Genomic DNA, 57671 nt, shown 5'->3' with positions numbered 1-57671 from the left:
ATGACGCTGTCACCGACGGCGCTGCCACGGTCGGCGAGTGGCGGCCGTACAACGACGCTTTCACGCCTGCGGATGTTCCCATCCGCAGGCGTGTGGGCCCTGCTGACCGAGCGGGAGGAGAATAACGCGGTAGGCGTGGCACGACCGACACCGGACGTTGCGAGGCCATTTCGGCAACAACCCTCCGTGAAGGCTGACGGATGCTCAGGCATCTCTGACGTATCGTCAACCATTCAAGATCATCTTGCATGTGCGTTGCACAGGGTGCTGCGAAGCAACAGTGATCAGTGGAGGGTCGGGAAGGTGATTTTCCGCAGGTCAGCTGGCGTGTTGAGGTGTCGTGCCCGTGCCTCCAAGGGGCACAACACCCCGCCCCTCAGATGTCCCGGAAGATATCGATCTGCGCCCCCACCGAATTCAGCCGCTCCGCCAGATCCTCGTACCCCCGGTTGATCACGTACACGTTGCGCAGCACCGACGTGCCCTCCGCCGCCATCATCGCCAGCAGGACGACCACCGCGGGGCGCAGGGCCGGCGGGCACATCATCTCGGCGGCGCGCCAGCGGGTGGGGCCCTCGACCAGGACGCGGTGGGGGTCCAGGAGCTGGAGGCGGCCGCCGAGGCGGTTCAGGTCCGTGAGGTAGATCGCGCGGTTGTCGTAGACCCAGTCGTGGATGAGGGTCTGGCCCTGGGCGGAGGCCGCGATGGCCGCGAAGAACGGGACGTTGTCGATGTTCAGGCCCGGGAAGGGCATGGGGTGGATCTTGTCGATCGGCGCCTCCAGCTTGGAGGGCCGGACGGTGAGGTCCACCAGGCGCGTGCGGCCGTTGTCGGCGAAGTACTCCGGTGTGCGGTCGTGGTCGAGGCCCATTTCCTCCAGGACCGCCAGCTCGATCTCCAGGAACTCGATCGGGACGCGGCGGACCGTCAGCTCCGACTCCGTCACCACGGCCGCGGCCAGCAGGCTCATCGCCTCGACCGGGTCCTCGGAGGGCGAGTAGTCCACGTCGGCGTCGATCACCGGCATGCCGTGCACCGTGAGGGTGGTGGTGCCGATGCCCTCGACGCGGACACCCAGGGCCTCCAGGAAGAAGCAGAGGTCCTGGACCATGTAGTTGGACGACGCGTTGCGGATGACCGTGACGCCGTCGTGGCGGGCGGCCGCGAGCAGCGCGTTCTCCGTCACCGTGTCGCCCCGCTCGGTCAGCACGATCGGGCGGTCCGGGCGCACCTGACGGTCCACCACCGCGTGGTAGTGGCCCTCGGTCGCCGCGACCTCCAGGCCGAACCGGCGCAGCGCGATCATGTGCGGCTCGATGGTCCGGGTGCCGAGGTCGCAGCCGCCGGCGTAGGGCAGCCGGAAGCGGTCCATGCGGTGCAGCAGCGGGCCGAGGAACATGATGATCGAGCGGGTGCGCACCGCCGCCTCGGCGTCGATGGCCTCCATGTCCAGTTCGGCCGGCGGCACGATCTCCAGGTCGGTGCCGTCGTTGACCCAGCGGGTGCGCACGCCGATGGAGTTGAGCACCTCGAGGAGGCGGTAGACCTCCTCGATGCGGGCGACCCGGCGCAGCACCGTGCGGCCCTTGTTGAGCAGCGAGGCGCACAGCAGGGCCACGCACGCGTTCTTGCTGGTCTTGACGTCGATGGCGCCCGAGAGGCGACGGCCGCCGACCACGCGCAGGTGCATCGGACCCGCGTAGCCCAGGGAGACGATCTCGCTGTCCAGCGCTTCGCCGATGCGGGCGATCATCTCAAGGCTGATGTTCTGGTTGCCGCGCTCGATGCGGTTGACGGCGCTCTGACTGGTGTTGAGCGCCTCCGCAAGCTGTGACTGCGTCCAGCCGCGGTGCTGCCGGGCGTCACGGATGAGCTTGCCGATGCGTACGAGGTAGTCGTCTGCCATGAGGTTGAGGCTATCTCAGATATGAGATGGTGCCTCTCGGGGGGTCCGTTCGGGTGGCGCGACGTCAAGCGCGGCTCAGCGACGCTTGCTCGTGGTGGTGCGCCGCCATCCGAAAGGTCCGGGCAAATCCATCGATGTCGTACGACGTCCGGTGCTGCTGCGGGTATGGCGCGGGCCGTTCTTGCCACCGGTGGTGATGGACCACGAACGCTTGTTGATGTTCAGGCGCACTCCGGGAAGGATTCGGAAACTCTTGCGGAATGTGAGGGGCATCGTGCCTCCGTCCGAGTAGTGCCGGGGCTGTCCGGCAGGCATCGGATACCCCCGTTCGGCGTAGCCATGGCCGTACGGGTCACCCGGAAGGGTGGACGGTGGGGCGCACGCCACACGGCGCCCGGGCATGACCAGGCCGCCCCCATGTACTAGAGTTATCTCGACATCGAGATATCTGCTGAGGCGCACCGCAGCCGCAGCCGCCGTCGGGTCCAGCGGTAAGGCTTACCTAACTTAGCCATACCTTAGCGGAAAGGCCAGGGCGGCGTCGCGGCAGGATGCGGTGGTACGCGCACATGAATGAAGGAGACTGTCGTGTCGGCGAACAGCTTCGACGCCCGCAGCACGCTGCAGGTGGGCGACGAGTCGTACGAGATCTTCCGGCTGGACAAGGTCGAGGGCTCCGCGCGCCTTCCCTACAGCCTGAAGGTGCTGCTGGAGAACCTGCTCCGCACCGAGGACGGCGCGAACATCACCGCCGACCACATCCGTGCCCTCGGCGGCTGGGACTCGCAGGCGCAGCCGTCGCAGGAGATCCAGTTCACGCCGGCCCGCGTGATCATGCAGGACTTCACCGGCGTGCCCTGTGTCGTGGACCTCGCCACCATGCGCGAGGCCGTCAAGGAGCTGGGCGGTGACGCGGCGAAGATCAACCCGCTGGCCCCGGCCGAGCTGGTCATCGACCACTCCGTGATCGCCGACAAGTTCGGCACCAACGACGCCTTCAAGCAGAACGTCGACCTGGAGTACGGCCGCAACAAGGAGCGCTACCAGTTCCTGCGCTGGGGCCAGACCGCCTTCGACGAGTTCAAGGTCGTCCCGCCCGGCACCGGCATCGTCCACCAGGTGAACATCGAGCACCTGGCCCGCGTCGTCATGATCCGCGACGGCAAGGCCTACCCCGACACCCTGGTCGGCACCGACTCGCACACCACCATGGTCAACGGCCTCGGCGTCCTCGGCTGGGGCGTCGGCGGCATCGAGGCCGAGGCCGCGATGCTCGGCCAGCCGGTCTCCATGCTGATCCCGCGCGTCGTCGGCTTCAAGCTCACCGGTGAGCTGCAGCCGGGCACCACCGCCACGGACCTCGTGCTGACCATCACCGAGATGCTCCGCAAGCACGGCGTCGTCGGCAAGTTCGTCGAGTTCTACGGCGAGGGTGTGGCGGCCACGAGCCTCGCCAACCGCGCCACCATCGGCAACATGTCGCCGGAGTTCGGCTCCACCGCCGCGATCTTCCCGATCGACGACGAGACGCTGAACTACCTGCGCCTGACCGGCCGCTCCGACCAGCAGGTCGCCCTCGTCGAGGCGTACGCCAAGCAGCAGGGCCTCTGGCTGGACCCGAAGGCCGAGCCGGACTTCTCCGAGAAGCTGGAGCTGGACCTCGCCACGGTCGTCCCCTCCATCGCCGGCCCGAAGCGCCCGCAGGACCGCATCGTCCTCGCGAACGCCGCCGAGCAGTTCAAGCAGGACGTCCGCAACTACGTGGACAGCGTGGACGAGGCGGGCCAGGAGTCGTTCCCGGCCTCCGACGCCCCGGCCGTCGCCAACGGCGTCCCGTCCAACCCGGTCCCGGTCACCGCCCCGGACGGCACGACCTACGAGCTGGACCACGGTGCCGTGACGGTCGCCGCCATCACCTCCTGCACCAACACCTCCAACCCGTACGTCATGGTCGCCGCCGCCCTGGTGGCCAAGAAGGCGGTCGAGAAGGGCCTGACCCGCAAGCCGTGGGTCAAGACCACCCTCGCCCCGGGCTCCAAGGTCGTCACCGACTACTTCGAGAAGTCGGGCCTCACCCCGTACCTCGACAAGGTCGGCTTCAACCTCGTCGGCTACGGCTGCACCACCTGCATCGGCAACTCCGGCCCGCTGCCGGACGAGGTCTCCAAGGCCGTCAACGACCACGACCTCGCCGTCACCTCGGTGCTCTCCGGCAACCGCAACTTCGAGGGCCGGATCAACCCCGACGTCAAGATGAACTACCTGGCGTCCCCGCCGCTGGTCGTCGCCTACGCCCTCGCCGGCTCCATGAAGGTCGACATCACCAAGGACGCCCTGGGCGCCGACCAGGACGGCAACCCGGTCTTCCTCAAGGACATCTGGCCCTCCGAGGCCGAGGTCAACGACGTCGTCGCCAACGCCATCGGCGAGGACATGTTCTCCAAGTCCTACAGCGACGTCTTCGCGGGCGACGCCCAGTGGCAGGCGCTGCCGATCCCGACCGGCGACACCTTCGAGTGGGACACCGAGTCCACCTACGTCCGCAAGCCCCCGTACTTCGAGGGCATGGGCATGGAGCCGGCCCCGGTCGAGGACATCTCCGGCGCCCGCGTGCTGGCCAAGCTGGGCGACTCGGTCACCACCGACCACATCTCCCCGGCCGGTGCGATCAAGGCCGACACCCCGGCCGGCAAGTACCTGACGGAGCACGGCGTCGAGCGCCGCGACTTCAACAGCTACGGCTCCCGCCGCGGCAACCACGAGATCATGATCCGCGGCACCTTCGCCAACATCCGCCTGCGCAACCAGATCGCGCCGGGCACCGAGGGCGGCTACACCCGCGACTTCACCCAGGCCGACGGGCCGGTTTCGTTCATCTACGACGCCTCCCGCAACTACATCGAGCAGAACATCCCGCTCGTCGTCCTGGCCGGCAAGGAGTACGGCTCCGGCTCCTCCCGCGACTGGGCCGCCAAGGGCACCGCGCTCCTCGGCGTCAAGGCCGTCATCGCCGAGTCCTACGAGCGCATCCACCGCTCGAACCTCATCGGCATGGGCGTCCTGCCGCTCCAGTTCCCGGAGGGCCAGTCCGCGTCCTCCCTCGGCCTCACCGGCGAGGAGTCCTTCTCCGTCTCCGGCGTCACCGAGCTGAACGACGGCACCACCCCGCGCACGGTGAAGGTCACCACCGACACCGGCGTCGAGTTCGACGCGGTCGTCCGCATCGACACCCCGGGTGAGGCGGACTACTACCGCAACGGCGGCATCCTGCAGTACGTGCTGCGCAGCCTGATCCGCAAGTAGGCGGCGGCGCACAAAGCCCGAGGGCCGCACCCCCGTCACCGGGAGTGCGGCCCTCGGCCTTTGCCTGCCTCAGAACATCATCTTGTAGATGTTCCAGCCACCGCTGCCGATCTTCACGGGGCTCTTGAACGGCGCGGAGCCGTTGCCGGTGCCCTTGTACAGGTACAGGGCCCCGCTCTTGTTGCGGGCCACGAGGTCCGTGATGCCGTCGATGTCGATGTCACCGACGGAGACGATGTTGTTGTACGCGTTCCAGCCGCCACCGACACGGGTGCGGGAGGAGAAGGGCGCCTTGTAGTTGCCGGTGCCCTTGTACAGCCACAGGACGCCCGACTTGTCCTTGGCGACGATGTCGGCCTTGCCGTCGCCGGAGAGGTCGCCCTTGCCGGTGATGTGGGTGTACGCGTTCCACCCGCCGCCGACCTTGTAGCGCTGGGTCAGCTTGCCGTTGCCGTAGCCGAGGTACAGGTACAGGTTGCCGGAGCCGTCGCGGGCGAGCAGGTCGTCGGCGCCGGCACCGCCCAGGTTGTCGGCGGAGAAGAGCTGGTCGTAGATCTTCCAGCCGTTGCCGACGAAGATGTGCTCCGAGTCGATGCCCCAGTCTCCGTAGTAGAGCTGGCCGCCGGCCGTGACCTGCCAGAGACCGTCCGACTCGCCGTCGGAGTTGTGGTCCACCTGGGTGGCGGCGCGAGCGGTGTCCCAGCCGGAACCGGAGAAGAAGCGGGAGTCCAGTCCACCCTCCCAGTTGGGCAGGTAACCCCACAGGTCACCGTTCCCGTCCGAACCGAACAGCGGGTTGATCTGCGCGTCGCCCGGCAGGGCGGTCGAGCCGAACTTCGAGTTGTCCGACGGCTTCACGTCGGCCTGCGGCCGGGTCGCGGTGGGTACCGGCTCGTCGGCGGCGACGGCACTGCTCGCACCCGTCGCCACCAGGGCGGCGGTGAGCGCCGCAGCCGTGGCACGCGCCAGGGCGCGACGCGTGTTCAGGCCAGAGCTTTTGGCCACGTGGGTCCTCCGTTTGGTCATGCGGAAGGGACAGCGGACGGTCGGTCCGCAAGATCCCTGGATACTCCGTGATCCTTACACATGACGTTCACACGTCAATCAGATTTACCGCAGGGGACGAGAGCGGTACAGAACAGGTATGGAAGAGCAACGTGGGGCGTACAACCTTTTGCGGGGTACGCCGGTCACCCGGCGTACCCCGCGACTTCATCCCACGCTCACCGTGGGGTTCAGGACAGCAGCTCCACCTCCGCCAGCGTGTGCTCGCCGTCCAGGACCAGCCGGTACTTCGCGTACGTGCCCGGTGACTTCACCGAGAACGCCCGGGTCTGCCTGTCCCAGGCGAAGGACTCCCCGGAGCGCTGGTCCAGCGTCCGCCAGGTCGTGCCGTCGGTCGAGCCCTGGAGCTTCCAGCCGGCCGGTGCCTTGGTGTGGTCCTTCGGTGAAGTCAGCGTGTACTGGGCCGCCTTCACGCCCTTGCCGGAGACCGGCAGGTCCACCGACGTCACGCTCGCGTCGGTCGCCGAGGTGTTGTCGAACAGGGCGCCCTCGCCGGTGACGGCGTCCGCGCGCGGGGTCGGTACCTCGTCGTCCTGGGTGACCGACGGCGGGGCCGCGTTCTTGCCGGTGCCCCACGAGGAGGGCTTCGCGCCCATGTCGAACTCCAGGACGCCGCCCTTGGCGATCACCGAGTGGGGGAGCGAAGTGGAGTTCCAGCGCTTGCCGTTGACCTTCAGGCCCTGCACGTAGACGTTCTTCGTGCTGTTCTTCGGGGCCTTGACGACCAGCTTGCGGCCGTTCTCCAGGTGGACCGTCGCCTTGGTGAACTGCGGCGATCCGATGGCGTACTCACCACTGCCCATGACCAGCGGGTAGAAGCCGAGCGAGGAGAAGAGGAACCAGGCCGACTGCTCGCCGTTGTCCTCGTCACCGTGGTAGCCCTGGCCGATGTCGCTGCCGGTGTACAGACGCTGGAGCACCTCGCGGACGTTCTTCTGCGTCTTGTACGGCTGCCCGGCCGCGTCGTACATGTACAGGGCGTGGTGGGCGACCTGGTTGGAGTGCCCGTACATGCCCATCCGGACGTCCCGCGCCTCGGTCATCTCGTGGATGACACCGCCGTAGGAGCCCTTGAACTCCGGCGAGGCCGTCTCGGGGGTGGCCAGGTACTCGTCGAGCTTGTCGCCGAGGCCGCTCCGGCCGCCGTAGAGGTTGGCGAGGCCGCGGCTGTCCTGCGGGGCGGTGAAGGCGTAGCCCCAGCCGTTGGTCTCCGTGTAGTCGTAGCCCCACACGCGCGGGTCGTACTTCTCGGAGTCCACCCGCCAGTCGCCCTTGGCGTCCTTGCCCTGGAAGAAGCCGGCCTTGCTGTCGAAGAGGTTCACGTAGTCCTGCGCGCGGTTGAGGAAGTACGCCGACTCCTCCTTGTACCGCTTCTCGCCGGTCTCCTTGTAGAGCTTCTCGCCCATCTTCGCGATGCCGTAGTCGTTGAGGTAGCCCTCCAGCGCCCACGACAGGCCCTCGTGCGTCTCGGAGCTGGTGTAGCCGAGGAACGGCGAGGTCTCCATGCCCTTGCGGCCCACGCCCGAGGACGGGGGCACCACGGTGGCGTTCTTCACGGCCGCGTCGTAGGCCGCCTTGGCGTCGAAGTCGACGCCCTTGACGTAGGCGTCCGCGAACGCCACGTCGGAGGAGGTGCCGGTCATCAGGTCCGCGGCACCGGGCGAGGACCAGCGGGAGGTCCAGCCGCCGTCCTTGTAGTGCTGCACGAAGCCGTCGACCAGCTCACCGGCCTTGGACGGGGTCAGGAAGGAGTACGCGGGCCAGGTGGTCCGGTACGTGTCCCAGAAGCCGTTGTTGACGTAGACCTTGCCGTCGACGATCTTGGCGCCGGTCTCGGTCGGCGTGTCCTCCTTGACCGCCTTCGAGAAGGGGGAGGCGTACTTGTACTTCCCGCCGACCTTCTCGTGGCCGGCGTTCGGGTACAGGTACAGCCGGTAGAGGCTGGAGTACAGCGTGGTCAGCTGGTCCTGCGTGGCACCCTCGACCTCGACCTTGCCGAGGACCTCGTCCCACTGCTTCTGGGCGTCGCGCTTGACCTTGTCGAAGGAGGCGCGCGCGGGGATCTCCTGGCGCAGGTTGTCCTTCGCCTGCTCGACGCTGATCAGCGAGGTGGCGATGCGCAGCGTCACGGTGCGGTCCTTGCCCGCGTCGAAGCGCAGGTGGCCCTTGACGCCGCCGGCGTCGCCGCCGGTGACCTTGCTGTCGAACTCGCCGTGGACGAAGAGGCGGGTGGCACCGGTGGACAGCCCGGACTTGACGTCCGAGTAGCCCGAGAAGGTGCCGTTCTCCTTGTCCAGGGTGAGGCCGGCCTGGTCGGTGACGTTGTCGAAGATCACGCTCGCGTCGTCACCGGGGTAGGTGAAGCGCATCATCGCGGCGTGGTCGGTGGGGGTCACCTCGGCCTTGAGGCCGTTCTCGAACCGCACGCCGTAGTAGTACGGCCGGGCGGTCTCGTTCTCGTGCCGGAAGGCCAGCTCGCGGGCGTCGCGGCCGGTGTCCGGGGTGCCGGACGCGGCCGAGGGCATCACCTGGAAGGTCTGCCGGTCGCCCATCCACGGGCTCGGCTCGTGGCTCGCGCTGAACGCCTGGAGGGTGGGCAGGTTGTCCGCGTTGTTGCCGCGCGCGTACTCGTAGAGCCAGCTGAGCGATCCGGCGTTGGTCACCGGCGTCCAGAAGTTGAAGCCGTGCGGTACCGCGGTCGCCGGGAAGTTGTTGCCGCGCGAGAAGCTGCCGCTGGAGTTGGTGCCACGGGTGGTGAGCGCGTGGTCGGAGAGGTGGGCCTTCGGGCGCTCGTACGCGGCCCGCTCGATCTTCACGTCGTCCAGCCAGCCGCGGAACTTCGCCGGGCCCTTGGGGGAGTCGTACGCCACCAGGATCCGGTCGACGGTCTTGCCGGCCGCGACGGAGCCGATGCCCGACTGGACGCTGTTCCACTGGTTGACGTAGAGGATCTTGGCGTCGCCCTGACCGCGCGGCGTCAGCGGGAACCCGTGCTGGTCGGTGGCCTTGAGGTCGCTCAGGTGGGTGCCGTCGGTGAAGGCGAGGTCGACGGAGACGTTCGTGGCGTCGTAGTCGAGGTCGCCGTCGGCCATGGAGGGGAAGATCTTGTACGACAGCTCGCTGCGGCGGTCGACCTTCACATTGACGTCGAAGACCTTGTTGTACGAGTACGCCCGGCCGTCGGCGGTGTGCCGGCCCGCGTAGCGCAGGGCGTGCGTGCCGGTGAAGCCCGCGCCCGACTTCGCGGTCGGCGAGCCGGTCGGGCCGCGGTCGACCAGCGAGAGCATGTCCTCGGGGACCGGGGTGTCGCCGCCGCCGGTGGACAGCTGGAAGTCGGCGAGCTGGAGGGCGTCGCCCGCCCCGTTGTTCTTGGTGATCTCCAGCCGGAAGTGCTGGTACTCGGCGGCCTCGGCGAGGTCGTACGTCTTGGTCTGGAAGCGCTCGCCGAAGGATTCCCCGGAGCGGGAGTCCAGCGTCTGCCAGGTCTCGCCGTCCGCCGAGCCCTTCAGCGTCCAGTCCACCGGGTCGCGTTCGTCGTGGTCGTTGGCCGAGGTGAGGGCGTACTTGGCGATCTTCGTCGACTCGTCCAGGTCGAACTCGACCCAGCCCGTCTTCTCGAAGGTGAGCCACTTGGTGCCCGGCTCGCCGTCGACGAGGTTCTCCTTGACCTCGCCGCCGTTCGTGTTCTCGGCGCTGGCCCGCACGCCGGTCACGTGGTCGGTGACGTTGCCCGGTATGCCGGTCGTGTACCCGCCGTCCACACCCGAGGACCGCTTGCCGCCGTCCGCGCCGGTGTCCACGGTGTTGAGCCAGTCCGGAGCCGGGTCGTCCGCCTCGAACGAGGACGCGAACTCCCGGTCGGCTCCGGCCGGAGCCTGCGGCAGCGCGACCGCCGCCCCCTGTGAACCCACCGCCAAAGCGAAGGCGGTCGTCAGCACGACCGCCGGACCCCATCTGTGCCGAACTCTGTATTCCATGTCCTGGCCACCCTCCCTGCGCGTGGGACAACGTTGTCAAATCTGCTGCGCAAGGACCAGTAGGGGTCAAGTGGCATGTGATGTCAAGGGTGTTGGATGTGGCGTTCGGGGCTTATGCCAGGGATTCTTACGGCATGGCGTGCACAGGCCACTCATATTTCCGGGAGGTCTCAACTCGGAAAAGACGTACCGCCAACCTTGCTTTCGATCTTGATCCGCTGGCGGGAAGTGGACTATACCTGTCGCCCACCGGGGGATACGGGGGGAGCCGCGAAGAGGAACCGCCCAAGCGCCCGAGCAGCACTTTTCAGAAGAGCAGTACCAGCGTTTCCCGCACGAACCAGCGTGACCCGATCGCGGTGCCGGGGAGGATCCGGTTCACCGCCTGAGTCCTGTAGAAGGCGAGGACTTGAGCATGGGATCCACTTCCGCCGAGAACAACGGTACGGGCGTCGGCCGCCGCGATCTGATCAAGCGGTCCGCAGCGCTCGGCCTGATCTCCGTACCGACCATGGGCTTCCTCTCCGCCTGCGCGAGCGGCGGCGGGGACGACCAGGAGAAGGCCAAGGCGGGCGAGAAGTCCGCGAAGAACCCTCTCGCGGTCAACGACAGCGCCAAGATGGAATTCGTCCTCTTCGACGGCGGCTTCGGCAAGGAGTACGCCGAGGACGCCGTGAAGCTGTACGAGAAGGCCTTCCCGAAGGCCGAGGTGAAGTTCTCCGCCACCCAGAAGATCCAGTCGACCCTCCAGCCGCGCTTCAACGGCGGCAACCCGCCCGACCTCGTCGACAACTCCGGCGCCGAGCAGATGGACATGGGCGTCCTGGTCGGCAAGAAGCAGCTCGCCGACCTCACCCCGCTCCTCGACGCCCCGTCCTACGACGACCCGAACAAGAAGGTCCGCGACACGCTGCGCCCCGGCATCGTGGAAATGGGCCAGTTCGACGGCGAGCCGGTCTGGATCCTGTACTACGCGTACACGGTCTACGGGAACTGGTACTCGCAGAAGGCGCTCGACTCGCTGGACGCGGAGTACCCGAAGACCTGGGACGAGATGCTCGCGGTCTGCGAGAAGGCCAAGAAGAAGGGCATGGCGGGCTGGACGTACGCGGGCAAGTACCCGTACTACATCCCCTTCTCGATGTCCCCGATGATCGCCAAGGTCGGCGGTGTCGAGGTGCTGGACGCCATCGACAACCTGGAGCCGAACGCCTGGAAGCACCCGGCGGTCAAGACGGTCTTCGAGGCCTGGTACGAGCTGTACAAGAAGGGCTACATCCTCAAGGGCACCCCCGGCCTGGACCACATCCAGTCGCAGACCGCCTGGGCCAAGGGCAAGGCCCTGTTCATCCCCAACGGCTCCTGGGTGGAGAACGAGTCGGCCAAGGTCATCCCCGCCGACTTCGACCTCGCCGTGTCCGCCCCGCCCGGCATCGACGACAGCGACAAGATGCCCTTCGGCACGATGTGGGCCTCCGGCGGCGAGCCCTTCATCGTCCCGGCCAAGGCGGCCAACGGCGCCGGCGGCATGGAGCAGCTGCGCGTCATGCTCAGCGAGGCCTCCTCGAAGAACTTCACCAGCAAGGTGAAGTCGCTCAGCGCCTACAACGGCGGCACCGACGGCATCGAGCTGACCCCGGGCCTCAAGTCCGGCGTGGCGGCGCTGGAGCTGGCCGGCAGCAACGTGGTGAACCCGCGGATGCAGGACTGGTACGTGCAGCTCCAGAAGGAGAAGATCGGCGTCGGCTGCCTGGGCGAGATGATGGCGGGCCGGATGACTCCGGCCGAGACCATCAAGAAGATCCAGGGCTTCGCCGACGACGCCGCCAAGGACTCGTCGATCAAGCACTACAAGCACCAGTGAGGAAGCGTCACCAGGGCCTGTCCGGCGCCGGCGCGCCGGACAGGCCCTGGCGGCGCCACCCGCGCTCAGATCGGGGTCGGTAGCAATGCAGCACGGCAAGTACCGGTTCATCGTGGGGTTCCTCGCGGTACCCCTGGGGCTGTACACGCTCTTCGTGGTCTGGCCGTTCATCCAGTCCATCTACTACTCGTTCACGGACTGGACCGGGCTGAGTCCCGAGTTCAAGATGGTCGGCTTCGACAACTACTCGCGGATGCTCGACGACGACATCTTCTGGAAGTCGTTGTGGCACAGCGTGTTGTTCGCCCTGCTGGTGCCGCTGGTGACGCTCGGCCTGGCGCTCTTCTTCTCCTTCATGATCAACGTGGGCGGGCGGAAGCGGAAGGGCGGCCCAGTGATCACCGGGGTCCGCGGTTCCGGCTTCTACAAGATCGTCTACTTCTTCCCGCAGGTGCTGTCCATCGCGATCGTCGCCCTGCTGTTCCAGTTCGCCTACAACCCGGACAGCGGCGCGGTCAACTCCCTGCTGCGCGGGATCGGCCTGGACTCCGTCCAGCCGCTGTGGCTCGGCGATCCGAACCTCGCGCTGTGGTGCGTGATGGCGGTGCTCGTCTGGTCCACCGTCGGCTTCTTCGTGGTCCTCTTCTCGGCGGGCATGGCCTCCATCCCGGCGGAGCTGTACGAGGCCGCGCTGCTGGACGGGGCGAACCGCTTCACGACCTTCTTCAAGGTCACCCTGCCGCTGCTGTGGGACACCGTGCAGTCCGGCTGGGTCTACATGGGCATCCTCGCCCTCGGCGCCGAGTCCTTCGCGGTCGTGCAGATCATGACGACCGGGCCCGGCGGACCCGACTACTCGACCACCGTGACGGTCCTGTACGTGTACCAGAAGGCGTTCCGGGACGGTCAGGCCGCCTACGCCACCACCATCGGCGTCGCCCTGCTCCTCGTCACGCTGGCCTTCGCGGCGCTCGTGATGAAGCTGGGCCGGCGCGAGCGGCTGGAGTACTGAGCAATGAAGACGACCGAGACCCCCGCCCCCGTGCCGGCCGAGTCCGGCGCGCCCGTCCTGAAGACCGAGGCCGCGCCCGGCGGACTCCGCAAGGGGAAGAAGGAGGGCACCGCCCTCAACGTCTTCTCCCACGGCGTCCTCGTCATCTGGGCGATCATGGTCGGCATGCCGCTGGTGTGGGCGGTGATGACGTCCTTCAAGGACGACGCCTCCATCTTCGGCTCGCCCTGGTCGCTGCCAACCAAGCTGAACTTCGACAACTGGTCGCGGGCCTGGTCCCAGGCGCACATGAGCGACTACTTCCTCAACACCGTCATGGTGGTGGGCGGTTCGCTCGTCGGCACCCTCGTGCTGGGCTCCATGGCGGCCTATGTGCTGGCCCGCTTCGACTTTCCGGGCAACCGGTTCATCTATTACTTGTTCATCGGCGGCATGAGTTTCCCGATCATGCTGGCGCTGGTCCCGTTGTTCTACGTCGTGGACAACATGGGGCTGCTGAACACCATCCACGGGCTGATCCTGGTCTACATCGCCTACTCACTGCCCTTCACGGTGTTCTTCCTGACCGCGTTCTTCCGGACCCTGCCCAGCTCGGTGGCGGAGGCCGCGTTCGTGGACGGGGCCTCGCACACCCGGACGTTCTTCCAGGTCATGCTGCCGATGGCCAAGCCCGGCCTGATCAGCGTGGGGATCTTCAACTTCCTGGGGCAGTGGAACCAGTACATGCTGCCGACCGTGCTGAACACGGACCCGGACAAGCACGTCCTCACCCAGGGCCTGGTGCAGCTGGCGGTCAGCCAGGGGTACAAGGGCGACTGGTCGGGCCTGTTCGCGGGCCTGGTGATGGCCATGCTGCCGGTGCTGGCGGCCTACATCATCTTCCAGCGCCAGGTGGTCCAGGGACTCACCGCGGGCGCCCTGAAGTAGCGCCTCCGCGCTCCCCGACGTGTTCGCGCGTGCCGCTCCCGGAGGCCGGGGGCGGCACGCGCGTGTGTGCGGCCGCGCACCCGTGGGGGCCCTGATGCGGTTCAACCTCTTGACGGGAGGCGACCCGAACGGCTCAGCTTAGAGTTCACTAGTTGGACATGGACGGGGCCTCATCGAAGCGGCCCCGCGCGCAGGAGGTCGTCGTGGAGACTCCGGGGTCGCAGTCGTCGCTGCACCGAGCCAACCTGGAACGGGTCGTACGAGCGGTACGGCTCGCCGGTTCGCTCACGCAGGCGGAGATCGCGAGGACGACGGGCCTGTCCGCGGCGACTGTCTCGAACATCGTCCGGGAGCTGAAGGAGGGCGGGACCGTCGAGGTCACGCCCACGTCGGCGGGCGGCAGGCGGGCCCGCAGCGTCTCGCTGAGCGGGGACGCCGGCATCGTCATCGGCGTGGACTTCGGCCACACCCACCTGCGCGTCGCGATCGGGAACCTGGCCCATCAGGTGCTCGCCGAGGAGTCCGAGCCGCTGGACGTGGACGCCTCCTCGGACCAGGGCTTCGACCGGGCGGAACAGCTGGTCAGCCGGTTGGTCGCGGCCACCGGCGTCGACCGCTCCAAGATCGCCGGAGTGGGTCTCGGCGTGCCCGGCCCGATCGACGTGGAGTCCGGGACACTGGGCTCGACCGCCATCCTGCCCGGCTGGGGCGGCACCCGGCCCGCCGAGGAGCTGCGGGGGCGGCTCGGCGTGCCGGTGCACGTGGACAACGACGCGAACCTCGGCGCCCTGGGGGAGCTGGTCTGGGGGAGCGGCCGGGGGGTGCGGGACCTGGCGTACATCAAGGTCGCCAGCGGTGTCGGCGCGGGCCTGGTGATCGACGGGAAGATCTATCGGGGGCCGGGCGGCACAGCGGGAGAAATCGGGCATATCACCCTCGATGAGGCCGGCCCCGTCTGCCGTTGCGGAAACCGGGGTTGCCTGGAGACCTTCGCGGCAGCACGCTATGTGCTTCCGCTCCTCCAGCCCAGCCACGGCACCGATCTGACGATGGAGGGCGTCGTACGGCGGGCGCGGGACGGTGACCCGGGCTGCCGTCGGGTGATCGCCGACGTCGGCCGCCACATCGGCAGTGGAGTCGCCAACCTCTGCAACCTGCTCAATCCGAGCCGGGTCGTCCTCGGCGGCGATCTCGCCGAGGCCGGTGAGCTGGTGCTCGGCCCGATAAGAGAGTCTGTCGGGCGGTACGCCATCCCCAGTGCGGCGCGTCAACTCTCGGTGCTTCCCGGGGCACTTGGGGGCCGTGCGGAGGTGCTGGGGGCGCTCGCCCTCGCCCTCAGTGAAATGGGCGATTCGACCCTTTTGGACGGAAGTGCGACCGGCGCTCTGCCGGCGGCCACGCCTGCCTTCACTTAGAGCACGGATGGCACCGTTGTCATCTCGTTAAGGATTTACTTCTTGACGTCGTACGCGCGGCCGAGTTGACTTCCAGCCACCTCGGCCGCAACGACGCGGCCTCGTCAGGGAGGTTTGTGAAGTGAACACGCGTATGCGTCGTGCCGCCTTTGCCGTCGCCGCCGGCGCCATGGTCGTCTCGCTTGCTGCCTGTGGCAGCGCCGCGGAGTCCGGCGACAACGACTCGTCCGACTCGGCCGCGAAGAAGGGCGACGACATCAAGGTCGGTCTCCTGCTTCCGGAGAACCAGACCGCTCGCTACGAGAAGTTCGACAAGCCCATGATCGAGAAGAAGGTCAAGGAGCTCACGAACAACAAGGGCGAGGTCGTCTACGCCAACGCCAAGCAGGACGCCAGCCTGCAGAACCAGCAGGTCGACACGATGGTGACCAACAAGGTCGACGTGCTGATCCTGGACGCGGTGGACTACAAGGCCATCGCCGGCTCGGTGAAGAAGGCCAAGGACGCCGGCATCAAGGTCGTCGCCTTCGACCGCCTCGCCGAGGGCCCGATCGACGCCTACACCTCGTTCGACAACGTCACCGTCGGCAAGACGCAGGGCGAGGCCCTGCTGAAGGCGCTGGGCGACAAGGCCAAGGACAGCCAGGTCGTCATGATGAACGGCTCGTCCACCGACCCGAACGCCGCCCAGTTCAAGGAGGGCGCCCACTCCGCCCTCGACGGCAAGGTGAAGGTCGGCCGCGAGTACGACACCAAGGAGTGGAAGCCGGAGAACGCCAACGCCAACATGGAGGGCGCCATCTCCGCCCTCGGCAAGGACAAGATCGCCGGCGTCTACTCCGCCAACGACGGCATGGCGGGCGGCATCATCACCGCCCTGAAGGCCGCCGGCATCGCCGACATCCCGGTCACCGGCCAGGACGCCGAACTCGCGGGTGTGCAGCGCATCGTCACCGGTGAGCAGTACATGAGCGTCTTCAAGTCGTACCCGAAGGAGGCCGAGGTCGCGGCCGAGATGGCCGTGAAGCTGGCCAAGGGCGAGTCGCTCGACTCCATCGCCAACGACAAGGTCGACAGCGAGTCCGCCAAGGGCGTCCCCGCCGTCATCGTCCCGGTCGTCTCGCTGACCAAGGACAACATTAAGGAGACCGTCATCAAGGACGGCTTCTACACGATCGACGAGATCTGCGCCGGCAAGTACAAGGCCGCCTGCGACAAGATCGGTCTGAAGTAAGCGGATCCCGCGTCCCGAGCTGACTGAGCCGCCCGGGACCGTCCGCCCCAGCTCCTCCGGCGCCCCGCACTCATCAGCCCCGCAAGCTACGCGGGGCGCCGGACGGACCCTCCCCCAACCTTTCTGCACAACCTCCCGCCGGGTCAGGCGGCGAAGGAGATGGTTCACGTGTCCGCTACGCCCGTGCTGGCGTTGCGCGGGGTCTCCAAGCGATTCGGTGCCGTCCAGGCGCTCACCGACGTAGAGCTTGAGGTCCACGCCGGTGAGGTGGTCGCCCTGGTGGGCGACAACGGCGCCGGAAAGTCCACGCTGGTCAAGACGATCGCCGGCGTGCACCCCATCGATGAGGGCGCCATCGAGTGGGACGGCAGGTCCGTCTCGATCAACAGGCCGCACGACGCCCAGAACCTCGGCATCGCGACCGTCTACCAGGACCTCGCGCTGTGCGACAACATCGACGTCGTCGGCAACCTCTACCTGGGCCGGGAGCTGCGCAAGCGCGGCGTCCTGGACGAGGTGGAGATGGAGCGCCGCTCCCGCGAGCTGCTGGACACGCTGTCCATCCGCATCCCCAGCGTGCGCATCCCGATCGCCTCGCTCTCCGGCGGTCAGCGTCAGGTCGTGGCGATCGCCCGCTCCATGCTCGGCGAGCCGAAGCTGGTCATCCTGGACGAGCCCACCGCCGCCCTCGGCGTCGAGCAGACCGCCCAGGTCCTCGACCTCGTCGAGCGGCTGCGCGAGCGCGGCCACGCGGTCATCCTCATCAGCCACAACATGGCCGACGTCAAGGCGGTCGCCGACAAGGTCGCCGTCCTGCGCCTCGGGCGCAACAACGGCATCTTCGAGGTCAAGTCGACCTCCCAGGAAGAGATCATCTCCGCCATCACGGGCGCCACGGAGAACGCCGTGACCCGTCGTGCGGCGCGCACCAATGGGGAGATCAAGAAGTGAGCATCGACAAGACCTCCACGGCCGCCGAGGAGAGCTCGGTGGAGAACACGGACGCGGCCCCCGCCGCGGTCGCCGCGGTCGACCCCCGGCTGCTGGTACGCGAGCAGGGCTTTGCCGGCTACCTCGGCGAGTTCAAGCGGAAGATGAAGGCCGGCGACCTCGGCTCCATCCCGGTCGTCGTGGGCCTGCTGGTCATCTGGGCCATCTTCACCAGCCTGAACTCCAACTTCCTCACGGCCGGCAACTTCTCCGACATGTCGGTCGCCATGGTCGGCACCGGCATGATCGCCGTCGGTATCGTCTTCGTCCTGCTGCTCGGCGAGATCGACCTGTCGGTCGGCTCGGTCAGCGGTGTCGCGGGCGCCACCTTCGCGGTGCTCAGCGTCACGCACGGGATGAACGAGATACTCGCCCTGGTGCTGGCGATCCTCACCGGGACCGCGGCCGGCGCCATCCACGGCTTCGTCTTCGCCCGCATCGGTGTGCCCGCCTTCGCCGTGACACTGGCCGGCCTGCTGTTCTGGCAGGGCTTCATGCTGCAGATCCTCGGCAGCAACGGCACGATCAACCTCGACTCCGACGGCGTGGTCGTCAAGCTGACCAGCTACTACTTCAGCGACGTGGCCGCCGCCTACGGTCTGGCGATCGTCGTCACCGCCGGGTACTTCCTCAGCGCGTTCTTCGACAACCGCCGCCGCGAGGCCGTCGGAGTGCCGTCCCGGCCGCTGAACGAGATCATCGTGCGCACGGTGCTGCTCGCCGTGCTGGCCTTCGCCGTGGCGATCGTCTTCAACCAGTACAAGGGCCTGCCGCTGGCCGTCGTGATCTTCCTGGCCTTCCTGCTGCTCACGGACTTCGTCCTGCGCCGCACCGCCTACGGCCGGAAGATCTTCGCGCTCGGCGGCAGCGTCGAGGCGTCCCGCCGGGCCGGCATCAACGTCGAGCTGGTGCGGATCTCGGTCTTCGCGATCGCGGGCACCTTCGCCGCGATCGGCGGCCTCTTCGTCGCCTCGAAGATCGCCTCCGCCAACCAGGGCGCGGGCACCGGTGAGTTCCTGATGAACGTCATCGCCGCGGCCGTCATCGGCGGCACGTCCCTCTTCGGCGGCCGCGGCCGCACCTGGGACGCGCTGCTCGGTGTGATGGTCATCATCTCGATCCAGTACGGCCTCGCCCTGGAGGGCATCGCCTCGCCGGTCCAGTACATGATCACCGGTGGCGTGCTGCTGGCGACCGTCGTCATCGACGCGGTCACCCGCAAGACCCAGAAGACGGCCGGCCGCGCCTAGCCGTCACAGGCCCCCTGCGCGGCCCCACGGCCGACGACCGCCCGCCCGCCCGGCTGAGCCCCGGGAGGGCGGGCGGACGCGTCGTGCCGTGGCGTTCGGGGGACGGTGTGCGTCGGGCGCCGTCGGCGGGGCAGTCGTAGAACGGTCCGCCGCTGGGTAAGGCCGAACGCGTGACGTACGACGCACCGCCCGGACACGTTCCGCCACGGCGGAACATTAGACTCGGGCAGGCCCGGCAACAGCTCTACTGCAAGGAGGCACGGGTGCCGCTGCTGACCCGCATCACGGGACCGCGCGATCTGGACCGGCTCAGCCTGGAAGAGCTGGGCGGCCTGGCAGAGGAGATCCGCACCTTCCTGGTCGACGCCGTGTCCAAGACCGGCGGCCACCTCGGCCCCAACCTCGGCGTGGTGGAACTCACCCTCGCCCTGCACCGCGTCTTCGACTCCCCGAAGGACAAGGTGCTCTGGGACACGGGCCACCAGTCCTACGTGCACAAGCTGCTCACCGGCCGCCAGGACTTCTCCAGGCTGAAGATGAAGGGCGGCCTGTCCGGCTACCCCGCGCAGGCCGAGTCCGAGCACGACGTCATCGAGAACAGCCACGCCTCCACGGTGCTCGGCTGGGCCGACGGCATCGCCAAGGCCAACCAGGTCCTCGACCGCGACGACCACGTGGTCGCGGTCATCGGCGACGGCGCCCTCACCGGCGGCATGGCCTGGGAGGCGCTGAACAACATCGCCGCCGCCAAGGACCGCCCCCTCGTCATCGTCGTCAACGACAACGAGCGCTCCTACGCGCCCACCATCGGCGGCCTCGCCGACCACCTGGCGACCCTGCGCACCACCGACGGCTACGAGCGCTTCCTGGCCCGCACCAAGGAGGTCCTGGAGCGCACCCCGGTCGTCGGCCGCCCGCTCTACGACACCCTGCACGGCGCCAAGAAGGGCCTGAAGGACTTCATCGCCCCGCAGGGCATGTTCGAGGACCTCGGCCTGAAGTACGTCGGCCCGATCGACGGCCACGACCTGGAGGCCCTGGAGTCCGCGCTCACCCGCGCCAAGCGCTTCGGCGGTCCGGTCATCGTGCACTGCCTCACCGAGAAGGGCCGCGGCTACCAGCCCGCCCTCCAGGACGAGGCCGACCGCTTCCACGCCGTCGGCAAGATCCACCCCGACACCGGCCTGCCCATCTCCACCTCCGGCGCCGACTGGACCAGCGTCTTCGGTGAGGAGATGGTGAAGATCGGCGAGGAGCGGGAGGACGTGGTCGCCATCACGGCCGCCATGCTCCAGCCGGTCGGCCTCGACAAGTTCGCCAAGGCCTTCCCCGACCGCGTCTACGACGTCGGCATCGCCGAGCAGCACGGCGCGGTCTCCGCGGCCGGGCTCGCCCACGGCGGGGTGCACCCGGTCTTCGCCGTGTACGCCACCTTCCTCAACCGCGCCTTCGACCAGGTGCTGATGGACGTGGCCCTGCACAAGTGCGGCGTCACCTTCGTGCTGGACCGCGCCGGTGTCACCGGCACCGACGGCGCCTCCCACAACGGCATGTGGGACATGTCGATCCTCCAGGTCGTCCCCGGCCTGCGGCTGGCCGCCCCGCGCGACGCCGACCAGGTCCGCGCCCAGCTGCGCGAGGCCGTCGAGGTCGACGACGCGCCGACCGTGGTCCGCTTCTCCAAGGGCGCCGTCGGCCCCGCCGTACCCGCCGTCGGCCGCGTCGGCGGCATGGACGTGCTGCGCGCCCCCGGCACCGACACCCCGGACGTCCTGCTGGTCTCCGTCGGCGCGCTCGCGCCGATGTGCCTGGAGGTGGCGGACCTGCTGGACAAGCAGGGCATCTCCACCACCGTGGTCGACCCGCGCTGGGTGAAGCCGGTCGACGAGGCCATGGCGCCCCTCGCCGAGCGCCACCGCGTGGTCGTCACCGTCGAGGACAACTCGCGCGTCGGCGGTGTCGGCTCCGCCGTCGCCCAGGCGCTGCGCGACGCGGGCGTGGACGTGCCGCTGCGCGACTTCGGCATCCCGCCGCGCTTCCTCGACCACGCCTCCCGTGCCGAGGTCCTGGCCGAGATCGGGCTCACCGCGCCCGACATCGCCCGCCAGGTCACCGGTCTGGTCGCCAAGCTCGACGGCCGCTACGACCGCACGGGCGCCGACGCGGACGCCGTGCAGGCGGCCCGCGACTGACGGAGCGCCAGCGCTGTTGCGCCGATGGGCCGGTCTCTCCACCCGTTGCGGTGGTGAAACCGGCCCATCCGCGTGAATCGGCTCACGCCGGGGCATACGCAGTACGCCCCCCTCTCGATCATGTCGGGGACGACAAGCGTCGGAGGTACGCGTGAGCAACAGCAGTCTTTTCAGGACCAAGAAGATCGAGCAGTCGATCCGGGACACGGAGGAACCGGAGCACGCGCTCAAGAAATCCCTGTCCGCGCTGGATCTGACCGTCTTCGGCGTCGGTGTCATCATCGGCACCGGCATCTTCGTACTCACCGGCACGGTCGCCAAGAACAACGCCGGGCCCTCCGTGGCCCTGGCCTTCGTGGTCGCCGGTGTGGTGTGCGGGCTCGCCGCGCTCTGCTATGCCGAGTTCGCCTCCACCGTCCCGGTGGCGGGTTCCGCCTACACCTTCTCCTACGCCTCGCTCGGCGAACTGCCGGCCTGGATCATCGGCTGGGACCTGGTCCTGGAGTTCGCGCTGGGCACGGCGGTGGTGGCCGTCGGCTGGTCGGGGTACATCCGCTCGTTCTTCGACAACGCCGGCGTGACGTTCCCCGAGACCCTGGGCGGCCGGGACGGGGCCGACGGCTTCGGCTTCGACATCCTCGCCGCCGCCCTGGTGCTGGTGCTCACCGGGATCCTCGTGCTCGGCATGAAGCTCTCGGCGCGGATCACCTCGCTCGTGGTCGCCATCAAGGTGACCGTCGTCCTCATCGTGATCATCGCGGGTGCCTTCTTCATCAAGGGTTCCAACTACGACCCCTTCGTCCCGAAGTCGCAGCCGGTGGATGCCGGGGCGGGGCTCGACTCGCCACTGATCCAGCTGATGTTCGGCTGGGCACCGGCGAACTTCGGAGTCATGGGCATCTTCACCGCGGCCTCGGTCGTCTTCTTCGCCTTCATCGGCTTCGACATCGTCGCCACGGCCGCCGAGGAGACCCGCAACCCGCAGCGCGACATGCCCCGCGGCATCCTCGGTTCGCTGTTCATCTGCACCGCCCTGTACGTCGCCGTCTCGATCGTCGTCACCGGCATGCAGCACTACAGCGAGCTGTCCGTCGACGCCCCGCTCGCCGACGCCTTCAAGTCCACCGGGCACCCCTTCTTCGCCGGCGTGATCAGCTTCGGCGCCGCCGTCGGCCTGACCACGGTGTGCATGATCCTGCTGCTCGGCCAGACCCGGGTCTTCTTCGCGATGAGCCGCGACGGACTGCTGCCGCGCTTCTTCTCCCGCGTCCACCCGAAGTTCCGGACGCCGTACCGGCCGACCATCCTGCTCGGCGTGATCATCGCGATCGTGGCCGGCTTCACCAGCCTGAGCGAGCTGGCCGAGCTGGTGAACATCGGCACGCTGTTCGCGTTCGTCATCGTGGCGATCAGCGTGATCATCCTGCGCCGGACCCGCCCGGACCTGCCGCGCGCCTTCCGCACCCCGCTGGTCCCGGTGCTGCCGATCGTGTCGGTGGCCGCGTCGCTCTGGCTGATGCTGAACCTGCCCGCCGAGACCTGGGTCCGGTTCGGCGTCTGGATGGCCATCGGCGTCGTCGTGTACTTCCTCTACAGCCGCACCCACAGCCGTCTGGGCCGCGGCGAGGACACCACCCCTCCGCCCCCGGCCGGCCAGTAGCCGGACGAAGCCGGCGCCCGGTCCCGGAGCAGCACCTCCGCGACCGGGCGCTCGCCGTCACCGGGGCCGTACGCCCCGAGGCCCCGTCACCTCCGCGCCCAGTTCCGTCACCCGGCGGTGCGGCTCGCGGTCGGCCGTCGTCACGGGGCGGTGAGGGGTGGTCTGTGTGACGGGGCCGGTCAGGTGGTCGTGGCGGCTGGGGGGGCGTCAGTGCGCGGTCGACGGGTTTCGCGGTTCGTGTCGTCGCTATCGGGGCCGTACGGTCCGTGGGCCGGTGACCTCCGCGCCCAGTTCCGTCACCCGGCGGCGCAGCTCGCGGTCGGCCGTCACCACGAGGACGGGGCGGTGGCCGGCGGCCCGTTCGACCAGCTCGACCATGTGGTCGTCCCCGCTGCCGGGCGCCGACTCCACCCGCACGCCCGCCACGGACTCCACGCCCCGCGCCGCGCCCTCCACCACCAGCACGACCTCCACCGGCCCGGTGCGCCCCGGCACCCCGTCCGCCGCCAGCCGGTCCCGCAGGCGCTCCGCGGCCCCGCGCCGGTCGCGCCACCAGCCGTCGGGCACCGAGCCGACCACGTTCGCGGCGTCGACGATCACGAGCAGGGGTGCGTTGTCGTCCATGCGGTCAGGGTCGCACGCGGCCGCCGTCCCTCGACGGCACCCGATCGACACGGAGCCGGTGCCCCCGCTTAGAGTGGTGCGGTGAATGGCGACTGGCTTCTCCTCGGCCGCGACGGCCGCCTCAGCGTGTACCTCCCGACCGACGACGCCGCCCTCTGGCGTGCCGAACGCGTGCCCGCGGGCGCCTGGGAGGCCCCGCGCCGCCTCGGTGGCGACCAGGCACTGCGCCCCGGCCTCGCGGTCGGCAGGGGCCCCGACGGCTACGCCCATCTGGTCGCCTGGCGGCCGACCGGCGCCGACCGGTCCGGACTCGTGCACACCACGCACTTCCGGCCGCTGCTCGCCCCCCTGGACTGGGAGCCGGCCGGCCACCCCAACAAGCAGGGCGACCGCACCGGGACGCCGGCCGTCGCGGTCGACGCCCAGGGGCGCGCCCACGTCTTCGTCCGCAACGGGGGCGGCGGCCTGAGCATGGTGGCCCAGAAGGAGAAGGGCGGCTGGGACCCCTGGCGCGACCTGAAGGGCCGCGGTGTCCAGGAGGCACCCACGGCGGCGACGGCCGAGACCGGTCTGGTCGAGGTGTACGCACCCGCCCCGGACGGCATCCTGCACTGGCGTCAGGACAAGGCGGGTGCGCGGCCGGTGCTGCGGGAGCGCCTCGACGCGGCGGTCCGCCCGGGCACCCTGCGCGCGCTCGCGACCTCCAGCGGGCACACCACCGTCCTCTACACCGACGACGGCACCGGTGAGCTGTGCGCCTGGCGCCCCGGCGGCAAGCCCACGCCCCTGCTGGCCGCCGCGGGACCCGGCCCCGTGTCCGCCGTCCGCTGTGTCATAGACGGTCACGACTGCACGGTGGTCGCCCAGCGCTCGGCGGGCAGCGGCCGGATCGCCTTCGCCGCGTACCCCTCGGAACTGGAGGAGATGGGCGCGGCCTGGACGGAATCGGGCCCCACTCTGCCGGCCGACGCGACGGTCTCCCTGGCGCTGGACGCCGACGGACGCCTGGTGGCCGCGACGCTCTCCCCGTCCACCGGGCAGCTCCACCTCACCCGGCGGAAGGACGAGGCGGGGCTGGCGCTGGGGGCGTGGCAGGCCGTCTGAGGCCGCCCGGCGGCCCGGTGACGGACGCATGGGGAACTGGTGAACGAACGGCATATGATGTTCCGCGTTCGACGGTCCCTGTCCGTGACACGGCGGGCTTCAGGAAGGTGCAGCAGGCCATGCGGAGAAAGTCGGCGGCCCCGGTCGGCACGGCCGGCCGGGTCGGGCCCGGCACCGCGGAGCGCGGGCACGACCGCGCGGTCGGCGAGGCGCACGGCGACTGGCTCACCCTCGGCAGGGACGGCCGCCTCAGCCTCTACCTGCCCGTCGAGGGCGGCCTGGTGCGCTGGACGGAGACGGCCGTGGGCGGCCCCGACTGGAGCGGGCCGCACTTCGTGCCCGTCGCGGGGCTGACCGACCTGACGGTGGTGCAGGGGGCCGACACCTACGTCCACTTCCTGGGCCGCCGGGAGCGCGAGCGTTCCGACGGCGCGCCGGGCGTGGACGTGGTGCACGCCATCCAGTACCAGACCGGACTGGCCTTCACCGAATGGCGCTCGCTGGGCAACCCGCACCGCGACCGCGCCGAGGGCCGGGGACTCGGCGTGCCCGCGGGCGCGGTCGCGTCCGACGGCACGGTGCACGTCTTCGTACGCAACGCGAACGGCGGCCTGTCGCTGCGCCGGGAGGCGCCGAACGGCAAGTGGCGCGCCTGGGAGGACCTGCACGGCAAGGGAATCGACGGACCGCCCGCGCCGGTCGCGCTGTCCGGCGGCCGGCTGGAGGTCTGCGCCGCCTCCGCGTCGGGCGTCCTGCTGTGGCGCCAGACCGGACCGGGCGGCGACTTCGCAGGCCCTCAGGGCCTCGCCCTGCGTCCGGTGCCGGGCACGGTCACCGCGGTGGAGACCGGGCCGGACCGGTCCACGTACTTCTGGACCGACGCCGAGAGCGGCGGAGCGGCCGCGTGGCGGGAGGGCGACTGGCCCGCCGCGCTGGGCGGATCGCCGGCCGAGCGGCCCTACGCCTCCCTGCGCACGGCCGTGGACGGCTACGACTGCGTCGTCCTCGCCCACCGGACCCGGGACGGTTCCGCGCTGTTCGGCATGGGCGCCACGGAGAACGAGACCGGCGGATTCTGGTGGTACGCCCTGGCCGAGTCGTGCCAGGGCGTACCGGCCCTGGCACGCGACGGACACGGGCGCGTGGTGATGGCGCTGATCGGGGCCGACGGCAGCCCGAAAGTGGCCCGCCAGGACGACGGCACCGGCCTCGCCCTCACCCGCTGGCGAACCCTCGGGAGCTGAGCGGCCGGCGCCGCGCGGCGCCCCGCGGGCGTCCTGGGCGGGCGTCCTGGTGGGGGATCAGCCGCCCGTCGCGGGCGACTTCTTGGCGGACTCGGGGATCTCGGAGTCCGACCGGACGGCCTTCCACAAGTCGGTGGCCTGGGGTTCGGCGGCCACGACGCGGTTCGGGTCGGCCTTGTCGTACGCCACCGGCAGCATGATCGTCTCCATGGTGGCGGGGTCGACCCCGTTCATGCTGCGCGCGAAGTCCGCCAGGCTGGTCAGCGAGGCCAGTTCGGAGTCCGTGGTGAGCGCGGCGGTGAGGCTGTCGGCGATCTTGTACGTCTTGGTGGGGCTGCCCAGCAGGTCCTGCTTCTTGACCTCGCTCAGCAGCGCGATCAGGAACTCCTGCTGGAGGCCGATGCGGCCGAGGTCGCTGCCGTCGCCCACCCCGTGCCGGGTGCGCACGAAGGCCAGGGACTCGGTGCCGTCCAGGGTGTGGGTGCCGGCGCTCAGGTCCAGGCCGCTGGCGGGGTCCTTGATGGGCTCCTCGACGGTGACGGGCACCCCGCCGATGGCGTCGACCAGGCCCTTGAACCCGGCGAAGTCGATCTCCATGTAGTGGTCCATGCGGACGCCGGACATCTTCTCCACGGTCTTGACCACGCAGGCCGGTCCGGCCTGCGAGTACACGGAGTTGAACATCACGCGCTCCGCCTCCGGCAGTGCGGAGCCGTCGGACTTCTCGCACTCGGGGCGGGTGACCAGGGTGTCGCGCGGGATGCTCACGGCGACGGCCTGCTTGCGGCCCTCGGGTATGTGCACCACCAGGGCCGTGTCCGAACGGGCCCCGGCGACCTTGCCGGTGCCGAGCGAGGCGTTGTCGCCGGCGCGCGAGTCCGAGCCGAGGACCAGCAGGTTCTGTCCCGACGTCGGCAGCTTCTCCGGGCGGTCGCTGCCGAGGGCCTTGTCCAGGTCGACCCCGTCGATGTTCCCGTTCAGGCCGCTGTAGAGCCAGTAGCCGGTGCCGCCGAGGGCGAGCAGGAGCACGACGAGCGACAGCAGGACGATCCGTCCCCAGCGTCTGCGGCGGCGTGGCGCGCGGCGACCGCCGTCCGGCGCGGCCCGGCGGGCACGCCGAGGCTCCGTGGTGGCGCTGTGCGTCATGGTGGTGGGTTCCTCTCCTCACGGGCTCCGCGATGGCGGAGTCGCAGGGCCCGGGTGGGGGGAGGCCGGCCCGCTGGGCGGTCGTGTCAGTGCGAGCACTATATGTGCTCACGCCCAGTCATTTTGCGAGTGGGGAACCATAGCGGGTAACAGCGATGTACGCCACATTAACTCCCCTTGACCAGCCTTAAGGGTGACATAAGATGTGGCGAACCTGTGACGGCTGTGAAGGGGGGCTTTCCGGCGGTCAGGGGTTTCCGGTGTGGCGTTCGCGGTGGGGGCCGCGGCCGCGCCGGACAGGGGAGGGGCGTCCAGTGCGGACTGTTCGGCAGCCCGCTGGGCGAAATGTCTTGGTAGGAGTACGAGTTGGTGGATCACCCGCGTCTGAGCATCGTCGTGCCCTTTCAGGACGTCGAGACCTATCTCGCCGAATGCCTGGAGTCGATCGCGCGTCAGTCGTTCCGTGACTTCGAGGTGATCCTCGTCGACGACGGCTCCACCGACGGCTCCTCGCGGATCGCCGCCGACTTCTGCGCCGCCGACCCGCGCTTCCGGATGATCCGCCAGGAGCCGCAGGGTCCCGGGCACGCCCGCAACACCGGCCTGCGCGCCATGCACCCCCAGGGTGAGTTCCTCGCCTTCGTCGACGGGGACGACGTCATCCCCGAGTACGCCTACGGCCTGCTGGTCCGCACGCTGGAGGGGTCCGAGTCGGACTTCGTCTCGGGCAACGTGCAGATGATGAACTCCACCAAGAAGTGGCAGTCGCCGCTGCACAAGGGCCCGATGCAGAAGAACCGGCGGGGCACGCACATCACCCGGTTCGAGGCACTGATCTACGACCGCACCGTCTGGAACAAGATGTTCCGGCGGTCCTTCTGGGACTACCACTACATCGCGTTCCCCGAGGGCGTCATGTACGAGGACTCCTGGGTCAACATGTACGCCCACTTCCGCGCCGCCAAGGTCGACGTCGTCACCGACATCGTGTACTTCTGGCGCCGCCGCGAGGGCGGGGCCGCGCCCTCGATCACCCAGCGCCACACCGAGCTGTCCAACCTGCGGGACCGGGTCGCCGCGGTCCGGTCGGTCAGCCGCTTCCTGGCCGACCGGCGCTCGCGCCAGTACGAGGAGAGCAAGCGCAAGTACGACCTCGCCTGCCTGAAGTCCGACCTGATGCTGCACCTCAAGGTGCTGCCGGACGCGGACGAGGAGTACCGGCAGTCGTTCATGCGGTGGGCCAACGAGTTCCTCGACGAGACCGACCTCACCATCATCGACGAACTGCCCGCGGACGCCCGGGTCAAGTGGCTGCTGGTGCGCGAATGGCGGCTGGCCGAGCTGCTGGAGGTCATCGAGTTCGAGCGCCGCGGCGGCCCGATGCCGGTCCAGCGCCGCTTCCGGCGCTACCTGAAGTACCCCTACCTCGGGGACCGCGGGGTCGGCCTCGACAAGAAGGCGTTCCGGCTCGACAAGGAACTCTCCCTGCACGGCTCGCTCGGCGGGGCCCACTGGAGCACCAACGGCCATCTGCTGACCCTCGCCGGAAGCGCGTACGTGCGCTTCATCAACGTGCACAAGCGGCACATGTCGGTGAAGGCGATCGCCCTGCGGAACAAGAAGCAGGGGCGGATGGTGATCACCCCGGCGAGGACCACCTACGCGCCCCAGGCCACCGAGCACTCCAACCAGAACCGCTACTGCTACGACTGGGCCGGCTTCGAGGCCCGGATCGACACGACCCGGCTGAAGCGCAAGGGCGAGTGGGTCGAGGGCACCTGGGACGTGGCCGCGGGTGTCCTCAGCCGCGGGCTCTTCCGCTACCGGGGCATCGACCGGGGCAGCGCGGGAAGCTCCGCCAACCCGCCGTACCGCTACGTCGACAAGAACACCCGCATCCTCCCGGTCTTCCTCCAGGGCAAGCTGAAGCTCCGGGTCGAGATCGTCCGCTGCCGGATCACCGCCCACCGCGTGACCGGCGACCAGCTGGAGGTGCGCGGGGTCTACCTCGGGCCGCGCGTGCCGGAATGGGGCAAGCTGCGCGTCACCAGCCTCAGCGGCGCGGGCCAGCACGACGGCCGCGTGTACTTCACGGCGGGCGGCGAGGGGTGGTGCACGTTCTCGGCCAGGCTGCCGCTGCGCTCGCTGGTGCCTGCCTTCCGGGCCGACGCCCAGGCCGACGCGGACATCCCGGAGTCCTGGAGCATGGGCAGCAACGGCTGGAAGACCACCCTCCACGTGGAGGGCCGCAAGGGCGCCCTCTACCCGGTCATGGCCGAGGAGACGCCCGACGGCCACTACCGCATGCCCGGCGAGCTGCAGACCCGGGAGGGCGACCGCGAGGTCGTGGTGCACCGCAACGGCTCGGGCTACCTCGTCCTCTTCGAGCGCGCCACCCTGCCGACGGTGAATCGATTCTTCTGGCATCAGGACGGCTCGCTCGAGATCCACGGCCGCTACCTGGCCGCGGACCGGCTCTCGCCGCGCGAGTACCAGGACGCCCACCTGGTAGTCCGCTCCCGGGCGCACGGCGCGGAGCGCGAGGTCCCCGTCGAGTGGGACGGCAACGCGTTCCGCTGCCTGGTCAGCCCGGCCGCCATGCGGACGCTGGCCGGCGACATCCCGCTCGCGGCCGGCCGCTGGGACTTCTTCCTGCGCCGGCAGGACCTCTCGGCGGTGGCCCGCGAGGACCGGCTCGAAGACCTGACGGTGAAGATCGAGCAGGATCTCGTCGGCGCCTTCCCCGAGGAGTACGAGGAGGACGAGCGCCGCTACGAACTCCAGGCCGAGGCGTACGACCGGCTCTCCCTGCTCGTCCACTCCGCCATGCCCGACTACGCCCGCGGCCCCTACCGCCAGAAGCTGCTGCGCACCAAGGCGTACCCGGCGGCCCGCCGGCAGCGGGTGCGCCCCGCCGTCCTCTTCGACGCCTTCAAGGGCACCCAGTACTCGGACAGCCCCCGCGCCCTGCACGAGGAACTGCTCCGGCGCGGCACCGACCTCGAACAGCTGTGGGTGGTGCGCGACGACCAGGTGGAGGTGCCGCCCAGCGCGATCCCGATCCGCATGTGGTCGCCCGAGTGGTACGAGGCCCTGGCCACCAGCCGGTACGTCGTCGCCAACAACCACCTCCCCGACTGGTTCCAGCGGCGCGACGGCCAGATCGTCGTGCAGACCTGGCACGGCACCCCGCTGAAGAAGATCGGCCACGACATCGAGTCCATCCACTTCGCCGACCAGCGCTACCTGGAACGGGTCGAGAAGGAGGTGCGGAACTGGGACATGCTGGTCTCGCCCAACAGCTTCTCCACCCCGATCCTCCAGCGCGCCTTCGGATTCCCCGGGGAGATGGTCGAGTCGGGCTACCCCCGCAACGACGTCCTCCGGCTGCCCGGCACCGAGGAGCGGGAGCGGGAGATCCGCCGCCGCATCGGCCTGCCCGAGGGCAAGCGGGTCGTGATGTACGCGCCCACCTGGCGCGACGACCAGTACTACGCGCCCGGCAAGTACAAGCTGGACTTCCGCATCGACCTCGCGGACGCCCGCGCCCGGCTGGGCGACGAGCACGTCCTCCTGGTCCGCCGCCACCCCAACGTCGTGGACCCGGTGCCCGGCGCCGGCGACGGCTTCGTCTTCGACGTCTCCGACTACCCGGACATGGCCGAACTCTCCCTGATCACCGACATCATGATCACGGACTACTCCTCCCTGATGTTCGACTACGTCAACACCGGGCGGCCCATCCTCTTCTTCACCTACGACCTCGACCACTACCGGGACACCCTGCGCGGCTTCTACTTCGACTTCGCGAGCAGCGCACCCGGCCCCCTCCTGCACACCTCCGAGGCGCTGGTGACGGCCGTCGAGCGGATCGACCGGATCGAGGAGGCCTACGCCGACCGGTACCGCTGGTTCCAGCGCGAGTTCTGCGACCTGGACGACGGTTACGCCTCCGCCCGGCTCGCCGACCGGATGCTCGTGGCGGGCGGCGACCTCCCTCCCGGCCAGGCCCAGGCACCGGCCGTGGGCACCGTCGACACCCGGCAGGCGGGCCGGCCCATGACGCCGGTCCAGGGCCGTGCCGGGAGCTGGTTCACCGCGCCGCGCCGGACGGTGCAACCAGGGCCCGCCGCCGCGTCGGTGGTCGGTGCGGTGCCCGCGCAGCCCGGTGCGGAGCACGCCGGGTCCTCGCAGCTCATGCCTGACGGGCGGACCTTCGAGGGCGCGGTCGTATGACGCCGGCACTCGGCGGGCCCTCAGCCGGTGTCCACCCGGACCAGCAGCGCGCGGTGGTCGGAGACGCCGGTGTCGCGCACCGTGCAGCCGGACCTGGGCAGGCCGGTGAACAGATAGTCCAGCTTGTGACCGGACTCGTGCGTCGGGCGCCCGGAGCGGTCGGCGGCGAAGTCCTGGTCGCACTCCCGGTAGTCGCGGTAGACGGCGTCGGGCCACACCCAGCGGGACGCGTTGCGGGCGCTCGGCGGGTTCAGGTTGAAGTCGCCGCCGAACACGGTGCGCCGCCGCGGCACCGCCGCCACCAGCGCACGCAACTGGTCGTCGCGGTACTCCCGGCCGGGATGCGCCAGGTCGCTGCCGGGCAGGCTCAGGTGGGCGTTGCACACCCGGACGCCGGCCTTGCCGACCGTCGCGCACAGGATGCCGCGCCCCAGTCCGGCCACCGGCTGGCGCGAGGGCACCGACCGCACCGAGGACAGCGGGTGGGCCGAGAGCAGGGCGAGGCCGGCCGCGCCCTGCCCGCGCCCGTCGCACCGCACAGTGCCGGAACGCCCGGCCCGGTCGCGCGAGGTGTAGGGACGGAAGGCGAGCTGCCAGGGACCGCCGAGATCGTCGCGGACCGACTCCGCCTCGGCGGCGCAGGCCTCCTGGAGCAGCACCACGTCGGCACCCTCGCCGGCCAGCCGTTCCACCGCCCGCCTCTTGGCGGCGGCACCGCCGGTCTCCGCGCAGTTCCACCGCCGCACGCCGCACATGTTCCAGGACGCCACGGTCAGGACGCGCTCCGCCGGGAGGGACCGCACCGTCCCCCGCGCGGTCAGCACCGGCACCAGCGTGACCAGGAGCGCCGACAGCGCGAGCACCGTGACCACGGCGACGAGGCCGCGACGACGGCGCGGGCCGGTGAGGAGCGGGAAGTCCGGCAGAGGCATCCCGCCATCATGTCCGATCGACCGAACCGGCCTACGGGGGCGGTCATGAGAGTGGAGTTCCGTACATGTCCAAGGCGCCCGCGCGGAAGATGTTCAACGGGATCGAGGCGTCGGGCCCGTTTCCGGTCGAGTACCGGTTCTCCCACGCCAAGAGCGGCAACCGCCACCTCGTCGTGGTGTTCGCCAACTTCTCCGCGCCCGAGGACTACGGCTGGTGCAACGGCGTCTTCGACAACGTACGCGCCAACATCCTCTGGATCCGCGACCGCTTCGACGGGATGAACGCCTACTACCTCTGCCGGAACATGGACTTCGGCCTGGCGGACTCGGTACAGACCCTCATCTCGAACGTCACGCGGTCGCTGGGGCTGACGCCGGACCAGGTCACCCTCTGGGGCGGCTCCAAGGGCGGCAGCGCCGCGCTGTACTTCGGGATGCGGTACGGGTACCGGAACATCGTGGCCATCGTGCCGCAGTTCCTCGTCGGGGACGCACTGGAGCGGCGGCACCCGAAGGTCTCCGCCTACATGCTGGGCGAGGGCGCGCCGGCGCACAACGCGCGGTTCCTCGACGCGCTCCTCCCCGACCTGGTGCGGGCCCGCGCGAACAGCGCCGCCAACATCTACGTGCTCTCCTCACCCCAGGACGAGCACTACGCGGTGCAGGTGGAGCCGTTCCTCGGCATGTTCCAGGGCTACGACAACTTCAACTTCCTGTACAGCGAGTCGCCGACGATCACCGGCCACGCCACGGTCACCCGGCGCAACGTCCCGGCGCTCGTCGGTCTGCTGAACCTGCTCGCCGACGGCTACGCACCGCGCCTCGGGTTCGTGCGCCACGCCGCCGAGGAGTTCGACCGGGAGACGTCGGACATCGAGGCCTACCTCTCCGCCACCTCGAAGGTGCAGACCGCCGAGGCGTTCGCGCCGCCCGTGGTGACGGCCCCGGCCTACAACGGCGAGGCCCCCTCCACCGGCCTCCGCTTCGCCGGGACGGCCCAAGGGGCGGTGCGGGTCAGCATGTGGGAGAGCGGCAAGTTCGTGGCGTCGCCGGAGGTCGCGGCCGACGGCTCCTGGTCCTGGGCGCCGGCCAAGCCGTGGGCGACCGGCAAGCACCTGGTCAAGATCTTCGCGGTCGACCCGGCCGGGTTCCACTCCAGCCGGGTCGAGGTGCCCTTCACGGTGGCCGACCGCCCCGTCCCCACGGGGCCGACCCCGCCTGTCGTCGCCGTACCCGGACCGGGGCAGCAGGTGGGGCCGTCGGTCGCCTTCCACGGGACCGCGCCGGGCGCGGTCCAGGTCGGTTTCCGCGAGAACGGCGTGCCGCTGGGCGCGGTGGCGGTCGCGCCGGACGGCGTCTGGGGCTGGGACCCGGGCTGGTCCTGGCCGGAGGGGACGCACCTGGTCGAGGTGGCCGGGGTGGACGCGCACGGCACGGAGTCCGCCCCGGCCGCGGCCGCCTTCACGGTCCTGCACCAGGCCGTGCCCGTCGGTCACCTCCCGCCGCGGTACTGAGCAACGACGGTCCGGACGACGAACAACTCACGAGTGGAAGCCACACATGCCGACTGCACCGCCGAAAGCACGCGAGCTGATCAGCGGGATCGACACCTCGGGCCCGTATCCCGTCGAGTACCGGTTCACGCACGGGAAGGGCGGCAACCGCCATCTCCTCGTCGTGTTCTCCAACTTCGGCGTGCCCGACGACTACGGCTGGTCGAACGGCGTCCTCAACCCGGTGCGGGCCAACATCCTCTGGATCCGTGACCGGTTCCGCGGCATGCGGAGCTACTACCTGTGCGAGGGGATGGACTTCTCCCTGGAGCAGTCCGTGATCGGGGTCGTCTCCAAGGTGATGAACGCCCTCGACCTGACCCCGGACCGGGTCACCCTGTGGGGCGGCTCCAAGGGCGGCAGCGCGGCCCTCTACTTCGGCCTGCGCTACGGCTTCGGCAACATCGTCTCCATCGTGCCGCAGTTCCTCATCGGCACCTACGTGAAGACGGTGCACCCCAAGGTCGCCCGGTTCATGCTGGGCGAGGGGGTGCCGGAGGAGAACGTCCGCGTGGTCGACGCGCTCCTCCCGGACCTGGTGCGCTCGGGCGTGGGCCGGCAGTCCAACATCTACCTGCTCACCTCGCCGCAGGACGAGCAGTACCAGGAGCAGGTCGAACCCTTCCTCGGCCTCTTCCAGGGGTACGACAACTTCAACCTCGTCTACAGCGAGTCCCCGCACATCACCCGCCACTCGGACGTCACCCGACGCAACGTGCCCTTCCTCATGGGCCTCGTCAACATGCTCTCCGACGGGCTCGCCCCGCGGCTGGGCATGGTGCGCAACGGGTACGAGGAGCCGGACCGTGACACCTCGGCCATCAAGGGCTATCTGTCCGCCACCTCGGCCGAGCGGCCCAGCACCATCGCCATGCCGGTGGTCTCCCACCCGGCACCGGACACCGAACTGCCGACGAACGGCGTGTACTTCACCGGCACCGCCCCCGGCGCGGTCCGCGTGAGCCTGTGGGAGCACGGCAAGTTCCTGGGCAAGGCGGCCGTGGCCGCGGACGGCGTCTGGTCCTGGCAGCGGGACAAGCCGTGGAGCAAGGGCAAGCACCTGGTGAAGGCCGTCGCGTGGGACGCGGAGGGCCGCAAGACCAGGGGCACCGCCGTCCCGTTCACCGCGGTGGCCGGTGCCCCGGCCGCCGGTGCGGGCGCGATTCCGGCCCAGCCCGCGGCGCCCCTGGACGTCGCGCCCATGGGCGGCGGGCTGCCCGCGCCCACCGTCCACTCGCCGGTGGCGTACGAGCAGATCGGCGGGTCGGCCGTGCGCTTCACCGGCCTGGCCAGGGGCGCCGCGCAGGTGGGGTTCCGGGCGGGCGGCACGCTCCTGGGCGGGAGCCCGGTCGCGGTCGACGGACGCTGGGCCTGGGACTCCGGCTGGCCGTGGCAGGAGGGCCGGCACACGGTGGAGGTCTTCGCCGTGGACGCGGCGGGAACCGAGTCCCCAGCGACGCCGGTCCCCTTCGCCGTCGCGCACGTCACGGCGGGCGCGACACCGTACGGCTACTGACCCGGCCTCCCGCATGCGAGAGGGCCCCCGCCACACGTGGCGGGGGCCCTCTCGTCGTACGGAGTCTTACGCGGGCACGCTCGCCACGCCCGCCTCCAGGAACGGCTTCCCGTTCACCCGCTGCGAGACGCCCTCGCGGTCCAGGTACGGCGTGATGCCGCCCAGGTGGAAGGGCCAGCCGGCGCCGGTGATCAGGCAGAGGTCGATGTCCTGGGCCTCGGCGACGACGCCCTCGTCGAGCATCAGGCCGATCTCCTGGGCGACCGCGTCGAGCACCCGCGCCCGCACCTGCTCCTCGGTGAGGACGGTGTCGCCCTGCTTGAGGAGCGCGGCGACCTCCGGGTCCAGCTCGGGCTTCCCGCTGTCGTAGACGTAGAAGCCGCGCTTGCCGGCCTCGACGACCGCCTTGAGGTTCGGGGAGACCGTGAAGCGCTCGGGGAAGGCCCCGTTGAGGGTCTCCGAGACGTGCAGGCCGATCGCCGGGCCGACCAGCTCCAGCAGGACCAGCGGGGACATCGGCAGGCCGAGCGGCTCCACCGCCTTCTCCGCGACGGCCACCGGCGTGCCCTCGTCGATGACGTTCTGGATCTCGCCCATGAAGCGGGTCAGGATGCGGTTCACGACGAACGCCGGGGCGTCCTTGACGAGGACCGCGGTCTTCTTCAGCTTCTTGGCGACGCCGAACGCCGTGGCCAGCGAGGCCTCGTCGGTCTGCTCACCGCGGACGATCTCCAGGAGCGGCAGGATCGCGACCGGGTTGAAGAAGTGGAAGCCGACGACCCGCTCGGGGTGCTTCAGCTTCGACGCCATCTCCGAGACGGAGAGGGAGGAGGTGTTGGTGGCGAGGATCGCGTGCGCCGGGGCGACCGCCTCGACCTCCGCGAACACCTTCTGCTTGACGCCCATCTCCTCGAAGACCGCTTCGATGACGAAGTCGGCGTCCGCGAAGCCCTCCGCCTTGTCCAGGACACCGGAGACCAGGGCCTTCAGCCGGTTCGCCTTGTCCTGGTTGATCCGGCCCTTGCCGAGCAGCTTGTCGATCTCGGCGTGGACGTAGCCCACACCCTTGTCGACGCGCTCCTGGTCGATGTCGGTGAGGACGACCGGGACCTCCAGGCGGCGCAGGAAGAGCAGCGCGAGCTGGGAGGCCATCAGGCCGGCGCCGACCACGCCGACCTTGGTGACCGGGCGGGCCAGCGACTTGTCCGGGGCGCCCGCGGGGCGCTTGCCGCGCTTCTGCACCAGGTTGAAGGCGTAGATGCCGGAGCGCAGTTCGCCGCCCATGATCAGGTCGGCGAGCGCCTGGTCCTCGGCGTCGAAGCCCTGCTGGAGGTCGCCGTTCTTCGCGGTGGCGATGATGTCCAGGGCGCGGTAGGCGGCCGGGGCGGCGCCGTGCACCTTGCCGTCCGCGATGAAGCGGCCCTTCGCGACGGCCTGGTCCCAGGCGTCGCCGCGGTCGATCACCGGACGCTCGACGGCGATCTCGCCCTTGAGGACGGACGCCGTCCAGATCAGCGACTGCTCCAGGAAGTCCGCGCCCTCGAACAGCGCGTCCGCGATGCCGAGTTCGTAGACCTGCTTGCCCTTGAGCTGCTTGTTCTGGTTCAGGCTGTTCTCGATGATCACCGAGACGGCCTTGTCCGCGCCGATCAGGTTCGGCAGCAGGGTGCAGCCGCCCCAGCCGGGGACCAGGCCGAGGAAGACCTCGGGGAGCGAGAACGCCGGGAGGGCCGCGGAGACCGTCCGGTACGAGCAGTGCAGGCCGATCTCCACGCCGCCGCCCATGGAGGCGCCGTTGTAGTACGCGAAGGACGGCACGGCCAGCTTCGACAGCCGCTTGAGGACGTCGTGGCCGCCCTTGCCGATGGCCAGCGCGTCCTCGTGCCGCTTCAGCAGCTCGACACCCTTGAGGTCGGCGCCGACGGCGAAGATGAACGGCTTGCCGGTGACGCCGACGCCGACGATGTCGCCGTCCGCGGCCTCCTTCTCGACCTGGTCGATCGCGGCGTCGATGTTCGCCAGCGACTGCGGGCCGAGCGTGGTCGGCTTGGTGTGGTCGTGGCCGTTGTCCAGGGTGATCAGGGCGAAGCGCCCGGCACCGAGGGGAAGGTCGAAGTGGCGGACGTGCGCCTGGGTGACGACCTCGCCGGGGAACAGCTCGGCCGCACCCTTCAGCAGCTCTGCGGTGGTGCTCACTTGTCCCCCTCGAAGTGCGGGTTCTCCCAGATGACGGTCGCGCCCATGCCGAAGCCGACGCACATGGTGGTCAGGCCGTAGCGGACGTGCGGCTGCTCCTCGAACTGGCGGGCCAGCTGCGTCATCAGACGCACGCCGGAGGAGGCCAGCGGGTGGCCGAAGGCGATGGCGCCGCCGTACTGGTTGACGCGCGCGTCGTCGTCGGCGATGCCGTAGTGCTCCAGGAAGGCGAGGACCTGGACGGCGAACGCCTCGTTGATCTCGAACAGGCCGATGTCGTCGATGGAGAGGCCGGCCTGGGCCAGCGCCTTCTCCGTCGCGGGGATCGGTCCGTAGCCCATGACCTCCGGCTCGACGCCCGCGAAGGAGTACGAGACCAGGCGCATCTTGACGGGCAGGTCGTGCTCGCGGGCGAAGTCCTCGCTCGCGATGATGGAGGCGGTGGCGCCGTCGTTCAGACCGGCCGCGTTGCCCGCGGTGACCCGGCCGTGCACGCGGAACGGCGTCTTCAGGCCGGACAGGTTCTCCAGCGTGGTGCCCGGACGCATCGGCTCGTCGGCGGTGACCAGGCCCCAGCCCGTCTCGCCGGCCTCTTCGTTGGTGCGGCGCACCGAGACCGGCACCAGGTCGGCCTGGATCTGGCCGTTGGCGTAGGCCTTGGCGGCCTTCTCCTGCGAGCGCACGGCGTACTCGTCGGCGCGCTGCTTGGTGATGCTCGGGTAGCGGTCGTGCAGGTTCTCCGCGGTCATGCCCATGAACAGGGCGGACTCGTCGACCAGCTTCTCGGAGACGAACCGCGGGTTGGGGTCGGCGCCCTCGCCCATCGGGTGGCGGCCCATGTGCTCCACACCGCCCGCGATGGCGACGTCGTACGCGCCGAAGGCGACCGAGCCGGCCACGGTGGTGACGGCGGTCAGCGCGCCCGCGCACATGCGGTCGATCGCGTAGCCGGGCACCGACTGGGGCAGACCGGCGAGGATGCCGGCCATCCGGCCGATGGTCAGGCCCTGGTCGCCGACCTGCGTGGTGGCGGCGACGGCGACCTCGTCGACCTTCTTCGGGTCGAGGCCGGGGTTGCGGCGCAGCAGCTCCCGGATCGCCTTCACGACCAGGTCGTCGGCGCGGGTCTCGTGGTAGACGCCCTTCGGGCCCGCCTTGCCGAACGGGGTGCGGACGCCGTCTACGAAGACGACGTCCCTGACGGTACGAGGCACGATGGCTCTCCTCCAGGGTGCGGGGTGGCACTGCTGCGGCACGCATGCACTGAGCGCGCGCTCAGCCCCATGCTACTTATGAGTAACGTAGCTGCCCAGTCCCCCCGGCGGGAGCGGCGAACGTCACACCGTCGGGGGCACGCGGAGACTCGGCGCGGGTCCGCCGGGCGGCTCAGCGCGGGTCCGCCGCGGAGGTCAGCGCGGTGACCAGTACCGGCGTCACCTGCTCCACCTGCCAGGGGCGCGCCCCGTGGCCGGCCAGGGCGGCCGCCACCGAGCCGGCGTCGACCGCGGCCGGCGGCTCCCAGCAGACCCGGCGCACCGTGTCCGGCGTGATCAGGTTCTCCTGCGGCATGGCGAGCTGCTCGGCGAGCGCCGTCACCGCCGCGCGCGCCGCGGAAAGCCTCGCCGCCGCTGCCGGGTCCTTGTCGGCCCAGGCCCGCGGCGGCGGGGGACCGGTCACCGGCTGGCCGGGCTGCGGCAGCTGCGACTCGGAGAGCGCCTTGGCCCGGTCGACCGAGACCTGCCACTGCTCCAGCTGCCGGCGGCTGACCCGCCCGAAGCCGTTCAGCGCGGACAGCGCCTGCGCGTCGGCCGGCAGCGCGAGCGCAGCCTCGACGATGGCCGCGTCCCCGAGCACCTTGCCGGGGGAGACGTCCCGGCGCTGCGCGATCCGGTCCCGGGCCTGCCACAGCTCCCGCACGACGGCCAGCTGCCGGCGCCGGCGCACCTTGTGCATGCCGGAGGTGCGGCGCCAGGGGTCCTTGCGCGGCTCGGGCGGCGGGGCGGACGCGATCGCGTCGAACTCCTGCCGGGCCCACTCCAGCTTGCCCTGCCGGTCCAGCTCCTTCTCCAGGGCGTCCCGCAGGTCGACGAGCAGCTCGACGTCGAGCGCGGCGTAGCGCAGCCAGGGCTCGGGCAGCGGGCGGGTGGACCAGTCGACGGCCGAGTGGCCCTTCTCCAGGACGAAGCCCAGGACGTTCTCCACCATCGCGCCGAGGCCGACGCGCGGGAACCCGGCGAGCCGCCCGGCCAGCTCGGTGTCGAAGATGCGGGTGGGGACCATCCCTATTTCGCGCAGGCAGGGCAGGTCCTGGGTGGCGGCGTGCAGCACCCACTCCACGTCCGCGACGGCCGCGCCGAGTCCGGACAGGTCGGGGCAGGCCACCGGGTCGATCAGGGCGCTCCCGGCGCCCTCGCGGCGCAGCTGCACCAGGTACGCCCGCTGTCCGTAGCGGTACCCGGAGGCGCGCTCGGCGTCCACGGCGACGGGGCCGTGCCCGGCGGCGAAGGCGGCGGTCACCTCGGCGAGGGCGGTCGCGTCGGCGATCACCGGCGGAATGCCCTCGCGTGGTTCGAGCAAGGGGGTCGGCGCCTGACTCACAGAAGATCCGGCGTCGTCCGGAGGGGCGCCTCCGGTGGTTCGCAGTGGGCGGTCTGCTGCGGTTTCGTGGGCGTCGGTCACCTGTCAAGACTATCGGTGGATCGACGGCGCCCGCCGACGGAACGTTCCGTCGGCGGGCGCCGGGGGGTCGTAAACCAGTCAGGTCGGTGAACGGGTCAGTGAATGATGCCGGTGCGCAGGGCCACCGCGACCATCCCGGCGCGGTCGCCCGTGCCGAGCTTGCGGGCGATGCGGGCCAGGTGGCTCTTGACGGTCAGGGCGGACAGGCCCATGGAGACGCCGATCGCCTTGTTCGACTGGCCCTCCGCGACCAGTCGCAGCACCTCCACCTCGCGGCCGGAGAGCTCGCGGTAGCCGCCCGGGTGGCTCGGGGCACCCGGGGGGCGGCGGTGCAGGCGGGCGGCGGCGGCGCCGATGGGGGCGGCGCCCGGCCGGGTGGGGAGCCCGACGTTGGTGCGGGTGCCGGTGACGACGTAGCCCTTGACGCCGCCGGCGAGGGCGTTGCGCACGGCGCCGATGTCGTCGGCGGCGGACAGGGCGAGACCGTTGGGCCAGCCCGCGGCGCGGGTCTCGGACAGCAGGGTCAGGCCGGAGCCGTCGGGGAGGTGGACTTCGGCGACGCAGATGTCGCGGGGGTTGCCGATGCGGGGACGAGCCTCCGCGACGGACGAGGCCTCGATGACGTCGCGCACACCGAGCGCCCACAGGTGGCGGGTGACGGTGGAACGGACGCGCTGGTCGGCCACGACCACCATGGCGGTCGGCTTGTTCGGGCGGTAGGCGACCAGGCTTGCAGGCTGCTCGAGGAGAACGGACACCAGGCCTCCTGGGGGGCGGGGACGGGGCCGGCTCGTGGGGTGAAGGCGGGACGAACCGTGCTTTCAAGGTCACAGTCGTCTTCGGCACCGAACCCGTTCGCCTTTAGAGAATGATCACGATCTGGTGAGTAACAATCCGAGCAATTCGGACACGCGGTCGATCATTCGAAGATCGAACGGTTTCGCACTTTGTCGATACGCGGCCGAAAGTGGCCGTGTCGACAAAGTGACGGAACGTTTCCCGGACATGCGGAAGCCCCCTGGTGAAACGGTGTGAGCGTGCGCGGGTCAGCGCGACTGCGGGCCGCGGCGCTGCGGCAGCGTGACGATCGACGCGTCGCCGGGCCCGGCCGGCGGCAGGCCCGCGACCTGCGCCAGCAGATCGCACCACGAGGCGAGGTGCGCCGCGGTGTCCGGGACGCCGCCCAGACCCTCGCGCGGCGTCCAGGACGCCCGGATCTCGATCTGCGAGGCCGCCGGGCGCGCCGAGAGCCCCCCGAAGTAGTGGGAGCTCGCGCGCGTGACGGTGCCGCTCGGCTCCCCGTACGTGAGCCCGCGGGCCTGGAGCGCGCCGGTGAGCCAGGACCAGCACACGTCGGGCAGCAGCGGATCCGCGGCCATCTCCGGCTCCAGCTCGGCCCGGACCAGGGTCACCAGCCGGAAGGTCCCGCGCCAGGCGTCGTGCCCCGCCGGGTCGTGCAGCAGTACCAGCCGGCCGTCCGCGAGGTCCTCGTCGCCGTCGACGACCGCGGCCTCCAGCGCGTAGGTGTGCGGGGCGAGCCGCTGGGGCGCGCGTGTCGGCTCCACCTCGATCTGCGGCCGCAGCCGCGCGGCCCGCAGGGCCTCGACGGCGGCCGCGAAGGCCGGCGGTGCCGTACTCCCCTTGTGCCGGGCCTCCTCCTCGGTTCCCTTCGCCTCGTCCATTCCGCCAGCGCCGTCCGACAGTCGTCCCTGAGCCGCAGCCATGCGGGGAACACTAAGCGGAACGGCGGCCCGGCGCAGGGAGGGACACCCGCGTGCGGACGCGATGTCCGGATCCCGCGGTACCCCGAGGGCGCGCGGGAGCCGCCCACCCGCGGTCCTGGAGCGCCCGTGCGCCGTGCGAGACTTGCCGGTGTGAGTGCCAACCAGAGCCCCGCGGGCCAGCCGCCGACCGCCACGTACGACTCCGCGTTCCTCAGGGCCTGCAGGCGCGAGCCGGTGCCGCACACCCCGGTGTGGTTCATGCGGCAGGCCGGGCGCTCGCTGCCGGAGTACCTCAAGGTGCGCGAGGGCATCCCGATGCTCGAGTCCTGCATGCGGCCGGAACTGGTCACGGAGATCACCCTCCAGCCGGTCCGCAGGCACGGCGTGGACGCCGCCATCTACTTCAGCGACATCGTGGTCCCGCTCAAGGCCATCGGCATCGACCTCGACATCAAGCCGGGCGTCGGCCCGGTCGTCGAGAACCCGATCCGCACCCGCGCGGACCTGGACCGGCTGCGCGAACTCATCCCCGAGGACGTCACCTACGTCAGCGAGGCCATCGGCCTGCTCACCCGCGAGCTCGGCGCCACCCCGCTGATCGGCTTCGCCGGGGCGCCGTTCACCCTCGCGAGCTACCTCGTGGAGGGCGGCCCGTCCCGCAACCACGAGCACACCAAGGCGCTCATGTACGGCGACCCGCAGCTGTGGGCCGACCTCCTGGACCGGCTCGCCGGCATCACCGCCGCCTTCCTGAAGGTGCAGATCGAGGCCGGCGCGAGCGCCGTCCAGCTCTTCGACTCCTGGGTCGGCGCCCTCTCGCCCGCCGACTACCGCGCCTCGGTGCTGCCCGCCTCCCGCAAGGTCTTCGAGGCCGTCGCCGGGTACGGCGTGCCGCGCATCCACTTCGGCGTCGGCACCGGCGAGCTGCTCGGCCTGATGGGCGAGGCCGGCGCGGACGTCGTCGGCGTCGACTGGCGCGTCCCGATGGACGAGGCGGCCCGCCGGGTCGGCCCCGGCAAGGCGCTCCAGGGCAACCTGGACCCCGCCGTCCTCTTCTCCACCCCGCAGGCCGTCGAGACCAAGGCCGGCGAGGTCCTGGACGCGGCGGCGGGCCTCGAGGGCCACGTCTTCAACCTCGGCCACGGCGTCCTGCCCACCACCGACCCGGACGCGCTGACCCGCCTCGTGGAGTACGTCCACACCCGCACCGCCCGCTGAGCCCCGCTCACCCGTTGCGGGCGTACCACGCCAGGCACCGCCGCCAGAGCGTGAGCCCGGAGGCCAGCACCAGCAGGGCGACCAGCGGTGACAGGTACACCAGCGCGGGGGAGACCGGCACCGTGTCGGCGTGGCCGGTCAGCCACGCCGCCGGGTAGTACCCGGCGAACGCGATGGGCACCCCGAAGGTGAACGCGCCCTGGAGCGCCACCGGGAACACGCTCAGCGGGTAGTTGCCGAAGTTGCCCGCAGTGTTGTCCAGCCAGAAGAACAGGGACTCGCTGCCCCGGAACCTCAGCACCAGACCGGCGATGTGCAGATTGAGCCCCAGCTCGATCACGGTGGCGGCGACGACCGCCACCACCAGAAAGCCCAGCGAGGCCGGCGACCACGTCACGTCCAGCAGGGACAGGCAGACCCCGAGCGAGGCGCCGGCCACCACCAGGTCGCCCAGCGCGTTGACCGGCGCCTCGTAGGTGAAGACCTGGAGCAGCACCGGCGCCGGCCGGGTGCGGAAGGCCTCGAAGCGGCCCTCCCGCAGCAGGTGCGGGATCAGCCCGAGGTTGCCGAAGAACAGCATGTACAGGCCGTGCCCCAGCATGCGGATGCTGCTGATCAGCAGGATCTCGCCGAGGTCCCAGCCCGCCAGCGAGGGGAAGCGGCTGAAGATCACCGCGGCGAAGAGCAGCACCGTGATCTGGAAGGTCACCCCGTTGGCGACGGCCATCGCGAAGTCCGCGCGGTTGGCGAGCTGGCTGCGCAGCCCGGCCCGCATGATCACGGCGGCCAGCCGCAGCCGGCCCACCGGGTGCGCCCCGGACGCCGGGGCGGCGGTGTCGGAGGTCATCGGCGTCACCCGCCCAGGACGAGCAGTCGACGGGCGGCGCGCCGCCACATCACGCGGCTCAGCACGGCCAGCACCCCGCACCACAGGGCCCCTTCGGCCAGGTACGGCCAGCAGTCCGCCACGGTGATCCGCCCGGTGTAGAGGGAAACGGGCACGTTGATGGTCGCCGCGAAGGGCAGGTGCCCGGCGACGGCCCGGAAGCCCTCCGGGAAGAACCAGAGCGGGATCAGCCCGCCCGACAGCAGGAGTTGGGCGAAGGCCACCAGCCGGTTCACGCCGAAGCTGGTGATGGTCCAGAAGCTGGTCAGGTCGACCAGCAGGCCGATCTGGTAGAAGACGACCTGTCCGAGCCCGTAGGCGAGCACCGTCACCGAGGCGGCGGCCGGGGACGGCGGCAGTGCGACCAGTCCGCAGGTCACGCCCACCGCCAGGCCGACGAGCAGCCAGGCCGTGGCGTACAGGCTCTCCCCGAGGCCGCGCCAGGCGCAGTAGCGGCGGGCGGAGAGCGGCCGGACGAACCAGAACACCACCGAGCCGTCGCGGATCTTGCTCTGCGCGGTCTCCTGCGAGGCCCCCTCCATGATGACGCGGCCGGTGCCCATCAGCGTGGCCAGCACCGAGTAGGTGATGGCCTGGTCGACGTCGAGGCCGACCACCTCGCCGCCGCTCTCCCGGTACAGCGCCCGCCACAGCAACACGTACAGGAACACCTGGGTGACGATGACGAAGGCGGTGGCCGCCAGCCGCGGCCGGTAGGCCCACTCGGTGCGCGGTACCAGGGTGACGAGCCGGTGGGCGCGCGAGGGTGGCCGCGGAGCCCGCCCGGGCCTGTCGAGGACGCTCATCCGCCCGCCCCCGGTGCCGAGGCCCGCTGCCGTCGCGTGTCGCCGTGCAGGGCCCGCAGGACGTCCTCCGCCGTCGCCCCCTCGTACCGCACCGAGCGGACCGGATGGGCGGCGAGGAGTTCGGCGGTCACCCGTGCCCGGTCCGCGCCCGGCAGCGGCCTGACCCGCACGCTCGGCCCCTGGGCGGAGACCACCTCGGCGGTCAGCAGGTCGAGCGGTGGCGGCGGTGTCTCGAACTCGACCAGGAAGACCGACTCCGCCCCGGCGACGGTCAGCCGCTCGCGGGGCCCGTCGTGGACGACCCGGCCGCGGTCGATGACGACGATGCGGCGGCACAGGGCCTCCACCTCCGCCATGTCGTGCGTCGTCAGCACCACGCAGTGGTCCCCGGTGGCGGCCAGCCGCGACAGCAGCTCCCGCACCTGGTCCTTCACCAGCACGTCCAGGCCGATGGTGGGTTCGTCCAGGAAGATCACCCGCGGCCGGTGCAGCAGCGCCGCGGCCAGGTCGCAGCGCACCCGCTGACCGAGCGACAGAAAGCGCACGGGCGTCTCCCAGAAGTCCGACAGCGAGAGCACGTCGTCGAGTTCGGCGAGCGCGCCGCGCCAGGAGTCCTCGGGCAGACCGTGGATGTCGCGCAGGATGGAGAAGGAGTCCCGGGCGGGCAGGTCCCACCACAGCTGGGTGCGCTGCCCGAAGGTGACGCCCATGTTCCGGGCGTTGGCCTCCCGGTCGGCGTACGGATCGAGTCCGCACACCCGGACGGTGCCCTCCTCCGGGAGCAGCAGGCCCGTCATCAGTTTGATCAGGGTGGACTTGCCGGCGCCGTTCTGTCCGAGCAGCCCGACGAACTCCCCCCGCCCGATGCGCAGTTCCACGTCGCTGAGGGCCACCGCGCGGGACGCCCGCCGCCTGCGGAAGGGCCGGCGGACGCTCCAGGACTCGGACCGGTCCCAGGTGCGGAAGGTCTTGGTGACCCCCTCCACGTCGATGACGGGCTCCGCGAGCCCGGGGGCGCTCACGAGCCGCTCCCCGCCGCCTCCGCGTCCGCCGCGCCCCCCAGCACGGCCGCCGCCACCAGCGGGTACAGCAGTTCGCCCACGGCCGCCAGCCAACGCACCGGCACGACCCTGCGCAGCGCCCCCGGTGCCAGCGTGGCCAGCGCCTCCCGGGCCGCCGGACGGCCGAGGTCGGGGAAGCCGCCGAGGTCCCGGGTCACCACGCCCAGCGCGTAGGCGGTGGTCCACACCTCGGCGAGCAGCACGTCGCTGACCCGGTCGTGGATCAACTCCCGGTGCGGGACGCTCTCCAGCGCCGTCCGCAGCGACGCCACGACCCGCTCCCGGCCGATGCCCCGTGCGAGGAGCGCCTCCTCGGCCGGCACCCGGCGCCAGCCGTCCGGACTCGCCGGGTCGCGCAGGTAGACCACGGCCAGCTGCTCCCACCAGCAGAAGTACGGCACCGCGCGCATCGCGGGCAGCACGGAGCCCCCCGGGTCCCCGGCGGGGGCCAGGCAGGCGGCGCTGCGCGGGCCCATCACGTCGTTGCCGACGAGGCTCGGCGGGTTGGCGTGATCGACCGGGCCGGCCACCGGGACGACCCGGCCGACGTCCCGCAGGTAGTCGAGCAGGGTGACGTCGTCGGTCGCGTCGGGCGCGGCCTTCGCGGCGGCGTACTCCTCGAACCCCCGGGCCAGTCGGGCGGGCAGCACCAGCGCGACGGACGGGAGGTAGTCGTCCACCACGGGCGCCCAGGCGTGGCCGAGCAGCGCCGCGGCGCGGACCGCGTTGGCGGTGCGCGAACCCCACTCGGTGAACAGGCTGACGGAGTCCCGAGGCCGGGCGGCGGCCAGCGCGGCGACGGTGTCCGCGAAGTCCGGGCGGAGCACGGCGTCGTCCTGGAGCACCAGGTGGTGCGTGGCGTCGGCGGACGCGGACCGCCAGGCCAGGCGCGCGGTGCGCAGGGCCGACGGCGGGCCCTGCGGCTCCGGGTCGGTGACGACCCGCGCGGCGAGCGCGGGGTGCGCCTCGCCCAGCGCCTCGGCCGCGGCCCGCCGCCGCGGGTGGGCCATGATCACGGTGGACAGGCGGAGGTCGGAACGGTGGGGTGTCGTCATTCTCGGGTCTTTCTCGCGGGGCTTCGGGGGGACGGGAGGGGTCGGGGAATTAAGGGGCGTACGGGTCGGTCGTGCGGCGGGAGCCGGGGCCGCGGCCCGGACGGAGCGCGGCGGTCACCGCTCCGTCTTGCCGAGCACCGGCGGCCCGCCGCGCAGCACGCGGGCCAGGTGCCGGACCGGGCCCGCCCAGTGCAGCAGCGGCTGGAAGAGGAACGCGAGCAGGAGTACGGGGACGCGGACGGGGGCCGCCGGTCCGCCGGGTGGTTCGGCGCGGGCGTCGGCCCCCCGGTGCGCGGCCAGCCAGCGCCGGGCCCGCCGCACGCACCACCAGGCGTGCAGCAGTGTGTAGGAACCGGCCGCGAACGCCCAGGCCAGCAGCGGACCGTGGGCGCCGCGCGCCACCAGGGTGCCCAGCGCCGCGAGCACGACGGCGGGACCGGCGAACCACCACAGCGTGTCCAGCCCTTCCTTGACCAGCACCACGGTGTTGCGGAGCCGGAAGGCGCGCAGGACCGGATCGGTCAGCAGCCGCTGGCACCCGGCGAGGGAGCCGTGCGCCACCAGCGCGTACGCCTTGCCGAGCGCCGCCGTACCGGAGTACCGGTCGACCAGGTTGAACACGGGCAGCACCTCCATCACCGCACCGGCGGAGGAGAGTTTGTAGCCGACGAGCAGATCGTCGACGGGCTCCTCGTACATGCCGATGGACACCAGGGTGTCGTGCCGGACGAACAGCCCGGCCCCGACGCCGTACACCACCGGCTCGGCCACGGCCGTCACGCCCGCCGGCAGCCGTGCGGCCCGGATGCGGCGCCGGGCCAGGAGGCGGTGGGCCTCGACGCCCGCCCGGCGTCGCAGGTCGGCCAGGGCGTGGGCGCGCAGCAGCACGTCCGCGCCGCCGGGGCGGGCGGCGTGCGGGCGGCGCAGCTGGAGCGGGAGCTGCTGGACCAGGTCGGGCGCGGGGCCGCCGCCGTCCGGGGAGACGGCGGCGGCGAGGTGCGTCAGGGTGTCCAGATCGGGCTGCGAGTCGGCGTCGTAGAGCCCGACATAGGTGAACGAGGGAGCGGCGTCCGGCGGCAGCAGGTCCGGCAGCCGTTCCACCGCGTGCACGAGCTGGCTGCTCTTGGCGCCCTCGTCCGGGTAGTGCAGGTGGTGCAGGCCCACGCCCGGGTGCTCCGCCGCGACCTCGGGCAGCAGCGCGCGGGCGACCTCGCGGGTGGTGGGGACGGCGTCGAGTTCGGCCCGCAGGGTGCCCGCCGGGTCGGCGGAGGCGCGGGTGCGGTCCGCCGTGCGGGCCGCCAGCCCGGAGGGCACCACACCGGCCAGCACGGCCGCGTCCCGCGCGCCGCCGGCGACGAGGGCCGCCGCGAGGGCGGGCAGCCGGTCCGCCACCGCCCGCCGCTCCCGCTCCTCGCGCTCCGTGGTGACGACGACCACGTGCAGCAGGCCCGGCGGATACGGCAGTCCGGCCGCCGCCCGCACCACCTCGCCCAGCAGCTCCTGTTCGCGCAGGGCCGGCACCAGCAGCACGACGTGCGGCGCGGTGTCCGGCGCCACCGCGCGCCCGCGCCGCCGGTCCAGGACCCGGGCCGCGAGAGCCGCGCGGACGCTCAGCAGCACGCCCCACAGCAGAACGCCCCACAGCACGGCCAGGGCTGTCACGGTCATGCCGGCTCCGTTCCGCCGGCCGTGCCGTCCGGCACGGACAGCCGCCGGTGTCCCTCGCGGGCGAGCGCCGCCTCGCGCAGGGACGCGAGCCGCGGGTGCAGTCGCCCGGCCCACCCCACCACCTCGGCCGGGGTGAGTGCTTCGGGGTCGGCCACGGGGATGCCCGGCAGCAGGGCGGGCAGCCGCGCGCCGAGCCCGAGCGGCACCGTGAAGACGGCGCCGCCCTCCCGGCCGACCGCCGCCAGCTCCACGCGCAGGGCGCCTTGGGCGACGGACGCGGTCACCCGGACCAGGTCCAGCAGTGCCGACCGGGCGAGCAACGGCGCCTCAAGTCCGGCTGGCCACCGCTCCGCGTACTGCCGGCCCACCGTCAGGTCGACGACCGTGTCGAAGAAGCGGTTGGGGAACCGGCGGTACTGCCCGCGCAGCAGATGGCGGCGGCGCGGCAGCGCGGGATCCGCGTGCCGGGCCACCCGGGTGATCCGGGGGACGGCCGCGTCGTCCGTCAGCCGCACCCGCAGCTCGAGTGACGTGTCCAGGGAGAAGGAGTAGTCGTTCCCGTCGCGGCGCACGCTGCGCGCGTCCTTGCCGATCTTCACCACGACGTGGTCGGCGAAGACCTGCACCTCGTCGTTGTACCGGCGGTCGCCGTACTTGTACTCGACGGACCGGAAGGCGCCGTCCGCGTGGAAGTTGGCGAGGACCACCGGCCGGTCCGGAGTGCGCGGCTCGGGACCGAAGACGGCGAAGTGGGCCGCTCCCACCAGGGAGAGCTTCTGCTGGTTGCGGTCGAGGACCTCCAGCGAGTACCGCTCGGGGTCGGTCACCCCGAACAGCTCGTTCGCGAACGGCGCCGCCAGGTCGGGCGCGTAGACGTACAGGCCGGTACGGCCGCCGTCCTCACCGGTCCACGGGCGGGCGGCCAGCTCCTCGCCGAGACCGGCCCGGTCCTGGAAGGTGTGGAAGGAGTAGGCGTGCGGATGGTCGTCCGGGTCGCGGCGGCCCGGTGGATGCACCACGAGGTGCCGCAGGCACACGCTGCTGCGCCGCAGGTCCCGCAACTCGCCCGCCGGGTTCGCCGGCGCGGCGGGGGCCTCCCGGCGGGGCACGCGCGCCGCGCCCGCGAGGGCGGCGGCGAGCGCGGCGCCGAAGCCGTCCACGTGGGCCGGGGTCAGGTGGGGCATGGCGTAGAAGTGGTGGAACAGCCGCTCCCCGGCCGAGCCGTCCGGCGCCGTCCACGGGAGGGTGTTGCCCACCAGGCGGTAGCGCTCGGCGAGTTCGGCGGGCAGCCTGCCCTCCCCGTGCGAGAAACCGGCGACGACCACCGTGTTGCCCGGGGAGGGCAGCACCACCGCGTCGGGGTCGGCGGCGCGGATCGCGTCGGCGAGCCGGTCGCGCACGCCCAGGCAGTCGCGGAACACCTCGCGGTAGCCGTCCGCGGCCAGCCCGAAGACCAGCGACCACAGGGCGGCGGCCATCGCCCCGGAGCGCGACCCGCTGATCGTCTCGTCGACGAAGCCGGACATCGGGGCCGGCACCGCGCCGTGCCCGAGCAGCCCCTTGCGGCACAGGAAGACCCCGCAGCTGTACGGCATCAGCCCGGACTTGTGCGGGTCGAGCACGACCGAGTGGACGTACGGGTTGCGGAAGTCGAAGGGCACCTCGGGCGCGGTGAACGGCAGGATCATGCCGCCGTGCGCGGCGTCCACGTGGTGGAAGACGCTCAGGTTCCCGCCGCCGGCCGCCCGCCGGGCCAGTACGGCGGAGATGGCGTCCACCGGGTCGACCAGACCGGTGTTGTAGTACCCGGCGGTGGACACGACGACGACACCGGTGCGGGCGCCCGGCCCGGTCTCCTCGGCCAGGGTGTCCAGCGCGGCGTCCACGGCCCCTGCCTCCAGCAGCCAGGAGGGCCCGGCCGGGCATTGCCGCAGCTCCAGGTCGAGGATCTCGGCGGCCTTGGCCACGGAGTGGTGGGTGAGCGCCGACGCGAGGACGACGACCCGTCCGGCGCCCGCCGCGCGCAGGGCGTTGCGGCCGGCCCGCAGACCGGCGAGGGTGCCCTCGTTGGCTCCGCCGGTGAGGTAGCCGTCGGCGGCGTCGGCGTGCAGCAGACCGGCGAGGGCGAGGACCGCCTCGCGTTCCAGGCGCCGGGTGCCGCGGACGCCGTCGCCGAAGCGGGTGTGGACGCCCACGTTGTTGGGATTGCGTTCGGCGAAGCGCCCGAACGCGTCCAGGGCCAGGGCGTGCGGCGCCGTCATGGCGAACCCCAGCCGCACCGGGTCGTCCGGGGAGTGCCAGCCGGGCACCTCGGCCAGGCGCTCGTCCAGCACCCGCGCCAACTCGGCGCCGGACAGGGGGACGTCCGGGAAGGCGTCGGTCTCGGTCGAACCGTCCTCCAGGTCGGCCACGTCAGTCCTCCTCCCGGCGCAGCACGCACCGCAGGACGGCGCGCGGGCCGACGTCGAGGTCGCGCACGTAGCTGTGCGTGCCGCCCTCGGGGCGCAGTCCGGCCCCGGCGAACGCGTCGAGGACCGCGGCGTCGGGCAGCAGGGTCATGGGCACGTCGTCGGGCAGCAGGTACTGGCCCTCGCCGGTGCCCGGCCGCAGCCGCGGGTCCAGGGTCTCGGCGGTGAAGGTGTTGAGCGCCAGCCGGCCGCCCGGCCGCAGCACCCGGCGGATCTCACCGACCGCCGTGTCCCACTGCGCCCGGTCGACGGCGTTGTGCAGGACGCCGTAGCAGACCACCAGGGCGAAGGCGTCGTCGTCGGCCGGGACGGCGTGGGCGGCGCCCTGCCGGACCGTGATCCGCCCGTCCGGGTACCCGGCGGTGCGGGCCCGGGTCGCCGCGACCATGCCCTCGTGCAGGTCGACCGCGAGGACGTCGAAGCCGCGCTCCAGCAGGGCGACGGTGTTGCGGCCGCCGCCGCAGCCGAGGTCGAGCGCGGGGCCGTCGACCGGGGTGCGGCCGAGCAGGTCGGTGAGGTAGGGCCGGACGCCGAGGGCGCGGAACTCCGCGACCGTCTCCGGGGAGTTCCAGTAGGCGGCGGCGCGGCCGGCGGCCGTGGTCGTGTCGGTCATCGGGGGGACCCCGTCTCCTCGTAGGTGCCGTTGTGCGGCCGGGCGTGGATCACGTCCATGTCCAGTTCGGCGAAGCGCTCGGCGCAGCGGGCGGGTTCGTCGGTGAGGGCGAAGAAGGCCGGGCCGACGGAGGACAGGGCGAGCACGGTCGCCGCCTTCTCGTGCCACAGGGACTCCACTTCGCCGGCCAGCTCGGTCAGGCCGGGGTGCGAGAAGGAGCAGTTCTCGATGCTGCCCATCCGGAACCGGTAGTCGAAGACCAGGGAGCCGAGCGGGGCGAGGTCGCCGCGGAGCGCGGCCGGCATGGCCTCGTGCAGCATCCGGAACGCGATGGTGGGCGACCAGCGTTCGCCGGTGGCCCGGAACCGGTCGAAGTGGGCGACCTCGGCGGCCATCAGTTCGTCGGTGGGGCGTTCCTCCAGGCTCCGGGGCACCCCGATGACCAGGGACAGGTGCTCGGGCACGGGCACGGACAGCACGACGGTGCCGCGTCCGGCGACGACCTGCACGCCGCCCGGGTAGAGCCCGGAGGCGGCCGACCCGCCGATGCACTGCACGGGGGTGAGCAGACCGGGCTTGCCGCCGTGCTCCTCGCCGTGGTTGCCGGTGAGGTACGGCAGCAGGTCGGCGCGGTCCACCGGGCAGCCGTACAGGTGGTTCACGGCGGCGGCGACGGCCGCGATCAGGCTGCTGCTCGAGCCGAACCCGGCGTGCACCGGCAGCGGGTCGCTCTCCACGCCGATCGCCAGGTCGGGTGCGACTCCGAGCGCGGCGCACATGATCAGCGCCGCGTGCTCGACCAGGTCGGGTCTGCGGACGCCGGGGTCCAGGGCCAGTCCGGCACCGGGGTCCCGCGGACGCACGTGGACGTGGTGGTACCGGGCGACGGAGAGGACGACCTCGCCGGCGTCGTAGATGAGGTTGTTGTCGCCCGCGATCGCCCCGGGCTGGAGGGCCATGGCGTTCAGCCGGGTCGGGTAGCGGACGCGCACCTCGTCGGCGGGCGGGCGCACCGGGCCCGGGGGCGTGGCGAGCGGGTGGTGGACGGTGCCGGGGGTGAAGGGCGCGAACAGGGGGGCCGGGGTGGGCGTGGACGGGCCGGAGGCCGTGGGGGTCACGTCGGTCACTTCTCCGTGGTTGCGCCGGACAGGAGGCGGTGGCGGGCGAGGGTCAGCTCCGCCAGGTGGTCGAGGGAGTCGGTGGTGTAGCCGCCGCTGCCGAGGGAGCCGTCCGGGCGGATGTTCATGTTGGCCTTGGCGAGCTGCAGGTGCGGGAGGCGGAAGCGGAGCAGTTCCCGCATGAGCGAGCGCAGTCCGGCGAGCGCGCGCCCGGCCGCGGGCCGGACCGGGGAGTGCGCGGTGGCCTCGTCCACCAGCCGGGGGAGCAGGGGCCGATGGCGGCGGGCCCGGTCGCTCGCCGCGCGGTAGGCGGCGGGCAGGTAGGGCAGGTTCTCGCGCAGATACCCCTCGTACCACTCCTCCGCCTGGTCGCCGGGCTCCGGCCGGATCAGCAGGATGTCGACGAGCAGGGGGGTCATCTGCGCCCCGCCCGGCGCGTAGAGCACCTGGCCGCCGACGGTCATCGGCGGGAAGTAGGGGCGCAGTTCACCCGAGAAGGTCTGCGGGGTGATGGCCCGCTTCACGGCCAGCAGCGACTGGGCGAAGACGGTGAAGCCCCGGGTCGCCTCGGCCAGCAGCTCCGGCAGCCCGGGGTCCTCCGCGGTGAGCGGCAGTGCTTCGAGCAGGGCGTCGACCGCGGGGCGCAGGGCGACGCCGGCGGTGCGCACCTCCCGGATGAACAGCGCCTCCTCGGGCAGTTCGGTGAAGGAGCGTACGGCGTTCTCGGGGTTGCGCAGGGCGTACGTGTAGACGCTGTCGCGGGGCACCTCGCCGGTGAGGGCGCCGAGGCGCAGCAGGGTCTCCTCCGCGCCTGGTACGCGGCGGAGATCGACGCCGTGGCGCTCCAGCGAGGCGAGGGCGAATCCGAGGTCGCGCAGGGCCGCGCCGGCGGTGACGGTGTCGCGCACGTTCGCCGCGACCCGGCCGTGCCAGGTGCGGGCGAGCCGTTCGAGGCCGGCGATGTCACCGGCTCGGTTGAGGGCGGGCAGCCGCGGCGCGTCGCGGGCGGCGTCGAGTGGGTCGGAACCGGCCACGAGCTGGTCCAGTTCGCGCATGGGTGAGGCGAGCAGCACGGAAATCGCAGTCTCCTGGTGGGGTGAGAGCGCGGTTCGACGGCGGTGACGGCGTCACGGGGCCTGGTGCGGCCCGGTCGCGGTCCCCGGTCGGAGGTCGGTGGTGCGGTCGGTGCCCGGCGGGTCAGACGGTGCCGATGAGTTCGTCCAGCGCGCGCACGCGTCGTGCGACGGAGCCCGGCGGGAGCGCCGAGTCCGGTGCGTCGGTGAGCCAGACGGCGGGCAGGCCCGCGGTGCCGGCGGCGGCCAGACCGGCGTAGGAGTCCTCGACGGCGAGGAGCCCGGAGGCCGGCCCGGCGGGGGCGCAGGCGCGCAGTGCGCCGAGGTAGGTGTCGGGGGCGGGCTTGGTCCGCACGCCGGGGCCCGCGCAGTGCACGGAGTGGAAGGCGGACCGGATGCCGAGCCGGTGGAGGTGTCCCTCCACCCAGTCCCGGCCGTTGCCGGAGGCGATCGCCAGGCGGTGCCCGCGCTCCCGGCAGTGGGCGAGGAAGGGGCGCACGCCGGGCCGGGCGTCGAGCAGGTCGGCCCGGGCGCGGTTGCGGCGCTCGAACTCGGACCACAGGGCCCGTGTGCGCCGCCGGCCCAGTGCGTCGGTCAGGTCCCGGCGCAGGGCGTCCCGGTCGAGCGTGCCGTCGGTCCGTACGCTCAGCGCGCCCCGTGCCTCCGGCGCACTGTCGCCCAGCAGGTCACGCCAGACGTCGATGCCGGTGCGTTCCGTGTCGAGCAGTACCCCGTCGAAATCCAGGACGATCAGCCGGCGTAAGTCCTGTGCCCTCACGATGAATCAAATCCCCCGTCCCCCGTGCACGGCGAAGCGGACGGCCCCCATTGATGTGCCGCCCTGCCCCGCCCTTTGGTCTGGACCATTGAACTCTAAGCGGCAACGCCGCCTACTTCAACAGCCTTTCGGGAGCGCGGCTCGAGAGCGGGGCGGGCCCTGCTCGGGTCCTGTTCGGGCCCTGCTCGACCGGGCCCCGTGCGCGGGGCACCCCGCGCCCCCCGTCAGCCCTTCCCCGTCAGCACGTCGGCCGCCGCCACCCCCGACGCCGCGCTCGCGCCGTGCGTGAAGATCTGGGCGTGCGCCGCCGTCGCCGTGCCCGGCAGGCCCATCTCCACCACGATCGCGTCGGGGCGGGCCGTGGTCAGGCCGGTCACCGCGCGGCTCATCCACGGGTGGCGGGCCGCGTCGCGGGCGACGACGACCAGGGGGCGTCCCGCGGCCGGTTCGAGGGCGCAGCTCGTCAGCTCCAGCGCGCCCCCGCGCAGGTCCTCGTCGTGCACCCGCACCGAGGTCGTGCCGGGCAGCCGCTCGCGCAGCGGACCGGCGACGCCCCACGGGGTCTCGTTGCCGATCGCCATGTTCGTCACCGGTGCCAGCTCGACCACGTGCGGCGCGGCGGTCAGCGGCAGCGCCTCGCGCGCGGCCCCGCTGAGCCGGACGGCGCGGCGGGCGGCGAGGTGCCCGATCCCGTCGCCGGCCGTCTCCCCGTCGCCGCCCTTCTCTCCGGTGCCTCCGGCCGACGCCCGCAGCGCGGCCGACCAGCCGGCGAACTCCCGTACCCGGCCCGCCGCCTCGGCCAGCCGTTCCTCCGGCAGCTCACCTGCGGCGACCGCGGCGGACAGCGCCTTGACCAGCAGCTCGGTCGTGGCCTCCTCGGCGCTCTCGCCGCCGACGCAGATCGCGTCCACCCCGGCGGCGACCGCCTTCACCGTGGCGCCGTCGATGCCGTACCGGCGGGTGACGGCGCCCATCTCGATGGCGTCGCTGACCACCAGCCCGTCGAAGCCCAGTTCGTCGCGGAGCAGGTCCCGCAGGATGCGCCGGCTGAGCGTGGCCGGCAGGTCGGGGTCGTAGGCGGGCACGAGCAGGTGGCCGCTCATCACCGCGCGCACCCCGGCCGCGAGCGCCGCCCGGAACGGGGGCAGGGCCTGGGCCGCGATGTCGTCCCGCCCGGCACCGTAGGCCGGCAGGTCGTGGTGCGAGTCGACGGCGACGTCTCCGTGGCCGGGGAAGTGCTTGGCGCAGGCGGCGACGCCGGACGACTGGAGGCCCCGGATCCACGCGGCGGTGTGCCGGGAGACCACGTCGGGGTCCGAGCCGAAGGAGCGTACGCCGATGATGGGGTTGTCGGGGTTGGAGTTGACGTCCGCGCTCGGCGCGTAGTCGAGGCTCACCCCGGCGGTGCGCAGCTGCCGGCCCAGGTCGGCGGCGACGGCCTCGGTCAGCTCCGTGTCGTCGACCGTGCCGAGCGCGAAGTTGCCCGGCCGGGACGATCCGGTGGCCGACTCGATCCGGGTGACGTCACCGGCCTCCTCGTCGATGGCGACGATCAACTCCGGGTTTTCCGCTCGCAGTCGCGCGGTCAGTCGGGCGACCTGCTCGATGGAGACGATGTTGCGGGAGAAGAGCACCACGGAGGCCAGGCCGTCGCCGATGTCGCGCAGGACCCAGTCGGGCGCCTCGGTGCCGACGAAACCCGGCTGGAGGACGGAGAGCGCGAGCCGGCGCAGCTCGCCGTTGTGCTTGCTGGAGGCCATCGGGCGCGCCTTTCGGTGACGTTTCTTGGTATAGACCAAGGGGGTGCGCGTTCAGGTTAACCAGGCCTGTCAAGAGGGGCGGCGCCGAACTCGGAAGTAACAACTTTCCTCGTCGGGAGGGGTGTTGACACTCTCCCTTGGTCTAGTCCATTGTGAGGCGCAAGTTCGGCGAGGGACACATGGGACACCAGTTTCCGCGCCGGACACCTGCCGCGGCCGGGCTGCGAAGACCGCTCGCGACGCCTTCCGTACGACCACTTCCGTGACGACCACCCCGGACGAGACGACCATTCCGGACGAGGGCGCGGACCGGGCGAGCCCCTGAACCGGGAGAGCCCCGTCCGTCCGAGCCGCCCTCGTCGCCCCGCTCCGCCCCCGGACGCGAGCGGGCCCCGCTGCCCCCACCGACCTGATGTGCGACGGCCCGACCTCCGCCGCACACACCGCCGTTGCCGCACGGTGCGACGGCGAGGATCTGGAGCACCACATGGCGACGCCCGATTCCTACCTCCACCGAGCCCCGTCGGACATCCCCTACTTCAGCGCGGACGCCGACACCTACCTGGCCCGCACCCAACTGCGCGACCTCGAGAAGACCCGCCCGCTGCGGGTGCTGTCCGAGGAGGACTTCGCGCACTGGCAGACGTACGGCTACGTCGTGGTCAAGGAGGCGATACCCGCCTCCTCCGCGCGCAGGCTGCTCGACTTCGCCTGGGAGTTCCAGGGCCTCGACCCGGACCGGCCCGACACCTGGTACCAGGACCGCGAGTACCGCTCCGACCTCGACCGCGAACTGCACATCTACGGCTTCGTCGAGGCGTACCAGCATCAGCTCATCTGGGACAGCCGCCAGAGCCGGCGCGTGTACGACGCCTTCGTCGACGTGTGGGACTGCGAGGAGCTGTGGGTCACCCTGGACCGGCTCAACCTCAACCCGCCCAACGTCGGCAACCGCGACCGCGCCCTCATCGACAAGCCCGAGCGCGGCTTCGACATCGATCTGCACTGGGACGTCGACACCACGCTCGGCGTGCTGCCCCAGCGCGTCCAGGGCATCATCGCCCTCAACGACACCAAGCCCGACCACGGCGGCTTCCAGTGCTGTCCCGAGCTGTTCCGCCGCTTCGACCGCTGGAAGGCGCTCCAGCCCGACGGCCGTGACCCGATCCGGCCCGCGATCGACCGCGAGGACATGCCCGTCGTACGGCCCGACCTGGAAGCCGGCGACCTGCTCATCTGGAACGGCCTGCTGGCCCACGGAGTGGCGCCCAACGTCTCCGGCGAGGGCGTGCGCGCCGTCCAGTACCTGTCGATGATGCCCGCGCTGGAGAGCCACCACCGGCTGCGCGACTCCCGCGTCGACTCCTGGCGCAACCTCACCACCCCCGACTGGAACGTCACGCTCCTCGGCGACGCCC

General features: G+C 71.3%; 40 protein-coding genes (1 of these 40 running past the window's edge). 17 read left to right on the top strand and 23 right to left on the bottom strand.

Going from position 1 to position 57671, the window contains the following annotated elements; translation table 11 throughout:
* Window positions 1-376 precede the first annotated feature (376 nt).
* Both ACGF3J_RS10585 and ACGF3J_RS10580 read right to left on the bottom strand, forming a co-directional pair.
* Window positions 377-1906 (bottom strand): UDP-N-acetylglucosamine 1-carboxyvinyltransferase, encoded by a 1530-nt coding sequence (locus ACGF3J_RS10585; RefSeq protein ID WP_161329365.1) that lies wholly within the window; start codon window positions 1904-1906, stop codon window positions 377-379.
* 75 nt (window positions 1907-1981) lie between these two features.
* Complete coding sequence (locus tag ACGF3J_RS10580) at window positions 1982-2179, bottom strand: DUF4236 domain-containing protein (RefSeq protein ID WP_079030465.1); 198 nt, start codon at window positions 2177-2179, stop codon at window positions 1982-1984.
* A 315-nt stretch (window positions 2180-2494) separates the two neighbouring features.
* Between ACGF3J_RS10580 and acnA the strand changes: the two genes are divergently transcribed.
* On the top strand, window positions 2495-5209 hold the full coding sequence (gene acnA, locus ACGF3J_RS10575; RefSeq protein ID WP_393853915.1) for an aconitate hydratase AcnA: 2715 nt from the start codon (window positions 2495-2497) through the stop codon (window positions 5207-5209).
* 69 nt (window positions 5210-5278) lie between these two features.
* Here the strand turns inward: acnA and ACGF3J_RS10570 are convergent, their stop codons facing one another.
* Together ACGF3J_RS10570 and ACGF3J_RS10565 are read right to left on the bottom strand one after the other, a co-directional pair.
* Window positions 5279-6214 (bottom strand): FG-GAP repeat domain-containing protein, encoded by a 936-nt coding sequence (locus ACGF3J_RS10570; RefSeq protein ID WP_393853914.1) that lies wholly within the window; start codon window positions 6212-6214, stop codon window positions 5279-5281.
* Window positions 6215-6444: 230 nt separating this feature from the next.
* Window positions 6445-10251, bottom strand: coding sequence for a GH92 family glycosyl hydrolase (locus tag ACGF3J_RS10565; RefSeq protein ID WP_202558272.1), 3807 nt, complete (start codon window positions 10249-10251; stop codon window positions 6445-6447).
* A gap of 415 nt (window positions 10252-10666) precedes the next feature.
* Between ACGF3J_RS10565 and ngcE the strand changes: the two genes are divergently transcribed.
* The 9 genes from ngcE (at window position 10667) to ACGF3J_RS10520 (ending at window position 22795) form a co-directional block, all read left to right on the top strand.
* Window positions 10667-12115, top strand: coding sequence for an N-acetylglucosamine/diacetylchitobiose ABC transporter substrate-binding protein (gene ngcE, locus ACGF3J_RS10560; RefSeq protein ID WP_161329368.1), 1449 nt, complete (start codon window positions 10667-10669; stop codon window positions 12113-12115).
* An 85-nt stretch (window positions 12116-12200) separates the two neighbouring features.
* Window positions 12201-13127, top strand: a complete 927-nt coding sequence (locus tag ACGF3J_RS10555) for a carbohydrate ABC transporter permease (RefSeq protein WP_064730309.1) — start codon at window positions 12201-12203, stop codon at window positions 13125-13127.
* Window positions 13128-13130: 3 nt separating this feature from the next.
* On the top strand, window positions 13131-14054 hold the full coding sequence (locus tag ACGF3J_RS10550; protein ID WP_064730310.1) for a carbohydrate ABC transporter permease: 924 nt from the start codon (window positions 13131-13133) through the stop codon (window positions 14052-14054).
* Window positions 14055-14257: 203 nt separating this feature from the next.
* Window positions 14258-15469: an ROK family transcriptional regulator gene (locus tag ACGF3J_RS10545; protein WP_161330583.1), complete on the top strand. Its 1212-nt coding sequence runs from the start codon at window positions 14258-14260 to the stop codon at window positions 15467-15469.
* A gap of 133 nt (window positions 15470-15602) precedes the next feature.
* Window positions 15603-16703 carry a sugar ABC transporter substrate-binding protein gene (locus ACGF3J_RS10540; RefSeq protein WP_161330584.1) on the top strand — a complete coding sequence of 367 codons (1101 nt, stop codon included), beginning with the start codon at window positions 15603-15605 and terminating at the stop codon, window positions 16701-16703.
* A gap of 159 nt (window positions 16704-16862) precedes the next feature.
* The gene (locus ACGF3J_RS10535; RefSeq protein WP_064730313.1) at window positions 16863-17654 is read left to right on the top strand and encodes an ATP-binding cassette domain-containing protein; all 792 of its coding nucleotides are present in this window, start codon (window positions 16863-16865) and stop codon (window positions 17652-17654) included.
* Window positions 17651-18943 (top strand): sugar ABC transporter permease, encoded by a 1293-nt coding sequence (locus ACGF3J_RS10530; RefSeq protein ID WP_393853913.1) that lies wholly within the window; start codon window positions 17651-17653, stop codon window positions 18941-18943. The genes ACGF3J_RS10535 and ACGF3J_RS10530 overlap by 4 nt, the downstream gene beginning before the upstream one ends.
* A gap of 263 nt (window positions 18944-19206) precedes the next feature.
* Window positions 19207-21135, top strand: coding sequence for a 1-deoxy-D-xylulose-5-phosphate synthase (dxs, locus tag ACGF3J_RS10525; RefSeq protein WP_161330581.1), 1929 nt, complete (start codon window positions 19207-19209; stop codon window positions 21133-21135).
* A 151-nt stretch (window positions 21136-21286) separates the two neighbouring features.
* Complete coding sequence (locus tag ACGF3J_RS10520) at window positions 21287-22795, top strand: amino acid permease (RefSeq protein ID WP_161330582.1); 1509 nt, start codon at window positions 21287-21289, stop codon at window positions 22793-22795.
* A 246-nt stretch (window positions 22796-23041) separates the two neighbouring features.
* Here the strand turns inward: ACGF3J_RS10520 and ACGF3J_RS10515 are convergent, their stop codons facing one another.
* Window positions 23042-23419 carry an NTP pyrophosphohydrolase gene (locus ACGF3J_RS10515; RefSeq protein WP_393853912.1) on the bottom strand — a complete coding sequence of 126 codons (378 nt, stop codon included), beginning with the start codon at window positions 23417-23419 and terminating at the stop codon, window positions 23042-23044.
* An 81-nt stretch (window positions 23420-23500) separates the two neighbouring features.
* On the opposite strand from ACGF3J_RS10515, the gene ACGF3J_RS10510 reads away from it, so the two are divergent.
* Window positions 23501-24523, top strand: coding sequence for a hypothetical protein (locus ACGF3J_RS10510; protein WP_393853911.1), 1023 nt, complete (start codon window positions 23501-23503; stop codon window positions 24521-24523).
* A gap of 119 nt (window positions 24524-24642) precedes the next feature.
* Window positions 24643-25767 carry a hypothetical protein gene (locus ACGF3J_RS10505; RefSeq protein WP_393853910.1) on the top strand — a complete coding sequence of 375 codons (1125 nt, stop codon included), beginning with the start codon at window positions 24643-24645 and terminating at the stop codon, window positions 25765-25767.
* Between the two features lie 57 nt (window positions 25768-25824).
* Here ACGF3J_RS10505 and ACGF3J_RS10500 read toward each other — a convergent pair whose 3' ends face one another.
* Window positions 25825-26913 carry an LCP family protein gene (locus ACGF3J_RS10500; RefSeq protein WP_393853909.1) on the bottom strand — a complete coding sequence of 363 codons (1089 nt, stop codon included), beginning with the start codon at window positions 26911-26913 and terminating at the stop codon, window positions 25825-25827.
* A 366-nt stretch (window positions 26914-27279) separates the two neighbouring features.
* Here ACGF3J_RS10500 and ACGF3J_RS10495 point away from each other — a divergent pair, with 366 nt between their 5' ends.
* Window positions 27280-31149 carry a CDP-glycerol glycerophosphotransferase family protein gene (locus tag ACGF3J_RS10495; protein WP_393853908.1) on the top strand — a complete coding sequence of 1290 codons (3870 nt, stop codon included), beginning with the start codon at window positions 27280-27282 and terminating at the stop codon, window positions 31147-31149.
* A gap of 20 nt (window positions 31150-31169) precedes the next feature.
* On the opposite strand, the gene ACGF3J_RS10490 is transcribed toward ACGF3J_RS10495, so the two are convergent.
* Entirely contained in the window at window positions 31170-32081 is a 912-nt protein-coding gene (locus tag ACGF3J_RS10490; RefSeq protein ID WP_393853907.1) for an endonuclease/exonuclease/phosphatase family protein, read from the bottom strand.
* Window positions 32082-32146: 65 nt separating this feature from the next.
* Between ACGF3J_RS10490 and ACGF3J_RS10485 the strand changes: the two genes are divergently transcribed.
* Entirely contained in the window at window positions 32147-33595 is a 1449-nt protein-coding gene (locus ACGF3J_RS10485) for a hypothetical protein (RefSeq protein WP_393853906.1), read from the top strand.
* A 46-nt stretch (window positions 33596-33641) separates the two neighbouring features.
* The gene (locus ACGF3J_RS10480) at window positions 33642-35150 is read left to right on the top strand and encodes a hypothetical protein (RefSeq protein ID WP_393853905.1); all 1509 of its coding nucleotides are present in this window, start codon (window positions 33642-33644) and stop codon (window positions 35148-35150) included.
* 66 nt (window positions 35151-35216) lie between these two features.
* On the opposite strand, the gene ACGF3J_RS10475 is transcribed toward ACGF3J_RS10480, so the two are convergent.
* The 5 genes from ACGF3J_RS10475 to ACGF3J_RS10455 form a co-directional block, all read right to left on the bottom strand.
* Window positions 35217-37346 (bottom strand): 3-hydroxyacyl-CoA dehydrogenase NAD-binding domain-containing protein, encoded by a 2130-nt coding sequence (locus ACGF3J_RS10475; protein ID WP_393853904.1) that lies wholly within the window; start codon window positions 37344-37346, stop codon window positions 35217-35219.
* Window positions 37343-38560, bottom strand: coding sequence for an acetyl-CoA C-acyltransferase (locus tag ACGF3J_RS10470; RefSeq protein ID WP_393853903.1), 1218 nt, complete (start codon window positions 38558-38560; stop codon window positions 37343-37345). Before ACGF3J_RS10470 ends, ACGF3J_RS10475 begins: the two co-directional genes overlap by 4 nt.
* Window positions 38561-38732: 172 nt before the next feature.
* A complete protein-coding gene (locus tag ACGF3J_RS10465) occupies window positions 38733-40025 on the bottom strand; it encodes an HRDC domain-containing protein (protein ID WP_393853902.1) in 1293 nt (430 codons plus the stop codon).
* Between the two features lie 95 nt (window positions 40026-40120).
* Window positions 40121-40783, bottom strand: coding sequence for a response regulator transcription factor (locus ACGF3J_RS10460; protein WP_059298226.1), 663 nt, complete (start codon window positions 40781-40783; stop codon window positions 40121-40123).
* 288 nt (window positions 40784-41071) lie between these two features.
* Window positions 41072-41749, bottom strand: a complete 678-nt coding sequence (locus tag ACGF3J_RS10455) for a DUF3000 domain-containing protein (protein ID WP_161328837.1) — start codon at window positions 41747-41749, stop codon at window positions 41072-41074.
* A 150-nt stretch (window positions 41750-41899) separates the two neighbouring features.
* Here ACGF3J_RS10455 and hemE point away from each other — a divergent pair, with 150 nt between their 5' ends.
* Window positions 41900-42967, top strand: a complete 1068-nt coding sequence (hemE, locus tag ACGF3J_RS10450) for a uroporphyrinogen decarboxylase (RefSeq protein WP_393853901.1) — start codon at window positions 41900-41902, stop codon at window positions 42965-42967.
* A 7-nt stretch (window positions 42968-42974) separates the two neighbouring features.
* Here hemE and ACGF3J_RS10445 read toward each other — a convergent pair whose 3' ends face one another.
* The 11 genes from ACGF3J_RS10445 to ACGF3J_RS10395 form a co-directional block, all read right to left on the bottom strand.
* Complete coding sequence (locus ACGF3J_RS10445) at window positions 42975-43814, bottom strand: ABC transporter permease (protein ID WP_393853900.1); 840 nt, start codon at window positions 43812-43814, stop codon at window positions 42975-42977.
* 5 nt (window positions 43815-43819) lie between these two features.
* Window positions 43820-44659, bottom strand: a complete 840-nt coding sequence (locus ACGF3J_RS10440; protein WP_161328834.1) for an ABC-2 family transporter protein — start codon at window positions 44657-44659, stop codon at window positions 43820-43822.
* Window positions 44656-45681, bottom strand: a complete 1026-nt coding sequence (locus ACGF3J_RS10435) for an ATP-binding cassette domain-containing protein (RefSeq protein ID WP_346346109.1) — start codon at window positions 45679-45681, stop codon at window positions 44656-44658. Before ACGF3J_RS10435 ends, ACGF3J_RS10440 begins: the two co-directional genes overlap by 4 nt.
* A complete protein-coding gene (locus ACGF3J_RS10430) occupies window positions 45678-46775 on the bottom strand; it encodes a hypothetical protein (RefSeq protein ID WP_393853899.1) in 1098 nt (365 codons plus the stop codon). Before ACGF3J_RS10430 ends, ACGF3J_RS10435 begins: the two co-directional genes overlap by 4 nt.
* Before the next feature lie 114 nt (window positions 46776-46889).
* The gene (locus tag ACGF3J_RS10425) at window positions 46890-48443 is read right to left on the bottom strand and encodes a hypothetical protein (RefSeq protein WP_393853898.1); all 1554 of its coding nucleotides are present in this window, start codon (window positions 48441-48443) and stop codon (window positions 46890-46892) included.
* Window positions 48440-50854 carry a pyridoxal phosphate-dependent decarboxylase family protein gene (locus ACGF3J_RS10420; RefSeq protein WP_393853897.1) on the bottom strand — a complete coding sequence of 805 codons (2415 nt, stop codon included), beginning with the start codon at window positions 50852-50854 and terminating at the stop codon, window positions 48440-48442. The genes ACGF3J_RS10425 and ACGF3J_RS10420 overlap by 4 nt, the downstream gene beginning before the upstream one ends.
* A 1-nt stretch (window position 50855) precedes the next feature.
* Window positions 50856-51524, bottom strand: coding sequence for a class I SAM-dependent methyltransferase (locus ACGF3J_RS10415; RefSeq protein ID WP_393853896.1), 669 nt, complete (start codon window positions 51522-51524; stop codon window positions 50856-50858).
* Window positions 51521-52651: a hypothetical protein gene (locus ACGF3J_RS10410; protein ID WP_393853895.1), complete on the bottom strand. Its 1131-nt coding sequence runs from the start codon at window positions 52649-52651 to the stop codon at window positions 51521-51523. The genes ACGF3J_RS10415 and ACGF3J_RS10410 overlap by 4 nt, the downstream gene beginning before the upstream one ends.
* The gene (locus ACGF3J_RS10405) at window positions 52648-53715 is read right to left on the bottom strand and encodes a monodechloroaminopyrrolnitrin synthase PrnB family protein (RefSeq protein ID WP_393853894.1); all 1068 of its coding nucleotides are present in this window, start codon (window positions 53713-53715) and stop codon (window positions 52648-52650) included. The genes ACGF3J_RS10410 and ACGF3J_RS10405 overlap by 4 nt, the downstream gene beginning before the upstream one ends.
* Before the next feature lie 124 nt (window positions 53716-53839).
* Window positions 53840-54493, bottom strand: a complete 654-nt coding sequence (locus ACGF3J_RS10400; RefSeq protein WP_386933849.1) for an HAD family hydrolase — start codon at window positions 54491-54493, stop codon at window positions 53840-53842.
* 224 nt (window positions 54494-54717) lie between these two features.
* Window positions 54718-56253, bottom strand: coding sequence for a glycoside hydrolase family 3 protein (locus ACGF3J_RS10395; RefSeq protein WP_393853893.1), 1536 nt, complete (start codon window positions 56251-56253; stop codon window positions 54718-54720).
* A 487-nt stretch (window positions 56254-56740) separates the two neighbouring features.
* Between ACGF3J_RS10395 and ACGF3J_RS10390 the strand changes: the two genes are divergently transcribed.
* Window positions 56741-57671, top strand: the 5' portion of a protein-coding gene (locus ACGF3J_RS10390; protein WP_393853892.1) for a phytanoyl-CoA dioxygenase family protein. 155 nt of this gene lie beyond the right edge of the window; the window shows 931 of its 1086 coding nt (coding positions 1-931); its start codon is at window positions 56741-56743; its stop codon lies off the right edge, out of view.

Origin of the sequence: Streptomyces sp. NPDC048171 (assembly GCF_043202655.1) — a bacterium.
Classification (GTDB): Bacteria; Actinomycetota; Actinomycetes; order Streptomycetales; family Streptomycetaceae; genus Streptomyces.
The sequence above is the reverse complement of the archived record's forward strand: the minus strand, read 5'-3'. Positions and strand labels throughout refer to the sequence as shown.

Coding starts and splice junctions, on each gene's coding strand:
- ACGF3J_RS10585 (WP_161329365.1), bottom strand. CDS start 1,906: ATGGCAGACGACTACCTCGTACGCATCGGCAAGCTCATCCGTGACGCC.
- ACGF3J_RS10580 (WP_079030465.1), bottom strand. CDS start 2,179: ATGCCCCTCACATTCCGCAAGAGTTTCCGAATCCTTCCCGGAGTGCGC.
- ACGF3J_RS10565 (WP_202558272.1), bottom strand. CDS start 10,251: ATGGAATACAGAGTTCGGCACAGATGGGGTCCGGCGGTCGTGCTGACG.
- ngcE (WP_161329368.1), top strand. CDS start 10,667: ATGGGATCCACTTCCGCCGAGAACAACGGTACGGGCGTCGGCCGCCGC.
- ACGF3J_RS10555 (WP_064730309.1), top strand. CDS start 12,201: ATGCAGCACGGCAAGTACCGGTTCATCGTGGGGTTCCTCGCGGTACCC.
- ACGF3J_RS10550 (WP_064730310.1), top strand. CDS start 13,131: ATGAAGACGACCGAGACCCCCGCCCCCGTGCCGGCCGAGTCCGGCGCG.
- ACGF3J_RS10540 (WP_161330584.1), top strand. CDS start 15,603: ATGCGTCGTGCCGCCTTTGCCGTCGCCGCCGGCGCCATGGTCGTCTCG.
- ACGF3J_RS10535 (WP_064730313.1), top strand. CDS start 16,863: ATGGTTCACGTGTCCGCTACGCCCGTGCTGGCGTTGCGCGGGGTCTCC.
- ACGF3J_RS10515 (WP_393853912.1), bottom strand. CDS start 23,419: ATGGACGACAACGCACCCCTGCTCGTGATCGTCGACGCCGCGAACGTG.
- ACGF3J_RS10505 (WP_393853910.1), top strand. CDS start 24,643: ATGCGGAGAAAGTCGGCGGCCCCGGTCGGCACGGCCGGCCGGGTCGGG.
- ACGF3J_RS10500 (WP_393853909.1), bottom strand. CDS start 26,913: ATGACGCACAGCGCCACCACGGAGCCTCGGCGTGCCCGCCGGGCCGCG.
- ACGF3J_RS10490 (WP_393853907.1), bottom strand. CDS start 32,081: ATGCCTCTGCCGGACTTCCCGCTCCTCACCGGCCCGCGCCGTCGTCGC.
- ACGF3J_RS10485 (WP_393853906.1), top strand. CDS start 32,147: ATGTCCAAGGCGCCCGCGCGGAAGATGTTCAACGGGATCGAGGCGTCG.
- ACGF3J_RS10480 (WP_393853905.1), top strand. CDS start 33,642: ATGCCGACTGCACCGCCGAAAGCACGCGAGCTGATCAGCGGGATCGAC.
- ACGF3J_RS10455 (WP_161328837.1), bottom strand. CDS start 41,749: ATGGCTGCGGCTCAGGGACGACTGTCGGACGGCGCTGGCGGAATGGAC.
- ACGF3J_RS10445 (WP_393853900.1), bottom strand. CDS start 43,814: ATGACCTCCGACACCGCCGCCCCGGCGTCCGGGGCGCACCCGGTGGGC.
- ACGF3J_RS10440 (WP_161328834.1), bottom strand. CDS start 44,659: ATGAGCGTCCTCGACAGGCCCGGGCGGGCTCCGCGGCCACCCTCGCGC.
- ACGF3J_RS10430 (WP_393853899.1), bottom strand. CDS start 46,775: ATGACGACACCCCACCGTTCCGACCTCCGCCTGTCCACCGTGATCATG.
- ACGF3J_RS10425 (WP_393853898.1), bottom strand. CDS start 48,443: ATGACCGTGACAGCCCTGGCCGTGCTGTGGGGCGTTCTGCTGTGGGGC.
- ACGF3J_RS10415 (WP_393853896.1), bottom strand. CDS start 51,524: ATGACCGACACGACCACGGCCGCCGGCCGCGCCGCCGCCTACTGGAAC.
- ACGF3J_RS10395 (WP_393853893.1), bottom strand. CDS start 56,253: ATGGCCTCCAGCAAGCACAACGGCGAGCTGCGCCGGCTCGCGCTCTCC.